The 57,671-nt window shown below is 72.3% G+C and carries 44 protein-coding genes, 1 pseudogene and 1 riboswitch (1 of these 46 running past the window's edge); of the genes and pseudogenes, 19 read left to right on the top strand and 26 right to left on the bottom strand.

What is annotated here, in order from left to right:
- Together IF651_RS14025 and IF651_RS14030 are read right to left on the bottom strand one after the other, a co-directional pair.
- The coding region (locus tag IF651_RS14025; RefSeq protein WP_338403986.1) for an NAD(P)-binding domain-containing protein at nt 1–133 on the bottom strand (133 nt) is incomplete at its 3' end.
- 70 nt (nt 134–203) lie between these two features.
- Entirely contained in the window at nt 204–2,138 is a 1,935-nt protein-coding gene (locus IF651_RS14030) for a CDP-glycerol glycerophosphotransferase family protein (protein ID WP_191829762.1), read from the bottom strand.
- Between the two features lie 544 nt (nt 2,139–2,682).
- On the opposite strand from IF651_RS14030, the gene IF651_RS14035 reads away from it, so the two are divergent.
- From IF651_RS14035 to IF651_RS14050, 4 genes and pseudogenes are all read left to right on the top strand, one after another.
- Nucleotides 2,683–3,219 carry a hypothetical protein gene (locus tag IF651_RS14035; RefSeq protein ID WP_191829763.1) on the top strand — a complete coding sequence of 179 codons (537 nt, stop codon included), beginning with the start codon at nt 2,683–2,685 and terminating at the stop codon, nt 3,217–3,219.
- Between the two features lie 279 nt (nt 3,220–3,498).
- Nucleotides 3,499–4,026, top strand: a complete 528-nt coding sequence (locus IF651_RS14040) for a polysaccharide pyruvyl transferase family protein (protein ID WP_191829764.1) — start codon at nt 3,499–3,501, stop codon at nt 4,024–4,026.
- Nucleotides 4,023–4,775: a glycosyltransferase family 2 protein gene (locus IF651_RS14045; protein ID WP_191829765.1), complete on the top strand. Its 753-nt coding sequence runs from the start codon at nt 4,023–4,025 to the stop codon at nt 4,773–4,775. Before IF651_RS14040 ends, IF651_RS14045 begins: the two co-directional genes overlap by 4 nt.
- Nucleotides 4,776–4,793: 18 nt before the next feature.
- A pseudogene (locus IF651_RS14050) lies at nt 4,794–5,474 on the top strand (hypothetical protein); the annotation flags it as partial.
- Between the two features lie 128 nt (nt 5,475–5,602).
- On the opposite strand, the gene IF651_RS14055 reads toward IF651_RS14050, so the two are convergent.
- The 5 genes from IF651_RS14055 to IF651_RS14075 all read right to left on the bottom strand — a co-directional run bounded on the left by IF651_RS14055 (nt 5,603) and on the right by IF651_RS14075 (nt 15,848).
- Nucleotides 5,603–8,203 carry a bifunctional glycosyltransferase/CDP-glycerol:glycerophosphate glycerophosphotransferase gene (locus IF651_RS14055; protein WP_191829767.1) on the bottom strand — a complete coding sequence of 867 codons (2,601 nt, stop codon included), beginning with the start codon at nt 8,201–8,203 and terminating at the stop codon, nt 5,603–5,605.
- Nucleotides 8,196–13,286: a bifunctional glycosyltransferase/CDP-glycerol:glycerophosphate glycerophosphotransferase gene (locus IF651_RS14060; RefSeq protein ID WP_191829768.1), complete on the bottom strand. Its 5,091-nt coding sequence runs from the start codon at nt 13,284–13,286 to the stop codon at nt 8,196–8,198. Before IF651_RS14060 ends, IF651_RS14055 begins: the two co-directional genes overlap by 8 nt.
- A 14-nt stretch (nt 13,287–13,300) precedes the next feature.
- Nucleotides 13,301–13,690, bottom strand: a complete 390-nt coding sequence (locus IF651_RS14065; RefSeq protein ID WP_191829769.1) for a hypothetical protein — start codon at nt 13,688–13,690, stop codon at nt 13,301–13,303.
- Between the two features lie 210 nt (nt 13,691–13,900).
- Nucleotides 13,901–14,857: an ATP-binding cassette domain-containing protein gene (locus IF651_RS14070; protein ID WP_191829770.1), complete on the bottom strand. Its 957-nt coding sequence runs from the start codon at nt 14,855–14,857 to the stop codon at nt 13,901–13,903.
- Nucleotides 14,850–15,848, bottom strand: a complete 999-nt coding sequence (locus IF651_RS14075) for an ABC transporter permease (protein ID WP_338403974.1) — start codon at nt 15,846–15,848, stop codon at nt 14,850–14,852. Before IF651_RS14075 ends, IF651_RS14070 begins: the two co-directional genes overlap by 8 nt.
- A 221-nt stretch (nt 15,849–16,069) precedes the next feature.
- Here IF651_RS14075 and IF651_RS14080 point away from each other — a divergent pair, with 221 nt between their 5' ends.
- Nucleotides 16,070–17,401, top strand: a complete 1,332-nt coding sequence (locus IF651_RS14080) for a CDP-glycerol glycerophosphotransferase family protein (protein ID WP_191829771.1) — start codon at nt 16,070–16,072, stop codon at nt 17,399–17,401.
- 111 nt (nt 17,402–17,512) lie between these two features.
- Here the strand turns inward: IF651_RS14080 and IF651_RS14085 are convergent, their stop codons facing one another.
- The 4 genes from IF651_RS14085 to IF651_RS14100 all read right to left on the bottom strand — a co-directional run bounded on the left by IF651_RS14085 (nt 17,513) and on the right by IF651_RS14100 (nt 23,361).
- Nucleotides 17,513–18,208 carry a phosphocholine cytidylyltransferase family protein gene (locus IF651_RS14085; protein ID WP_191829772.1) on the bottom strand — a complete coding sequence of 232 codons (696 nt, stop codon included), beginning with the start codon at nt 18,206–18,208 and terminating at the stop codon, nt 17,513–17,515.
- Nucleotides 18,205–19,503, bottom strand: a complete 1,299-nt coding sequence (locus tag IF651_RS14090; protein ID WP_191829773.1) for a CDP-glycerol glycerophosphotransferase family protein — start codon at nt 19,501–19,503, stop codon at nt 18,205–18,207. Before IF651_RS14090 ends, IF651_RS14085 begins: the two co-directional genes overlap by 4 nt.
- Nucleotides 19,504–19,619: 116 nt before the next feature.
- The gene (locus IF651_RS14095; RefSeq protein ID WP_191829774.1) at nt 19,620–21,455 is read right to left on the bottom strand and encodes a glycosyltransferase; all 1,836 of its coding nucleotides are present in this window, start codon (nt 21,453–21,455) and stop codon (nt 19,620–19,622) included.
- 34 nt (nt 21,456–21,489) lie between these two features.
- Nucleotides 21,490–23,361, bottom strand: a complete 1,872-nt coding sequence (locus IF651_RS14100; protein WP_191829775.1) for an N-acetylmuramoyl-L-alanine amidase — start codon at nt 23,359–23,361, stop codon at nt 21,490–21,492.
- Between the two features lie 292 nt (nt 23,362–23,653).
- Here IF651_RS14100 and IF651_RS14105 point away from each other — a divergent pair, with 292 nt between their 5' ends.
- Nucleotides 23,654–25,015, top strand: coding sequence for a SpoIID/LytB domain-containing protein (locus IF651_RS14105; RefSeq protein ID WP_191829776.1), 1,362 nt, complete (start codon nt 23,654–23,656; stop codon nt 25,013–25,015).
- Nucleotides 25,016–25,061: 46 nt separating this feature from the next.
- Here the strand turns inward: IF651_RS14105 and IF651_RS14110 are convergent, their stop codons facing one another.
- A complete protein-coding gene (locus IF651_RS14110) occupies nt 25,062–25,247 on the bottom strand; it encodes a Trm112 family protein (RefSeq protein ID WP_191829777.1) in 186 nt (61 codons plus the stop codon).
- Nucleotides 25,244–26,743 carry a phosphomannomutase/phosphoglucomutase gene (locus IF651_RS14115; RefSeq protein ID WP_191829778.1) on the bottom strand — a complete coding sequence of 500 codons (1,500 nt, stop codon included), beginning with the start codon at nt 26,741–26,743 and terminating at the stop codon, nt 25,244–25,246. The genes IF651_RS14110 and IF651_RS14115 overlap by 4 nt, the downstream gene beginning before the upstream one ends.
- Nucleotides 26,744–26,938: 195 nt before the next feature.
- A riboswitch (cyclic di-AMP (ydaO/yuaA leader) is annotated at nt 26,939–27,111 on the top strand.
- Here IF651_RS14115 and IF651_RS14120 point away from each other — a divergent pair.
- Nucleotides 27,111–27,923 carry a C40 family peptidase gene (locus IF651_RS14120; RefSeq protein WP_191829779.1) on the top strand — a complete coding sequence of 271 codons (813 nt, stop codon included), beginning with the start codon at nt 27,111–27,113 and terminating at the stop codon, nt 27,921–27,923. Its footprint overlaps the riboswitch before it by 1 nt.
- Nucleotides 27,924–28,047: 124 nt before the next feature.
- Here IF651_RS14120 and rfbB read toward each other — a convergent pair whose 3' ends face one another.
- Complete coding sequence (rfbB, locus tag IF651_RS14125) at nt 28,048–29,043, bottom strand: dTDP-glucose 4,6-dehydratase (protein ID WP_191829780.1); 996 nt, start codon at nt 29,041–29,043, stop codon at nt 28,048–28,050.
- A gap of 146 nt (nt 29,044–29,189) precedes the next feature.
- Here rfbB and rfbA point away from each other — a divergent pair, with 146 nt between their 5' ends.
- Nucleotides 29,190–30,053 carry a glucose-1-phosphate thymidylyltransferase RfbA gene (gene rfbA, locus IF651_RS14130; protein WP_191829781.1) on the top strand — a complete coding sequence of 288 codons (864 nt, stop codon included), beginning with the start codon at nt 29,190–29,192 and terminating at the stop codon, nt 30,051–30,053.
- Between the two features lie 41 nt (nt 30,054–30,094).
- On the opposite strand, the gene rfbD is transcribed toward rfbA, so the two are convergent.
- Entirely contained in the window at nt 30,095–30,979 is an 885-nt protein-coding gene (rfbD, locus tag IF651_RS14135; RefSeq protein WP_191829782.1) for a dTDP-4-dehydrorhamnose reductase, read from the bottom strand.
- A 107-nt stretch (nt 30,980–31,086) separates the two neighbouring features.
- Between rfbD and IF651_RS14140 the strand changes: the two genes are divergently transcribed.
- Entirely contained in the window at nt 31,087–31,704 is a 618-nt protein-coding gene (locus IF651_RS14140) for a dTDP-4-dehydrorhamnose 3,5-epimerase family protein (RefSeq protein WP_191829783.1), read from the top strand.
- 1 nt (nt 31,705) lies between these two features.
- Here the strand turns inward: IF651_RS14140 and IF651_RS14145 are convergent, their stop codons facing one another.
- Nucleotides 31,706–32,062, bottom strand: coding sequence for a DUF3499 family protein (locus IF651_RS14145; RefSeq protein ID WP_191829784.1), 357 nt, complete (start codon nt 32,060–32,062; stop codon nt 31,706–31,708).
- A 333-nt stretch (nt 32,063–32,395) separates the two neighbouring features.
- Here IF651_RS14145 and IF651_RS14150 point away from each other — a divergent pair, with 333 nt between their 5' ends.
- Nucleotides 32,396–32,776 (top strand): metallopeptidase family protein, encoded by a 381-nt coding sequence (locus tag IF651_RS14150; RefSeq protein WP_241744473.1) that lies wholly within the window; start codon nt 32,396–32,398, stop codon nt 32,774–32,776.
- A 55-nt stretch (nt 32,777–32,831) separates the two neighbouring features.
- Here the strand turns inward: IF651_RS14150 and IF651_RS14155 are convergent, their stop codons facing one another.
- The 3 genes from IF651_RS14155 to IF651_RS14165 form a co-directional block, all read right to left on the bottom strand.
- Nucleotides 32,832–34,673: a DUF5719 family protein gene (locus IF651_RS14155; RefSeq protein ID WP_191829785.1), complete on the bottom strand. Its 1,842-nt coding sequence runs from the start codon at nt 34,671–34,673 to the stop codon at nt 32,832–32,834.
- Between the two features lie 5 nt (nt 34,674–34,678).
- Nucleotides 34,679–38,041: a glycosyltransferase gene (locus tag IF651_RS14160; protein ID WP_191829786.1), complete on the bottom strand. Its 3,363-nt coding sequence runs from the start codon at nt 38,039–38,041 to the stop codon at nt 34,679–34,681.
- Nucleotides 38,042–38,138: 97 nt separating this feature from the next.
- Nucleotides 38,139–38,468 (bottom strand): WhiB family transcriptional regulator, encoded by a 330-nt coding sequence (locus IF651_RS14165; protein WP_277818645.1) that lies wholly within the window; start codon nt 38,466–38,468, stop codon nt 38,139–38,141.
- 153 nt (nt 38,469–38,621) lie between these two features.
- On the opposite strand from IF651_RS14165, the gene IF651_RS14170 reads away from it, so the two are divergent.
- Nucleotides 38,622–39,434: a TIGR03089 family protein gene (locus IF651_RS14170; RefSeq protein ID WP_191829787.1), complete on the top strand. Its 813-nt coding sequence runs from the start codon at nt 38,622–38,624 to the stop codon at nt 39,432–39,434.
- A 4-nt stretch (nt 39,435–39,438) separates the two neighbouring features.
- Here the strand turns inward: IF651_RS14170 and glf are convergent, their stop codons facing one another.
- From glf to IF651_RS14185, 3 genes are read right to left on the bottom strand one after another with little or no spacing between them, the layout of a single operon-like run.
- On the bottom strand, nt 39,439–40,626 hold the full coding sequence (gene glf, locus IF651_RS14175; protein ID WP_191829788.1) for a UDP-galactopyranose mutase: 1,188 nt from the start codon (nt 40,624–40,626) through the stop codon (nt 39,439–39,441).
- Nucleotides 40,627–40,664: 38 nt separating this feature from the next.
- Entirely contained in the window at nt 40,665–41,537 is an 873-nt protein-coding gene (locus tag IF651_RS14180; protein ID WP_191829789.1) for a glycosyltransferase, read from the bottom strand.
- A complete protein-coding gene (locus IF651_RS14185) occupies nt 41,534–42,553 on the bottom strand; it encodes a glycosyltransferase (RefSeq protein ID WP_338403975.1) in 1,020 nt (339 codons plus the stop codon). Before IF651_RS14185 ends, IF651_RS14180 begins: the two co-directional genes overlap by 4 nt.
- A 157-nt stretch (nt 42,554–42,710) precedes the next feature.
- On the opposite strand from IF651_RS14185, the gene IF651_RS14190 reads away from it, so the two are divergent.
- Together IF651_RS14190 and IF651_RS14195 are read left to right on the top strand one after the other, a co-directional pair.
- The gene (locus tag IF651_RS14190; protein ID WP_338403976.1) at nt 42,711–44,018 is read left to right on the top strand and encodes an LCP family protein; all 1,308 of its coding nucleotides are present in this window, start codon (nt 42,711–42,713) and stop codon (nt 44,016–44,018) included.
- Between the two features lie 13 nt (nt 44,019–44,031).
- Nucleotides 44,032–45,477, top strand: coding sequence for an LCP family protein (locus tag IF651_RS14195; protein WP_191829791.1), 1,446 nt, complete (start codon nt 44,032–44,034; stop codon nt 45,475–45,477).
- A 9-nt stretch (nt 45,478–45,486) separates the two neighbouring features.
- On the opposite strand, the gene purE is transcribed toward IF651_RS14195, so the two are convergent.
- Entirely contained in the window at nt 45,487–46,026 is a 540-nt protein-coding gene (gene purE, locus IF651_RS14200) for a 5-(carboxyamino)imidazole ribonucleotide mutase (RefSeq protein ID WP_191829792.1), read from the bottom strand.
- A gap of 34 nt (nt 46,027–46,060) precedes the next feature.
- Entirely contained in the window at nt 46,061–47,308 is a 1,248-nt protein-coding gene (locus tag IF651_RS14205) for a 5-(carboxyamino)imidazole ribonucleotide synthase (protein ID WP_191829793.1), read from the bottom strand.
- A gap of 46 nt (nt 47,309–47,354) precedes the next feature.
- Between IF651_RS14205 and IF651_RS14210 the strand changes: the two genes are divergently transcribed.
- Nucleotides 47,355–47,867 (top strand): GtrA family protein, encoded by a 513-nt coding sequence (locus IF651_RS14210; protein WP_191829794.1) that lies wholly within the window; start codon nt 47,355–47,357, stop codon nt 47,865–47,867.
- Nucleotides 47,868–47,888: 21 nt separating this feature from the next.
- Here the strand turns inward: IF651_RS14210 and IF651_RS14215 are convergent, their stop codons facing one another.
- Both IF651_RS14215 and IF651_RS14220 read right to left on the bottom strand, forming a co-directional pair.
- Nucleotides 47,889–49,223 (bottom strand): ATP-binding protein, encoded by a 1,335-nt coding sequence (locus IF651_RS14215; RefSeq protein WP_191829795.1) that lies wholly within the window; start codon nt 49,221–49,223, stop codon nt 47,889–47,891.
- Between the two features lie 38 nt (nt 49,224–49,261).
- Nucleotides 49,262–49,945: a response regulator transcription factor gene (locus IF651_RS14220; RefSeq protein ID WP_191829796.1), complete on the bottom strand. Its 684-nt coding sequence runs from the start codon at nt 49,943–49,945 to the stop codon at nt 49,262–49,264.
- A 104-nt stretch (nt 49,946–50,049) separates the two neighbouring features.
- On the opposite strand from IF651_RS14220, the gene IF651_RS14225 reads away from it, so the two are divergent.
- The 5 genes from IF651_RS14225 to IF651_RS14245 all read left to right on the top strand — a co-directional run.
- Complete coding sequence (locus IF651_RS14225; RefSeq protein WP_191829797.1) at nt 50,050–51,447, top strand: sensor histidine kinase; 1,398 nt, start codon at nt 50,050–50,052, stop codon at nt 51,445–51,447.
- Entirely contained in the window at nt 51,444–52,181 is a 738-nt protein-coding gene (locus IF651_RS14230; RefSeq protein ID WP_191829798.1) for a response regulator, read from the top strand. The genes IF651_RS14225 and IF651_RS14230 overlap by 4 nt, the downstream gene beginning before the upstream one ends.
- Before the next feature lie 235 nt (nt 52,182–52,416).
- Nucleotides 52,417–53,256, top strand: coding sequence for an ATP-binding cassette domain-containing protein (locus tag IF651_RS14235; protein ID WP_191829799.1), 840 nt, complete (start codon nt 52,417–52,419; stop codon nt 53,254–53,256).
- Nucleotides 53,256–55,784, top strand: a complete 2,529-nt coding sequence (locus IF651_RS14240) for an ABC transporter permease (protein ID WP_191829800.1) — start codon at nt 53,256–53,258, stop codon at nt 55,782–55,784. Before IF651_RS14235 ends, IF651_RS14240 begins: the two co-directional genes overlap by 1 nt.
- A gap of 98 nt (nt 55,785–55,882) precedes the next feature.
- A protein-coding gene (locus IF651_RS14245; RefSeq protein ID WP_191829801.1) for an FtsK/SpoIIIE domain-containing protein crosses the window boundary here: on the top strand, nt 55,883–57,671 show its 5' end (the start). 2,432 nt of this gene lie beyond the right edge of the window; 1,789 of the gene's 4,221 nt are visible here — the first part of the coding sequence; it begins with the start codon at nt 55,883–55,885; its stop codon lies off the right edge, out of view.

The raw sequence follows: 57,671 nt of genomic DNA on the forward strand, positions 1-57,671 counted from the left end.
GACCCTCGTTGAGCGCATCGACGAGCGACGTCGTGACGTCGAACCCGCGCACGACAAGACCACCACGCACAGCCTCGCGCGCGAGGGGCAGCCCAACATACCCAAGTCCGATCACGACAAGGTCAAGTGACATCTACAGCTCCCAGCTATCCACGGAACACGGCGAGCGTCAGAGGTGGCAACCACCCGCACCGCAATTTGCCTCATGACCGACCGGCGCGCCCCGGGCCCTGTCGGCCAGACTCCCACCGGTCCGCCCACCGCCACCCGAGGACCTCGGGGCCCCCGGCGGTCTGGACCGATCGAGCGACCCGCTCGCAGTTGCGTCGGTCATGATAACGAACTGCCCGCTGCGCCCGGTCCCAGTGTTCCGCCGGCATCGTGAACCCGCAGACTACGGCCGCGTCGACCTGGTCGACCAGCTGATCGACATCGGCAACGATGGTGCCGGGGAGGTCGTCATCGAGGTCGAGAAACGACCCGTGCGGCCCGAAGAATCTCTCCTGGTCGAACTGGAAGTACACGATCGGACGCCGCAGGATCGCAAAGTCGAACGCCACCGACGAGTAGTCCGTGACGAGCCCGGCATGTTCGCGTAGGAGCGACTGGACGTCGACTTCGCCCTGCCGCAGCACCCGGACGCCGGGCGCGTCGAAGAGGTCCACGAAGTGGCGCATGTTCGGGTGGAGGATGAAGGTCACGCGGAGGCCTGCATCCATCGCCCGAGCCAGGCGCGGGTGGGTGAGGAACTGCTGCCACTGCTCCCGGTACTCGCTCGTGAGAAAGCTCTCGCGAGTGCCCAGCCACTCGCGCCACGTCGGGATGACGAGCAGGCCGTCTGGCTCACTCTCCAGCGGGGCGAGCAACTCGTCGAACCGAGGTAGGCCGGTCACCCTCACCTGGGCCGGTCGATACCCGAACTCATCGATAGCGACACGGCGCTCCCGGTCTGAGCTGACATGAAACCGGTCCGTGCGGAATCCCGGAGCGAACCGCCCGTAGTTCGCGGTCATGTTCTTGGTCCCTGAGATCCCGTGGCGGATGAAGACGCGGACCCCACGGGCGGCCGCCACCGCAGCGGGGTGCCGCGACGGCAGCAGGTACTCCGCGTGGTGCGTACCGACCAGCCGCGAGGCGAGCAGCGCGACGCGCACGTGCGCGCGCGATCCGCGGAGCACGACATTGCCAAGGCCTTCCAGGCGCGCGAGGTCTGGCGAGGACTCGTCGACCACGTAGTACGCGCGCCGGTGCGGCTGGTGCTCGCGAAGCCAGCGGAAGAGGTGGTAGCCGTTGTCCTGCGCCTTGTACGGCTGCTCGCCGATGAGCCAGATGCCGAGGAACGGACGCACGAGCCGCAGCAGCCACCCCGCACGCACCCATCGCTGCAGGTACGAGAACGAGTCCACGCTCAACCGCTCGACGCGCACGGACACGTTCGCGCCGCGGAAGGTCTCGTACGGCAGCAGCTGGACGACCGCCCCGCCCTGCTCCACGCGCCCGGCCCGCGGCAGGCGTCCACACCCCGACCCGTGGACGCGCTTGTGCTGCACGACGCCGTCCGCGTCCTCGACCTCGACGAACAGGTCCAGGATCTCGTCCCGAGTCTCCAGTCGGTCGACGAGGCCCTTCAACGGCACCACGACATGCCCGTGCTGCACGAGGCGACCCTGGGTGAGTGCTGACTGCTGCGGATCATCCTGGAGCATGCAAGGAAATTCGTGGCGCGCGCCACTCTCGCGGGACGTCGCGACGAACCGCGCCGCGTTCGCCCGTCGGTCAGCGCCCCGGACGACGAACCGGAGCTCCGCGACGGCACCATCGAGAGCAAACTCGTCGACCTGCACCTCGAATCTGCGGGTGGGGGCGCCGCCGAGAAGCAGGCTGAGGTTGCCCTTCTGGGTCACGAAAATACGGTCGCTCGACTCCTGGGCGGCCTGCGGTGCTCCGGTGCGGAGGGTGCGCTCGAACCCCCCGAGTCGAACGGGAGGCACGTCGTCGGCCACGTCCGGTCGGGTCTCTTCGGGGACGAGGTGCAGCCACAGGTCGACCACGTCGTCGGCGACGACGGCCGCGCGGCGCAGCGCCTCCAGCGGCAGGCGGGCCGAGAAGTCGTGGTCCTCGTCGGACCGGACCCGCACCTCGCCCTCACTGTGACGCAGAGAGCCCGAGATCTCGAAGACCCTCCAACCGGGGCGCGCATACCGACCGCGGACGCGCAAGAGGTCTCCCTCGAGGCCCAGCTCCACCCACTTCTTCGCCCGCCCGTCGGGCTGCGAACGCGCGACGGAGGGTCGACGTCGAATGAATCGCCGCGTGAACCTACGTGCCCACGCCGGAGGACGCACTCGCGCCCCTCTCCTTCGTCCGGCCGTACCGCCCGGCCTCACCACTCCCGTGCGTCCCGACCGAGCTGCAACGTCGACGCGGCCGCAGGGCAATGCAAGTCTCCGCAACGGACATGACGACGAGCCAACACGAACCAATCTCCCAACGCAGGCCCACGGACGCTGTAGGCAGCAACGAACAGTGTATGCCGGGTCGCCCCTGCCGCTATTGCACCGTGCGGGCACAAGTTGCTGGTACCGCGGGCACGCGGCACGCCCCGGCTATGCCAGACTTGCGGGTCACGAGCGCCGTCCGGCTGGTCGTGTGCGGCCCACAACCTTGACGAGGCAGGAGAGAGTGACGGAGACCCACACCCCCGAGGTGACTACCGAAGGGCCCAAGCGTCCCTTCGTGCGTACGGTCGGTGCCGCCTTGGATCTCGACGGCCGCCGCGTCATCGTCGTCGAGATCTCCCCCGCGCAGGCTGCCCCTGAGTTCCAGTTCAAGGCCGCCACGTCCACGCGCGCGCCCCGCGACGCTCCGCACCTGCTGCCTACGGTCGCGCTGGGCGAGGGCCGGGTCGAGGTTCGCCTGCCCGCGCTCGCTGCTGGTACGTCGCTCACTCTCACCGCCCGGCGAAAGCGATCCGCTCCCTTGGACCTGACCGACATCGGTCCCAGCGCCACCGGCGCGGCGATCCACATCGTCGACGGCGCTGCAGGCCTACTCACGTTCGGCCAGGATCCCGCGCCGCGCGCCTCATTCGCCCGGCGCATGTACTGGCGAGTCCCCCCCGCCTCTCGCGCCTCCGCAAGACGGCGGTACAGAGCGGCCCAGGAACGGGTCGCCCGCACGACGACGCGGATGAAGACGAGGACGAGGACCGATGGCTGACCCGCGCATCCGCAGGGACCCCCTGCGGCTGTACTGGTGGCGGTGGAAGTACCCCCGACGTCTCAACTTTGGCGACGAGATCTCGGCACCCATCATCGAGGCAGTGACCGGTCGGCGTGTGGAATGGACCGACGCCGACAACTGCGACCTGGTCGCCGCCGGCTCCGTCATCCAGCAGATCACGCGCACCAGACGCACCGAGCTTCCGCTGTTCTGGGGTAGCGGCCTCATCAACCCTCCGCGCGACAACGCCAAGCCGGTAGTCCTGCCGCGCTGGCCTTGCGCGGCCAGCTCACCAGGAGCCGCGTCCGCTCGACGGAGTCGAACGAACCTGCGCTTGGCGACCCCGGGCTCCTGGCCCACCTGCTGCAAGCCCGGCCGCCGAAGAAGCGATGGGCGATCGGCGTGCTGCCTCATTACCACGACGCATCCGATCCGTTCGTCGACCGCCTCCTCACGCTCGGGCATCGGGTGCGGCGGATCGAGGTCGCCTGGACGCCCGAGGAGGTCGTGCACGAGGTCGGTGCGTGCGACGTGCTTCTCTCGTCGAGCCTTCACGGCCTGATCGTCGCGGACAGTCTCGGGGTTCCCAACGTGCACCTGAAGTTCGGTGACCGCCTCATGGGCGGCGACTACAAGTTCAGGGACTACAACTCCGTCTTCAGGCCCGGTCGGCACCGGGCCTTCCGCCCAGAGGAGCTCCCGATGAAGAGCGCTTCGGCCCTGCGGTCGTTCGTCGAGCAAGAGTTCGTCCCACCCACGGGGCTCCGCCGGATCCAGCGCGACCTCGTGAAGGCACTGTCATGAGCGTCCTTCGCGCCCAGCTCGAGCGTCTGCGCGCCCGGAGGACCCGTCGGCCCGACGTCACGGTCGTCATCCCCGTCTACAACGCTGGCCCCTACCTCGACGAGCTCCTCGACTCGCTGCAGGCGCAGACGCTCGACAACGAGCGTTTCGAGGTCATCGCCGTCGACGACGGTTCGACGGACGGCAGCTCCACCGTGCTGGACGCCAGGGCCACCACCATGTCGAACCTTCGCGTGGTGCACCAAGAGAACAGCGGGTGGCCCGGAATTCCTCGCAACAGAGGACTCGACATGAGCCGCGCTCGATACGTGTTCTTTGCCGACGCCGACGATGTCATCGCACCCGAAGCAATGCGGCGACTCGTCGCATTCGCCGATCGACATGGTTCTGACGTCGTGCTGCCCAAGATGGTGGGGCTCGATGGCCGCTGGGTGGGCGAGCGGATCTACCGCAAGACGCAGGTGGACGCCGACCTGGAGCTCGCCTTCAAGACGCTGACGCCGCAGAAGCTGTTCCGCGTCTCGCTGCTGCACTCGCATGGCATCCGCTTCCCTGAGGAGAAGGTCCGTCTCGAGGACGGCATCGTCATGGCCCAGGCGTATCTGCGCGCGTCGAGGGTCTCGATCCTCGCGGATCAGGACTACTACCACCTACGGCGTCGGGACGACGGCGGGAACATCTCGCGTACGAGACTCGATCCCGCGGGGTACTCCTGGTCCGTGGCTACGGTCTCGCGGTACATCCGCTAGCTCGACCCCGACCAGGCGCGGGCCGACCGGGTCATCCTGGACCTCTACCGGCGCAAGTGCCTCAAGATCTACGGCACTCGCCGCTGGTTGAAGTACAGGACCACGACCAAGCAGGCCTGGCTCACGGCCCATGGCACCTTCGTCGACGAGTTCATCTCGCCGGAGCTCGAGGCTACGCTGCCGGCACGCTGGATCCCCCGTTCGCAAGCGGTGCGCTCCGGATCCGTCGAGGTGGCAGACCGCACCGCTGTGCGTGAGCCTCAGCTCTTCGATTCACCGGTCGCATCCGTCGGCGTGGGCGTCGATGGTGAACCGGTACTCCAGCTCGAGCTCCCCGGTGGTGGCACCTACGACCAGGTGGACATCGTCGCCACCCACCGCCGCACCCACACGAGATCGGTGCTCCCGGTCACCGTGACAGGCGCCGCGGACCCGTCGGAGGTAGGAGCCACGCTGGTCGGCATCGTGACCGTTGGTGCGCTGGAGCCCCTGTGCGCGGCCAGCGGTGCCATCGACTTGGCCATCGCTCGAACTGTCGACGGGCATCGCGGTCCCGAGGTCCGGCTACAGGCACGGATTGAGGGCTCCGGACTCTTCGACCCCGAGGTAGACCCCGAGCTGTTCTCCGGAAAGTGGTACGCCACACCCCAGGGCAATCTCAGCCTCAGGATCCCTCGCAAGAGCCAGGCGGCCTTCTGAACGGTCGGTCGACCCACTTCAGAGCCGCGGTGGTCGCGCCGCGTGGTCATCCCCACGCGTCCGCCGTGCGAGCATGCTCCGGCGCCTCAGGACCCGCTGCCGAGAGTGGGCCGCTCGACGCGCCCGGCTTATCCGCGTAGCGCGGCGAGGATGCGCGAACGTGCCTTCCCGTCCCGATAAGTGAAGGCACGTTCGATGCGCTCCGCGTACATCGCCGGGAGGTGTTCGAGGATCGGCGCGACTGCGCCCAGTGCAGCCTCGACGCTCGTGACGGCCGGGCCGAAGCCTGACGTCTCGTACGCCGCTGCCCGGGAGCGGGCACTGTCCGGGGCACCGAGCACTACCTCCCGATCAACCTGAAGGTAGACGGACGGCCGTCCGAGGTACGCGAGGTCGAGGTCATGGGTGGTGTAGTCGGTGACGAGGATAGCGGCTGAAGCCAGCGCAGTCAGCCGTTCCTCGGGCGGGACGAGGTCCACCTGGGACGGGAGTCCGAAGACTTCCGCGCCGACGCCCGGCGGGAGGAGCAAGCGGACGCGGCGCCCCCCACGAGCCGCGACAGCGGAGAGCTCGGCGGACCCGAGGAACTCCCGCCAAGCGCCGACGAACGGAAGCTCGTGGAACTCCTCGACGGACCTTCCGGCCGATCCCGGGTCGCTCGGACGTAGCGTGCCGGCTCGCCAGCCGGGCGCGACGAGGATGTCTTGCGCCGGCGCCCGAAGCTCCTCGAGACGGTCGTGAGCGGGCAATCCGGTCAGCGCAACCTCGCTCGGGAGGTAGGTCTGGTACCCGTACGGGCCACCCGCACGGAAGAGCTCCACGGCTGAGGACACGACGACGAGGTCCGCCTGAGACGTCCAGCGGTCGCGATGAGAGATCCTGCTGATCTCGCCGGACGGCAACAGAGCCACACGCCATCGTCTCGGGATACCGCTTCCCGGCAGCGGGACGTGTGCGAGCCGGGCCATGCGGGACGTGACCAAGAGGTCCGCACGGCTCATGAGCGAAACATGCTCGGGCGAACCGGCCGCGATCCACTCGATGTTCGCCTGGCGCAGCCGCCTCTCGGCCTCAGACCCCTCATCCACGACGAACCGTGCCTCGACGTCACGTGCCTCCGCCCGCACGAGCTCGTAGAGCAACTCGCTCTGCGACGGCGCAGCCTCGGCATCGTCACCGGTGACGAACACCCAGGTCTCGCTGTGAACAGCCTGTACGGCCTGCGGAACCGACTCGGGCGACGGCGCAGGCCGCGCCTCGGAGGCAGTGATGCGCCGCACCAGTCGCCGCAGCCGTGGGACCAGACCTGTTCCGGGCAGCTCCTGCATCGGCGACCGATCCGGCGTCTGCGCCACGGCCCGCGCTGCGGGTTTGACGTCGATGGCCGGCAATCTCCCAGCGCGCTCGTCGAGGGCACTGGACTTCAGCAGTGCGCCATCGAACTCGAGCGCGAACCCCTGCTTCGTCGACTCGACACGGACACTGTCGCCCCGGCTCATCCGCACGAGCAGCACCTGCTGATACAGCCATGTCGTGCCGAGGAACTCGATACCACGGCACCTGCTCTCGAGAATCTCCGCAGTTCCCTCCACGACGCGCAGCTCCGGGAACGCAAAGTTGCTCCCGTAGACGACCGCACGCCACGCGGACCTCTCGGGGTGCCACCGCACGAGCTCTACCGGCGACCGCGAGACGTCCTCGACGGCGGATAGCCAGGCGAACCGGATCTCCAGCGGGACGGCGAAGAGGTCGAAGCCTTGGATGTTGGCCGCGCCGATCTGGCGCAGGTTCTCGACCAGGCGTGCGCGGATGAGCGCAAGCTGGTCCTCGGAGGCGAGGTCGACAGGAGTGTTGACGCGTCGGTTACGACGGAACAGCATGAAGACGAAGTACAGCAGGAGGTTCGCCAACCACGGTGGGCACTCCTCGCCGGCCCGGTCGAGCATGCCGTGGTGCGAGACCCCGAACAGCGATGCGTAGCGGGACATGTTGCCACTGTGCTTCGACACGATCGACGATGCGTCGGCCCGGCGGAGGTAGTAGTACTCCGCATGCGGGACGAGGACGTAGCGCGCCCCGTTGCAGAGGAGGAAGTGACCGATCATGTCGGTGTCGGAGGACTGCAGGATCCTCGGGTCGAACCGGAGCCGGTTGTGCTTGATCACGTCGTGGCGGAAGAAGACGACGCCGCCGAGAGTGTGAATCTTGCGAGGCTCACGGTGCAGGTCGACCAGCGAGTTGACGGCGTCGACATACCTCGCGTCCAGCGTGTGCCCGATGGTGGAGCCGTCGGGCGAGGTGAGGACCGCACGAGCCGCGAACATGGTCTCGTCCGGGAACTGCTCACGGGCCCGCTCGACCTCGAGGAAGTACTGCGGGTCCAGGCGGTCGTCGGGGTCAGGGTGCGACACCCAGGCGCCGCGCGCCCACGCGAGCCCCGTGTTCCTGGCGGAGGCCACGCCCCCGTTCGGCTTCGTGACGATCCGGACCGCGTAGTCCGTGGTCGGCATCCACGCGCGTACGACGTCCTCCGAGTCCTCGGGGCAGCCGTCGACGACGAAGATCAGCTCGTACCCGTCGTGCGCCGCGGTCTGCTCGTCGAGCGACTTCAGGAAGGCGGGAAGGTAGGCGCCCACGCGGTAGCACGCGATGACGAGGCTCGTGTGGGGCGACAGCTCGTCCCACACGCTCTGCGAGAGATTCACGCTGGTCGTGTCGACGTCAGTCATCTCGGACCTCCCCCGTCTCCAGGCCCTCGAGTCCCAGCCCGACCTCGTAGATCCTCTTCGAGTTCTCGTGGTCGAAGTAGGCGAAGAACTTCTCGATCCGCTCCGCGAACTCCGGTCCCAGCGCACATTCCTGGTCCAGGTAGCGTTCCACTAGGTCGAGCAGTTCCGACTCCCGCTTGGCGACCTCGCCGAAGGCATCCGTCTCGTAATCGAACGACGCTGCCTGGTAGTGCGGCGGGATCGAGTCGGGCTGGTAGTACAACACCGGCTTGCGCATCTGGGCGAAATCGAACTGCACGCCCGAGTAGTCGGTGATCATGAGGTCGGACGCCGTGAGGAGCTGCTCGTAGCTGACGTCCTCGGTCGCGGCCCGGACCTCGACCCGGTCGCTCTTCGACACGAAGTCCGTCAGTTGCGTACCGGTGTTCGGGTGCAGGAGGAACAGCAGGCGGTACCCGTGCTTCTCCAGCGCCACGTGCAGCCGCGGGCTGTTGATGAGCGAGTTGAACACCTGGAAGTAGTCCGTCTGCCGGAAGGCGCGATGGCTCAGGGTCTGTTCCACGCCCCGCTGCGGGCTGTGCAGGTAGGTCCGCCAGGTCGGCGCCAGGAGGACGGTGCGTTCGGTCCTGGAGCGAAGTCCGTCGTACCGGGCGAAGCCCGTGACCTCGACCTCGTCGGGGCGGTAGCCGTAGCTCGCCTGGACGAGGTTCTGGCGCTCGTGCTCGGAAACGACGCAGATCCGGTCGAAGTTCGTGAACCCGATGTTCAGCAGGTTGTCGAGATTGTCGACGACGAGACCGTGATTGATGTAGACGACACGCGCGTCGAAGAGGTCGCGGAAGTACTTCTGGTCGAGCTGGAAGCCGAAAGTGTTGCTGGCCCCGATACGCGTGGCGAAGACGATCGACGCGTTGAGGTAGTGCAGCTTCTGGCTGTCCGTCCCGAAGGCGAGGTAGTTCACGCCGTCGGCCTCGAACTGCGCCGCGAGAGGCGTGCCCGGCTGGAGGACGTAGTGCGCCTCGACCCCGTCGACCTGCGCCCGCGCTTGCGCGTGGCGATAGGCGTACTCGCCGTTGTCACCGCCCTTGACGATGCGGTCCGCGTACATCCAGATCCTGCGCCCGTCATACTGCGAACGACTCCGGAAGTACTCGGCGCGCAGCCGCGCCGCGGAGATCCGGACCGGGTCGCCGGTCTCCTCCAGCGTGCGCTGCAGACACTGCTCGGCGGCCGCACGGGCGGGCTCCGAGTAGGGGGCAATGTCGATGCCTCGCGGCCCCGCCGTCAGGATCCCGAGCCCGGGGACGGCCCAATAGGCGCCCGGCTCGTCGCTGAGCTTGGCGCCCGGCCGCGCAAAGCGGAGAGGAAGGGGGGCAGTCCGGGTGTCCGACGACGCGTAGCGGAGCTCCAGCCGCTGCGTGGCGTCGGCGAACGGGACCGACGCCGTGAAGGTGAAGGCGCGGTGGAGCGCGGTCCCGTGCAGCGAGGTGTCTGCGTAGCGCCCCTGGTCGGCGACCGGGATCGGGCGCTCACCCACGTGCAGCTCGAGCCGGTACGCGGGGTGGCTGAAGACGAGCGGGACGCGCCCCCTGACCGTCAACGTGCCGTCGCGAGCGACCATCGAGTCGACGGCGACGACGACCTCGTCGGGACGCTCCAGCTCCAGGGTGCGGAAGGAGGCGTAGGGCCCCCGCTCGTCGTGGCCGAGGCTCGGCTCGAAAGACGCACCGTGCTTGAGTCTCAGCAGGTGCATGCGGACGATCGGAGACGGAATCCGGGTGGGACGGCGAGGAGACCAGATCAGCTCGTCCGTCGTGTGCCGCAGCGCGCGAGAGAGGTCCTGCTCGTAGACCGCGAGGTCGACGGGCGAGAAGATCCGCTTCGGCGTACCTCCGGTGTTGAGCCGGAGCCTGACGGAGAGCAAGTGGAGGAACAGCCGCTGAAGATAGACGTGGACGGCGCCCCGCCCGGCGGTCGCCTCCAGCAGGTCCGCCCAGTCCCGCGCGAAGTCGAGGTACCAGGACCGGGTCAGCACCTCGGCCGACTGAGTTGCGCCATCCTCGGTCACACCGTAGGAGCGGACCTCGCCGAGCACGCCGAACCCGCCGCTGATCGCGAGCGTGGCGGCGAACACGAAACCACGGTTGCGTGCGGCAGGGAACCTGCGCGTAGCGGCCCAGAGGACGTCGGCGCGGACGAGCATCGGGGTGCTGCCGACCCACAAGAAGGCGTTCTCGGTGATGGGCGCCAGGCCTCCGCGCACGACGTTTCGGTTGAGCGCGGGGCTCGCCGACGCGTCGGTGAAGACGTGCAGGTCCTCGGTCGTGCCGGGATCGAGGCTCGCCAACGCGCCCGGCTCGAGCTCGAAACCGGCGTCGACGACGCAGACCCGGTCGTTCGGCTCGAGGCCGGCGAAGACTCCGGCGGCCGTGAGCGTCCCGAACGAGAGGTCCCGCACGGTACGGAGGTCCGGGTTCCGCTCGATCTGGCTGATCGAGAGGCGGGACCGTAGATGCGCCACCGTGCCGTCCTCGCCGACGACCACGTAGCGGATCCGGGTCGTGCGGCCCGATGCCCTGCTCGTCCTGGACGCCGGTCCCGGCGCCCGGCGCCCGGCGCGCTCCCCCGTCGACCCCGATCCCGGCAGACGTCGGGCGAGATCGGGGTCGGCTGCGAGGGCCGAGACCAGCTCGCCCGCGCCGAACTCCGAGTAGCGCAGGACGGGGACCTGCTGCACCGTCTCGAGGCCGTCCGGCAGCAGCGGCACCACGTCATGCTCTCGCGCGAGCCACAGCCAGGACTCAGCGGCATGGAGCCGCTGTCCGAGCATGTCAGGCACGAGGACGTCGACCTTCTGGAGGAATCCCGCCCGGTCGAGCTGATCGCTCGGCACCACCGTAATTCCTGCGGCGTCGGCGCGCGTCCCTCTCAGGCGTCTGCCCTCGTCGTAGAACAGCACTTCTGCGGCACGCGACCCCGCGAACACGGACCGGAGCACCTCGACGTCCCACTCCGCACCGTCGACGTGCCGGGGCAGGACGACGCCGACCACCGGACGATCGGGAAGCGTGCTCCGCTCGACCGGCGGATCCTGGACGAGCGCGACGTCGACCCCCTGCCCCTCGAGGTACCGCAGCAGAGCCGGAGACGAGACCATCCAGCTGACGCGCGCACCGAAGGCGGTCCGAACCTGCTCCTCGCACCAGGCGATCGGTGGCAGCACGGGCCGGTCCGTGCGCCGAACCGTCTCGTCGAGCATGACGTGCACGCGATCGGCGCTGATCCCGATCTCGGCCTCGGCGGGAAGCGCGAGGAGATACTCGGGGCTGTCGACGACGAGGTCGTCGACGTGGGTCGCGTCGCGCCAGCTCAACCACCGGAGCTCCCCCTGCTCGACCGCGTCGGTGAGCCGGCGCCGAGACTGGACCGTCCGCAGGTTGCGGCTGGACCGCGGCTGGGACCCGTTCAGCAGCCCGACCGGACCTTCGACGCCCGCCAGGAGCTTCCGGACGCGTCGGATGCCGTCGCGGGAGCCTTCGAGGGTGGAGCTCCAGTCCGCGAGCACCACGTGCGAGACCCGCGCCGCGGGCTGCTCCCCGCGGATCTCCGGCGGCGCCGTGCAGATCGAGGGACGAGACGCACTGAGCCGCCAGTCCTCGGACCCCGCCGCCTGGATGCGGCTGTGCACTGCACCGAACTGCTTGCTGTAGGCGAGGCGCGCACCCGACATCCAGTTCGGTCGGAAGTCGCCGCGAGAGAGCGACCCGACCTTGAGCTGGACGAGACCCAACGGCGAGCGAAGTTTCACTACCGACGACTTCCCGAAGCACCGCCGCAGGCGCTCGGCGAACTCGCTGTCCCCGCCCTTGCGGACCGCGTCGAACTGGCCGAGCCGGTCCAGGACGGCGGCTCGGCGGAACAGGAGCGACGACTCATTCGTCCGGTGAGGGAGATAGCCCAGGTACGTGACGGCGCCCGTGCTCAGCACGCGCTGGCTCCTCGACGTGGAAGCCACCTTCTCCGGGTCCGAGAGAAGGGGGAGCAGCTGCAGCTCGACGCGCTGCGTGTGGGAGATGTCGTCCGCGTCCTGGAAGGTCACGTACTCGCCGCGCGCCTCCCGGAGCGCCGCATTCCGCGCCCGGTACGCACCGCCGTTGCGCTCGCACGCGATCACCCGCACCCGAGGGTCCGACGCGGCGGCGGCGCTCAGGTGCTCCCTGCCCGTGGTGGAGCAGTCGTCGACGATCAGCACCTCGATGTTCGACCAGGACTGGTGTGTGAGCGAGTCGATCGTCCTGCGGAAGCCAGCGTCGGGGTTGTACGTGGGCACGATGATCGACACCAACGACTGTTCGTCGCACGGCACGCTGCACGGCAGGGCCTCGGGGACGCCGATGCTCGGGAAGAACTCGCTGGACGGCTCCATCTCGTCGACCGTGAGCACGAACGGGGGAAGGTCGTGATCAGTGAACGGCTTGTTGAACAGCGCCCACCACCGCTCGGTCCGGTCGCCACCACCGGCGGTCACGTCCCTCTCGCCCGCACGATCCGCGTCGCCGAGCGGTCGCAACAGGTCGGTGCGGCCCGCCCACGAGATCGACTCCTCGGCAGTGGGGAGCGCCGCGAGCTCCTCGAACAGCACCTCGGCACGCGCGATCACCGCGACCTGCACGGCGAGCCGCAACGCCCGCGACGCTTCCGGGTGCCACAGCTCCGACCGGTCGAGCGCGGCGACCATGACCGCGGTCGCCGCCTCGACGTTCTGGTGATCGGGCTCGAGGACGCAGGCAAGGAGAGCCGCGCAGAGCACCCGGGGCACGTCCCAGAGCAGCATCTGCTCCCGCGGGACGCCGGACGTCACGGCATCGCGCAGCTGCTCCCAGCGATGAGCGCCGTCGGTGCCTTCCAGCGCAAGAAGATCCAGGTACGCGCGCGAGCGCATGCGCGAGCCGACGTCGAGCGCGCGCCAGGGCGACTGCCGGTTCAGCAGGAGGAACTCTGCGGGCGTCAGCTCCTGGAACTCGGGTTCACGAACGTCCGGCTGCCCGTGCGCGGGCGTCCGAGGCACTGCGGGGATGGCCATGTCGGTGCTAAGTCCTACAGCTCGGTCGAACCAGCAGCGCGCGAACTACCCGAGTCACGGTCCACGTGCGAGAGCTCGAACGCGATCCGGGCCGCGAGGCGGTCTGGAAGGTGCTGCTCGATCCGGTCCAGGCGAGCGTTCACCGCTCCGAGCTCGCTCTGGACCGCCTTGCTCGTCGACCGAGAGGCGTCCGCCGTCGACCGTGAACCGCTCTGCCGCAGTTGGTGGACGCCGATGAGGACCCTTCGGAGGAACAACAGCACGACCGCCGCGCAGAGGACGACGGTCACGAGGACGACGACGAGACCCACCCGCGGCGGGGCGAGGAGGCAGACGAGTGCGGCAACGACCATGTACGCCGCCGTCAGAGCCATGGCGGCGAGCTGGCGAGTCGAGAACGACATGTGGAATACCTTGCGGTGCTGGTGAGTGGTGAAAGGATCAGGCGCTGCTGAGCCTCGCCGAGCTGCATCGGCGGCAGATGGGCAGCGGCGCTGCTCGCTGGCCCATCGTAACTGCTGGGCACACGGAGAACCGGGAACGTCCATCCTCCGACCGTCCGTGTCAACGCCGGTGAAGCCGGGCCCCGAGGCCGCTCCCTCGGGGCCGAGAGATCAGTCCGACTTCTTGCTGCGCTGCTTCGAGCGCGCTCGTGGCCCGACGCCCCCCGCTCGCGCGGACGACCGCGCCTGACGGTGTGCCCGGACGAAGGTCCGGTAATGCTCGAGCACCTCCCCCGTGGGCCCGTCCATGACGAGCTGACCCTGATGCACCCACAGCACGCGGGTGCACATCGCCTCGATCGTGCTGGTCGAGTGGCTGACCAGGAAGATCGTGCCGGCGTTCTTGCGCACCTCGTCGATGCGTGCCTTGGAGCGCGCCTTGAATGCGGCGTCGCCCGTCGCCAGGGCCTCGTCGATCATGAGGATGTCGGGTGTCGCGGCCGACGAGATCGCGAAGCGCAGGCGCGCCGACATGCCCGAGGAGTAGGTCTTCATCGGCAGGTAGACGAAGTCGCCGATGTCGGCGAACTCCACCACGTCGTCGAAGCGTTCCTCCACCTGCTTGGGGGTGAGGCCCAGTGCGAGCCCGCCGATCCAGATGTTCTTCTCGCCGGTCAGCTGCGGCATGAGGGCGGCGTTGACGCCGAGCAGCGCCGGATCGCCTGCGACGTACACCCCGCCGGAGTGCGGCGGGATGAGGCCGGTGATGGCGCGCAGCAGCGTGCTCTTGCCAGAGCCGTTGATACCGACGATGCCGATCGACTCTCCGTGGCGAGCGACGAACGAGATGCCGCGCACCGCGTGCACCTCGCTCACCGCGCCCACGTGCTGCGACGTAGAGCTGACGAGACGCCGGAGGAACGAGCGTCGCGGCGCGGTGCCTTCCTTGACGTTCGCCCCGCCCGCCACCTGCTTGGCCTTGCCGCCGAACACGCGGTAGACGATATTGAGGTCGTCGACGACGAGGACCGGGTCCCCCAGGGTCGCGACAGGCGACGGACCCTCGAGGTCCTCGGGCTCGAAGTCCTCCTCGAGGTCGACGTCGAGATCGAGCTCGGACTCAGTCACGACCGTACCGCTCCTCTCCACGCCAGAAGACGATGAAGCCGACGACGAACGCGACGATGGCCCACAGCGCTGCCCAGAGCCACATCCACGGGTCCTGGGGAATCTCCGGCTCCTGCGTGAGGATCGAGCGCGCCACGTAGAGGAACACGCCGATCGGCTGATATTCCAGGATGGCGCCGACGATGCCCTGGACCGCGTCCGGCAGCCGGTCGACGTAGTGCGTCACCGGGAAGATCACTCCGGAGCCGTACATCACCAGACGCATGATGAAGCCGATGACGTTGTCCAGGTCCGGCGTGATGGCCACGGCGCGGGCGACCATGAACGCGACGCCGGTGTTGAAGATCCACAACAGCGCCACGATGGCTGGCAGCAGCAACCAGCTCCACCGGATCGGGATCATCGGGTAGGCCGGAAGGAGGCCGCTGAGCAGGACGATGACGCACATCACCAGCAGCGCCGGCACCAGTGTGGCCAGCAGCGAGACCACCTGGGCGGTCGGCAGCACCGCCCGGGGGAAGTGCATCGACCGGATGAGGTTGGTCTTCTGCGCGATCGACCTGGAACCCGCGTGCACCGACTGCTCGACGAACCGGAACAGGAACGTGCCGATCACGATGAAGGCGATCGCGTTCTCGAGCCCGCGGGTGGTCCCCAGCAAGATGCCGAAGATCAGGATGTACACGATGGCGTTGAGCGTGGGGTTGAGAACCGCCCACAGCTGCCCCAGATAGTTGTTCTGGTTCTTCGCGTACGCCGTCGAGGTCCCGAGGGTCCGGATGAACGGCCAGCGCGACACCACGTCGCGCACATAGTCCTTGAGCGGGGGGCGCACACCCATCTGACGCAGGTCGAACTGCGTCGCGAGGGCGAGTCGTTCCTGGGAGGTGGTGTCGGGAACGATCGGCTCCGGTGGGCGGAGCAGGTCGTCCTTGGCTCCCGGCGTCCCGCGGTCGCCAGATGGGGCGCCCCTAGCGGTGTCGGTGGTCACGAATCCTGGGTACCCGTCTTCCGTGGTTCGGCCTGCGTCTTTCCGGCCTGGACGATCTTACAGCGATCGCAGGACCTTCTGGTTGCGTACAGGAGGCACGACAGGTGAATGATGCGTGACCGGAGCGTGACCGACAGGGGCGCGCGCGGGTACCCGTGGGATACTTCGGGCGTCCCTGCAGGGAGGCGGATCCTGTGCTCTTGCGACTACGGAAGGACGGCATGCCCGACCTCGGAACTCCTCGATCGTCGACCTTCGTCCACCGGGGCCGTCACGAGCTGGGCCAGCTGTTGCTGAAGGGTGGCTCGCTCGCCAAGCGCAGCGTCAAGGCCTGGTTCATCCAAGAGCCGCCGCCGTTGGACCCTCCGATCGAGGAGCTGCCGCGGTACGACGTCGTCGCCTACTTCGCCGACACCCCCAACCAGGCCTACCAGCTGAGGCAGTGGCTACCTGTGCTCGAGCGCGTCGCCCACGGCCATCCGCTCGCCGTCGTGACGCGCAACTGGGCGGTGACCCTGGAGCTCCGCCAGGAGACGACGCTGCCGGTGATCTACTCCCGCACGCTCGACGGGCTACGGCGCGTCTACGACCAGATCGATGTCAAGACGGTGGTCTACGTCAACAACGGCTGGCGCAACTTCCAGTCGCTCATCCACCAGCGCTCGCTGCACGTGCACGTCAACCACGGCGAGTCCGACAAGGTCTCGATGGTCTCCAACCAGGCCAAGGCCTACGACCACGTGGTCGTGGCCGGCCAGGCCGCGATCGAGCGGCACGCACGCGCCCTGATCAACTTCGACATCGACCGGCTCGTGGTGTGCGGGCGCCCCCAGCTGGACCTCGAGGTCTCCCCCGTGCTCGCGCCCGCACCAGGCCGGCGCACCGTGGTCTACGCGCCGACCTGGTCCGGCGAGGACGACACCAACAACTACACGTCGGTCGACGTGTACGGCGTCGCGATCGTGCGCGCGCTCCTCGGCCTTCCCGACGTGCGCGTGGTCTACAAACCCCACCCGCGCGTGCTCACGGCCACCGAGCCAGGCGTCGTCGGAGCCCACGCGGAGATTGCGCGGCTCCTCACGGCGGCCAGAGCTGCGGGAGCGCCGCACGAGATGCCGTTCGACGCCGACATCCTGGGTCTCTTCGACGACGCCGACCTGCTGGTCACGGACATATCGTCCGTCGGCCTCGACTTCCTGTACCTGCGCCCCGAGGCACCCGTCGTGCTGACGGACCGGCGCACCGACCGCGCGCGCATCGTCGCCGAGGCGCCCGTCGCGAGCGCCGTCGACATCGTCGACGGAGGCAGCGTGGGCGACGTGGCCGAGATCCTGGCCGCTAACCTCGCGGCCGACCCACGGCACGACGCCCGGCTGGGCGTGCGCGACCACTACTTCGGGTTCCCCCGCGGGGAGAGCAGCCGGCGATTCCTCGACTTCATGTCGGACTGCGTGGACCGCCGCGACGCCATGCTCGTCGGCCGCCCCGCACGAGCGGTCCAGCAGCCGCTGCGCGACCACCGCGCCCGGGTCGACGACATCGAAGCCGAATGACGAAGATCAGGCCGTGACGGAGGTCCAGCCCGTCAAGACGCCGTCTCGACGGGCTCGACGTGCCGACCCGACCTGGCCCGATCCGACCAGCAGACTCGGACGGCGGAGAGGTCAGAGCTCGCGGTTCGCGCGCTCCAGGTCCTCGGCGAAGTCGACCTCGACCGCGTAGAGGTCGGAGATGTCCACCGGCGTGACCTTGACGCCGTCGCGCTCGATGGCGAGCTCGACACCGCGCTCGAAGTACGCCTGATCGTCCACCTCGACGAGACGCTGCAGCACCTTTGCCTTGTCCTGCGGTGCCACGTAGTTGATGCCGACCGCCTCACCGAGCGCCCCGGCGCCCACGGTCTTCGACAGCTCCGCGATGTCGCCCTGCTCGTCGACCGTGTACTTGACCTCCTCGTCGCCCACGACCGAGGTGTTGACGCAGACGAACGACTTCTGCTGGTCGATCAGCGGCTGCACGCGACGCAGCACGTCCGGGTGGAAGACGACGTCGCCGTTCATCCAGAGCACGCCACGATCGCCGGTGACACGCAGGGCGCGCATGAGACTCTTGGAGGTGTTGGTCTGGTCGTAGACCTCGTTGTACGCGTACGTCACGTCCGGTGCGGCCTCGAGGATCATGTCGAGCTTGAAACCGACGACGATCAGCACCTCTGCCTCGCGTCCGTAGACCGCGCGGAGGTTGCCGAGCTGCTGGGCGAGAATGGTCCGGCCGTCGCGCAGCTCCGTCAGCGGCTTAGGGTGCGGCCGGCCCAGACGGGTCCCCATGCCCGCCGCCAAGATCACTGCCTGGATGCTCATTGCGTTCCTCTCTCGATACCTGTCGGTGCGGCGCTCGGCACGCTGCTGGCCTCGACCCGCGCTACCTCTCGGTCACGGATCTCCATGAGGCGCTCGCACGCAGCGACGAACCGCTGCGTGGACGCCCCTGGGGCAGTGTCGCCGAGATAGTGCTCGCGCAGCGCGAGGCGCTGATCGCGAGTCGAGTCATGGGTGAGCTCGCTGTCCACCGTGCCCGGCAGATCGCCGAGCGCAGCGACCGGCAACGCCGGCGCGAGCTCGAGCAGCGGGCTGGACGCGATGATCACGTCACCGACCGGCCGGGTCACGACGATCGGCTCTCCCGTGGCGAGCCAGTCCATCGCGACGCCGGAGACGTCGCAGATCAGCAGGTCGGCCGCGGCGAACGCCGGTGCGACGTCGCCGTGGGTGTCGGTGGCGTGGGCGAGCCCCTCGTCCGGGGCGGGCGCAGCGGCCAGATACTCCCGGATCACCTTGTCTGCCTCCCCGTACGCCGCGACGCGGACGCCGGTGAGCGGGTGCGGACGGTAGAGCACCCGATAGCGCCCCGACTCCACGAGGCCACGCACGATCGCGAGCCCGTGGGTGGCCACGGTCCCGTACTCGGCTGACGGCTGCCCGCCCTCCCAGGTGGGTGCGTAGAGCACCGTGGGCAGAGGCCCGCGCGGTGCCAGCGCGCGCAGCCGCATCTGGCCGTCGAGCTGCGGGCGCCCCACCGGTACGCACCGGGCACGCGCGTCGTACAAGGTGCTGAACCGTGCCATGCGCTCGACCGCCGCCTGCCCGGCGACGAAGGAGAAGTCGTACGCCTTCGTCTGGTTGGAGACGGTGACGAGCTTGTCGCTGTCGCCGTGCATGAGCGAAGCGTGCACGAGCTGTCCGAAGCGCAGGCAGGTGAAGTTCTGCGGGTTGTGGTTGACGTAGAGCGCAAGCTTCGTGGGCGATCGGGCGAGGACGTCGTCGAGCGTCGTGTAGTGCGCCACGGTGCGCACGTCCAGCCCGCTGTCACGGCGGATCGCGCGCGCCGTGCGGGAGTCCTGGGTCACGATGACGACCGGGTGCTCGGCATGCAGCGCGCGAAAGGTGTCGTACCACTGCTCGATCTGGTAGAGCGCATCAGGAGTGTCGGCGAAATAGACCAGCACCTCGTACGGCCACGACGTGCCGAGCAGCGCCTCGTCCTCGCCGAGCCCGTCCGGCATGCCGCCCGGAAGCATCCCCAACCGACGGACGAGCTTGCCTCCCAAGGACCGCATCCGGCGCCGCACGGTGGCGGCCCGGGGTGTGGCAGGCATGAGCACTCCTGATGCGTCGACGGTCAGCGGGGACGCGTCGCAGCATACCGTTCAGGCCGGCCGCGACCTTCGAGGCGCACGCAACCGGGCCGCCGGTGCGGGATATCCCACCGTTCCTAGGGACGTTCCTGCGGTGCGAAGGTCGCTCGCCAGCTCTCCGGGTCGACGAGCACCGGCATGGCCGCGCGCCATCGTGCCGACGCCTTCCGCCACCGCAGCGCCAGCCGCAGGTGTGCGGCGACGGACGCACCGGCCAGCCGCCAGAACTGCCGGGGATCGCGGCGCAGCCAGACGCCGGACAGGCCGTCACCGGCGAGCACCAGCACCGAGTCGTGGAGCGGCACCTCCCACCACGCCGCCTGCTCTCGGGTCAGGGTGACGCGCGGCGTCGGCCCGCTCGATCCGGGGCGCAGGTGGCGCAGCACCCCGCGCACCACGAGTCCCGCGAGCGCCGCGGAAGACGCCGGCTTGTTCCCTGGTTCCCCCGCTCGGACGCGGGGGGCAGCCGTGTCGTACACCGGGTCCCCGGCCCGCCGCACGACGGTCTCGGGGTAGAGGGCACCCACGGCCCGTGCCGCAGGCACCACACGCTCCAGGCCGCCGAACAGGTCTCCGGGGCCGGCGAGCAGGTCGCGCAGGGCGCGTACGTGCAGGTCGACGGCGTAGTAGCGCATCCCGAGCAGCAACTTCAGGTCGTTCGCGAGCAGCAGTGGCAGCAGCAGGCCCGCGCGCGGGCGGCGGGCGTGCAACAACGCTGTGGCCACCCGGTTGCGCTGGTGGAGGTACGCCTGCCACTCCACCGTGTCGTCCTTGTCGGTCCACGCGACGTGCCACAGCGCAGCGCCCGGGAGAGACACCGTGGCGTGGCCGGCGGGGCCGGCACGCAGCCCGAACTCGGCATCATCCCACTTGAGGAAGAGTGGCAGCGACAGCCCGACATCACGGAGCACGGCGGTAGGGATGAGACACATCCACCAGCCGTTGAAGTCGCTCTCGCCGCGGGCATGCAGCCACGGTGTGTCTCGCAGCGGCCCGGTCTCCAGGTCGTGCCACTGCTGGTCGGCCTCCGGCGGCCCCCAGTTGAAGGTGCGCTGGTGCACGACCTCGCTGAACGAGTTGAGCACCGTGGGGCGGTTCAGGTCGAGCATGTGCCCGCCCACGACGACGGGCACGCGCGCGGCGCGGTGGAACCGGATGGCGCGGAGCAGTGCCTCGGGCTCCACCTCGACGTCGTCGTCGAGGATGAGCACGGCGTCGGTCTCCGGGCGGTCGAGCGCCTCGAGCATGCCGCGCGAGAAGCCGCCCGAGCCGCCGAGGTTGCGCTGCTCGACGATTCTCAGCCTCGTGCCCAGCGTCTCGGCCACCTCGGCGTACCCGGGATGGTCGACGACGCGGCGCGAGCCCTGATCGATCACGAACACTGCACCCACGGCGTCGGCCAGCGACTCGGACGCCGCGATCCGGCGCAGGGTGGCGACGCAGTACTCCGGCTTGTCCATCGTGGTGATCGACAAGCACACGTCACCCGTTCGTCGTGGCGCGACGTCGACGAGCCAGCGCGCGCCGGTGACCACGACATCCGTGTCGCCGGCGTCCACCTCGAACCAGAGCCAGCCGCCGTCGGACATCCCGGCGACGTCGATGTCGAGGCTCACCCCGCCGCCGTCGAGCCCGCTCGCCATCACCTCCGTCCGGGCGGCGCCGCCCGGGTCGGTGCGCACCAGTCGCACGGTGCCGCGGCCCGTACCGCTCAGCTCGAGCCGTACGGCGGTGACCCCCGCCCAGCGCACCCAGTACGAGGCCGGGAATGCCGAGAAGTACGTGGCGAACCCCTGGCTCGCCCCGGCGGGGACACGGACGGCACCCTCGACGACAGCGGCGGAACCGTCCTCCACCGCGAGCGCGCGGCGGGCGGGCGGGAGGGTCAGGATCAGCTCTTGCGCAAGGTGCACGGGCCGACCCTAGCTCCCCACTGGTCCGTGCGGTCTACCAGCGCGCCAGCGCGATTTGACTGATGCGCACCGGCTTGCCCGAGTCCACCGCCTTGAGCGTCACGGTCCCCCTCGCCGCTCTCGGCAACGTGACGGTGAAGATCTTGTCGCTGTCGGTTGCCTGGTCGAAGTCCAGCGTTCTGTATGTCGTGCTTCCCACCGCGACCTTCAGCCGGCCGCCGCCCGGGGCCGTCCCGCCGCGGATGACGACTCGCTTGACCTGCTCGGTACCGCGAAGCTTGAGCACCGCGCCGCTCTTCGTCGTCTTGTAGGCGTAGTCACCCCAGTAAGGAGTGCCGGTGACCTTCGTCCATCCACTCGACTTGACCCAGTCCGACGGCTGAATCGGTGTGGAGGTCTTCACCAACGTCGTGAGGGGCCCGCGCTCCCAGTTCTGCCCGATCGCCCGCACAGCGAGCTGCTTGGCCAGGCCCTCGCTCTGGCTGACGGTCATCGAGGTGCCCGTTGTCGCACCCACCACCCGCCAGTAGTTCGTGGACGGCATCGTCGAGTCCCACTGCGCGTAGCGCTGCAGCACCTGATAGGTGCGGGCTCCCGAGACCTTCTTCCACCTGTAGGTGGTCGTGCCGTACCACTGCACCGGTTGCTGCGTCGCGAGGGGTTTGACCGTGGCCGGTTTCCCGACCGCCCAGGTCGCCGCGCCGTACTTCTTGACCGCCGCCTTGCGGCGGGCCTCTGCCCCGGAACGGATGTCGCTCATCTTGGCAGCCAGGTACCTGCCGGGACAGGCGGTCTCGTTGGTGGTGCGGTGCATGAGCACGCGGAGAACCTTGACCTTCGTCCCGGGTCTCGCCCGTGTCCCCGAGCCAGAGCTCCCGCCCGTGACCAGGGTGGTCGCGCCCGTCGCCGTGAAGCCGTACTGGTAGGACTTCCAGGCCACCACCTTCTGCAACGCCGTGATGAGTGAGCTCGTCGGGCGGGCGGTGTCATAGTTCCCCATCGCGGAGACGCCGACGGTTCCGGTGTTGTAGCCACCCGCCTGTGCGCCGATGGGGTTGTCCCACCGCGAGCTCGTGCGTCCCTCGAACACGTTGCCGAACTTGTCCACGAGGTACTGGTAGCCGATGTCGGGCCAATCACGAGACTTCGTGTGATAGGCGTAGATTCCGCGCACCAGCGCCGCTGACTGGCTCTCCTTGTAGCTGTTCGTCCCGGCGGTGTGGTGCACGTAGATGGCGTGCAGCGACTTCGACGTCTCGGGCCAGTTGCTGGCCAACGACTCGTCGGCTCCCCAGCCCGCCCGGGAGACGATCTTCGGCCGGATCTCGAACCCGGTGGCGGCGTTCGCGGACGACGCCGGCGCCTGGTCCTCTCCCACGTACGCGTCGGCGCGCGACGTGCCTGGATCGACGACGTCGACCTGCAGACCGCTGGGCACCTTGCCACTGACCGTGCGAACGCGCGCCTGGACGCCGTCGGCGCCGGTCGTCACGAGCGGCTCCGTCCCCGCGCGGCCACCGGGGACGTCGTTGTCGTCGACGCCGAGCGACTGCCATTCGCTCCAGCTCCCGGACTCGCGCAGCCGCACCGCCACATCGGTGACCTCCTCGCCCGAGGAGGCATCCCACGTCACGCCCGCGACGAGGAAGTCCTGCGTGGTGGTCCGTTCGCTCAGCGCCGCGAGCGCGCCGTCAGCATCGCCGGTGCCGGAATCGGCGACCGTACCCGTGCCGAGGTCGAGCGCCTCCGCCTTCACTGCACCCTCGACCTCGTCCTGCGCGGCGCCCCCGCCCTGGTTCCCGAGCTCGGCGTGCGCGTGTCCGACCGCCTCGTCGAGCGCTCCTCGTTCGCGCTTCGCGTCGGCGTCGACGCCGTCCAGCTCCACCTCGTCCACGTCGGGGCTCACAGCGTGCGCCTGAGGAACCGGCAACGTGACAGTGGGGACGACGACCCCCACGCAGGCCAGGGACACGACCGTCGTCGTCGCTATGCCGAGCCGCAATATTCTCCGGGCCACCATGTTCGTCTCCCCTCGTCGGCCAGGTGTCAGCCCCCTGTCGCCCAGGTATCCAACCCGAACGACGATAGGGACAGACCACTCGATCGGCACCTCGAAGCCTGGGTCGGGAACGTTCCGCATGCCGGCCCGTGCTTCCCGGGGGACAGTGTGGGGAGGAGAATCCAGGGAGGGGACGACGATGACGCGCGAACGCACTGACCGGCCCATCGCGCAGCGCGGTGACCGCACACGACGACGCACCGGTCTCCGGCGGCTCCTGGCGGTCGTCGTCTCCGGGCTGCTCGCTGTGGGCTCGTCCCTGATCGTCACGGGCCCGGCGCAGGCGGCGGTTCCGACATCCTTCACCATCAACGGTTCGGGCTTCGGGCACGGTGTGGGTATGCCACAGTACGGCGCCTACGAGCTGTCACGTCGCGGGAACCCGAGCTGGGACATCCTGCAGAGGTACTACTCCGGCGCCAAGGTGGCGTGGAAGACGACCCCGCTGAACGTGCTGGTGCAGGTCTTCGGCCCGGACCCGTACAGCTCGCCCAGCTACGGCGACACCGTCGACTGGACCAAGGTCACGGTGACCGGTGGCGACTGGCGGGTCCGGAGCTCCGCGGGCAAGACCCTGGCGTCGGGACAGGGCACGACCACGCTCCGAGTCGGTGTGATGGCCGACGGACGGGCGAAGATCGCAGTCGGCGACACGAAGTACTACGGCCATCTGCTGCGCATCCACTGGTCGGGCACCCGCTACTACAAGCCCACGGGCAAGCCCGCCGTGGTGACTGTCACGGGAGCGCACGGCGCATACCGGCACGGCCGGCTGAACCTCACTGCCCGCGCGGGTGTCCCGAATCTCACCAACGAGCTGCGACTCAACACCGAGTACCTGTACGGCATCGCCGAGATGCCGTCGTCGTGGGGGCTCGCCGGTGGCCGCTCCGCTCTGGCGGCACAGGCCATCACGGCCCGCTCGTACGCGCTGTCGAAGATGACGGTCAACGACCGCTGCCTGTGCCATGTCGTCGACGACGTCCGCGACCAGCAGTTCACCGGCTGGAAGAAGGAGAACGAGGGGACGGGCGGGAAGTACGGCAAGGCCTGGATGGCAGGAGTGGACCCCACCGTGAGCACCGAGACGAAGGCGCGGGTGCTGACCTACGGCGGCACCCCCGTCGCGGCGCACTACTACTCCTCCAGCGGCGGCCGGACGGCGAACTCGGAGGACGTGTGGTCGTCCCGCATCTCCTACGAGCGGTCGGTGTCCGACCCGTACAGCAAGGCTGCTCCCGGGAACAGCTACCGGTCCTGGTCGCGCAAGCTCACGCAGGCACAGGCACGCATTCTCTTCGGTCTGGACGACGTGAAGACCATCAAGGTCACGGCGACGTGGTCGAGCGGTCAGGCCCGCACCCTCACGGCGACATCGTCGACGGGGAGATCGGCGACGGTGACGGGCAAGGCCGACGTGGTCCGGTCGACCGTGGGCAAGCGGACCACTGCACGGTCGATGCCCGCCGCGTGGATCACCAGCATCACCGCGGTGGCCTAGGCGCCAGCCCTCACACCCGCCCAGCGCCGGTCACCAGCACCGGCGCTCAGAGCGGCCTCGCGTCGTCCGCCAGCAGCACGGGGATGCCGTCCCGCACGGGGTAGGCCACCGGCCGCTCGGCGTCGGTCGAGTGCAGCTCGGGCTCGCCGTCGGGACCGGTCCCGTCCACGAGCGTCGCGCCGGTCGCCGGGCAGCGCAGCGCCTCGCGCACCCAGGGGTCGATGGTCGTCATGCTCGCTCCTCGTCGGTCAGCGTCGACGCTCCGGCGTCGACGCAGCGCACGAGCGACAGCACGTCGTCGCGCACCTTCTCCATGATGTCCTGGTCTGCCGCCTCGACGTTGAGCCGCAGGAGCGGCTCGGTGTTGGACGCGCGCAGGTTGAACCACCACTGCGGGTGGGAGCCCCAGTGCGAGACGGTGAGGCCGTCGAGCTCGTCGACCTCCACCGGCCCCGCCCCCTGCTGCGTCACGTAGGCCTCGACGACGCGCGACCTCGCCGTGACGACGTCGGCGACGGTCGAGTTGATCTCGCCCGACGCGACGTACGGCTCGTAGATCTCCGCGACCGCGGAGAGAGGGTGCGGCTGCGAACCGACCGCGGCAAGGACGTGCATCGCCGCGAGCATGCCGGTGTCGGCGAAGAAGAAGTCCCGGAAGTAGTAGTGGGCGGAGTGCTCCCCGCCGAAGACCGCGTCGTTCTCAGCCATCTGGGCCTTGATGAACGAGTGTCCAACTCGAGTGCGAACCGTTCGCGCTCCGGCCGCGGTCAAGAAGTCGGGCACGGCTCGCGACGTGATGAGGTTGTGGATGACCACCGGCGTCACGTCGCCGTGGCGCTGCTTCTCCTTCTCCACCTCCCGCAGCCCGACGAGCGCGGTGATCGCCGAGGGCGAGACAGGATCTCCGTGCTCGTCGACGACGAAGCAGCGGTCGGCGTCCCCGTCGAACGCGAGGCCGAGGTCGGCATCGTGCTCCACGACAGCCGCCCTCAGGTCGACGATGTTCTTCGGATCCAGCGGGTTCGCCTCGTGGTTCGGGAACGCACCGTCCAGCTCGAAGTACAGCGGCACGACGTCCAGCGGGAGCGCGGGCAGCCCTGCACCCGTGCCGAGGACCGCGGGCACCGTGTGGCCGCCCATCCCGTTCCCCGCGTCCACGACGACCTTGAGGGGGCGGATCCCGGACAGGTCGACGAGGCCTCGCAGGAACGCGGCGTAGTCGGCGAGAGTGTCTCGATCGGTGATCGAGCCAGAGACGGCGGCCGCGGCAGGCGTCCCGCCGTCGAGGTACCCCTCGGCGAGGTGACGGACCTCGGCGAGCCCGGTGTCCTGACCCACCGGGCGCGCGCCCGCACGACACAGCTTGATGCCGTTGTACCTGGCCGGGTTGTGGCTCGCGGTGAACATCGCACCCGGGACGCCCAGAACACCCGAGGCGTGATAGAGGCCGTCGGTCGAGCACAGCCCGATCCGCGTCACATCGACGCCCGCGTCCGTCAGGCCCGCCGCGAACGCCTCGACGAGGTCGGGGCCGGAGTCACGCATGTCGTGCCCGACGACCGCACCGGGGCGCGTCGTCGCCCCCGGGTCACCGGTCGGCGCCTCCGGGAGCACGACCGCGTATGCGAACGCCGCGCCGATCGCCCGCGCCACCACCGGGTCCAGCTCGTCGGGGACCGTGCCGCGCACGTCGTAGGCCTTGATCAGGTGGGAGAGGTCGGTGCTCACCCGGCCAGCCTACCGAGGTGGAGCCGGGCGATCCCCGTCGCACAGCGCTCGAGTCAATGATGCAGGTATGACCGCTTTTGCCGGGCGCATTCATGCATTCATCGAGCATCGCAACGGCAATGTCCTGTTACCTGTTTGTGATAACCGAACAGCTGCAGTTATGGTCGATCAGCGCAGCGGACGACCGCAGCGCCTCCTGCCGGAACGCCGAGCACTGCCACCGGTCAGGAGTCACGATCCAGGCAGTGACGGGGGAACCACTCGTGACGGGCTCGCACTGCCGAGCCCTTGGGGTGAAGCCGCAACAGCGGCCGGGCTACTCCAGCCCGAACCCGACAGCTCACCTCGCAGGCGACCGGAGAACACGATGACTACCACTCGCACCCAGGGTGAGGCGCGCCTGCGAACACCCCGCACGGGCCTGCGCCTCGCGCTCACAGCAGCACTCGCTTCCTCGTTGGTGCTCGGCACGGCCGTCGCCACCGTCACGCCAGCGACAGCGGCCACACCGACGGCGCTCGCGTCAGCGGCGTCCAAGAAGCCGGCCATCGAGGTCAAGGCATCTGCCAAGTCCCAGACTCGGGGCAAGAACGGGATCTGGGTCTCGGCCTGGAACACCCTGGACGGCCGTCGTGCCACCACCGGAACCGTCTATGTCAAGGTCGACAAGTGGCTCGTCGCCAAGAAGTCCGTCACGAACGGGAGAATTGCGACACACCTGAGCTCTGACCTCCGCGCAGGCAAGCGCACGGTCAAGGTCACCTTCATCCCCTGGGGCGTCAGCAGCAAGCGGGCGACGAAGACCTTCGACCTCACGGTCAAGAACGCCGGCTCTCCCGTCGTCACCGAGGCGAAGAAGCACATCGGCACGCCCTACCGCAGCGGTGGCACCTCGCCGAGCGGGTTCGACTGCTCGGGCTTCACGTCGTACGTGTACAAGAAGTCGGGCGTCAAGAAGCTGCCGCGCACGTCGTCGGCCCAGCGCAACGTCGGGAAGAGGATCTCGAAGTCGAGCGCCAAGCCGGGTGACCTCATCTGGAGCCCCGGTCACGTCGCGATCTATCTCGGGGGGAACAAGCAGATCGACGCTCCTCGCCCGGGCAAGTCGGTCCAGGTCCGTCAGATCTGGCAGTCCAACCCGACATTCATCCGCGTGAGCAACAAGGCGGTCGGCGCCTGACGCGTCACCGTGCAGCGCACCGCCACCGCGGATGACGACGGCGCCGCCCCCCCCTGGGGCGGCGCCGTCGTCGCGTCGTGCTCCGGCGGAGTCCCGGATTCCCTGCTCGGGCACAGGCGAGCGCCTACTGACCGCCCGCCGCGTACCGGGCCTCTGTCGCCGCCTTGGCCGGCCGCCACCAGTCCTCGTGCTCGCGGTACCACGCCACCGTGCGCGCGAGCCCGTCGGCGAAGTCGGTGTACCGCGGCTCCCACCCGAGCTCGACGCGCAGCCGGCTGGAGTCGATCGCGTACCGCAGGTCGTGGCCCGCGCGGTCGGTGACCGGCTCGTAGTCGTCGCGGTCGCGACCGAAGACCTCGAGCAGGTCCTGCACGACCTCGAGGTTGGAGCGCTCGCCGTCGGCCCCGATGAGGTAGGTCTCCCCGGGCTGCCCCCGCTCGATGATGGTCCACACCGCCTCGTTGTGGTCCTCCACGTGGATCCAGTCGCGCACGTTCGCGCCGGCGCCGTAGACCTTGGGCCGCTCGCCGTCGATCAGGTTGGTGATCTGGCGCGGGATGAACTTCTCCACGTGCTGGTACGGGCCGTAGTTGTTCGAGCAGTTGGAGATCGTCGCCTGCACCCCGAACGACCGCACCCACGCCCGCACGAGCAGGTCGCTGCCCGCCTTGGTCGACGAGTACGGCGACGACGGGTTGTAGGGCGTGGCCTCGGTGAACCGCGCGGGGTCGTCGAGCTCGAGGTCGCCGTAGACCTCGTCCGTCGAGACGTGGTGGAGCCGCACGCCGTGGCGGCGTACCGCCTCGAGCAGCGTGAACGTCCCCAGGACGTTGGTCTGCACGAACGGGGTCGGGTCGAGGAGAGAGTTGTCGTTGTGCGACTCGGCCGCGAAGTGCACCACGACGTCGCACTCGCCCACGAGGCGGTCCACGAGCGCGGCGTCGGTCACGTCCCCGACGTGCAGCGTGATCCGCTCGCGGACGGGCGCGAGCGACGACTCGTCCGCGGCGTAGGTCAGCGCGTCGAGGACGACGACCTCGACGTCGGGCCGGCGTCCGAGCGTCGCGTGGACGAAGTTCGCGCCGATGAAGCCGGCACCTCCGGTGACCAGGACTCGCACGGTGGACCTCCTTGGTCGGGGCTGGCCGAGGACGGGCGCTCGACGCCCGCGATTCTAGCGAGCAGACGGTCCGGCCCCCGGACGCATGCGGGCATTTCACCCGCCCGCTCCTGCCGCAGCGTGGGCGCCCGTGAGAGTCTGCCGAGATGAAGGGGATCATCCTGGCCGGGGGCTCGGGCACGCGGCTGCACCCGATCACGCTCGGCGTGAGCAAGCAGCTGCTCCCGATCTACGACAAGCCGATGGTCTACTACCCGCTGTCGACGCTCCTGCTCGCGGGGATCCGCGAGGTGCTCGTGATCACGACGCCGCACGACGCCGACGCGTTCCACCGCCTCCTCGGCGACGGCTCACGCTTCGGCATCTCGATCACGTACGCCGTGCAGGCCGAGCCGAACGGCCTCGCGCAGGCGTTCGTCCTCGGCGCCGACTTCCTCGACGGCGACGCCGCGGCGCTCGTCCTGGGCGACAACATCTTCTACGGGCCCGGCCTGGGCGACCGTCTCCAGCGCTTCGCCGACCTCGACGGCGGCGCGATCTTCGCCTACCGCGTCGCGGACCCGACGGCGTACGGCGTCGTCGAGTTCGACGACGCCGGCCGAGCGCTGAGCATCGAGGAGAAGCCCGAGCGTCCGCGCAGCAGGTATGCGGTCCCGGGCCTGTACTTCTACGACGCGGACGTCGTCGACGTCGCGCGCGGGCTCGAGCCGTCTGCTCGCGGCGAGTACGAGATCACCGACGTCAACCGCCACTACCTGGCGCAGGGGCGGCTGCAGGTCGAGGTGCTGCCGCGGGGTACGGCGTGGCTCGACACGGGCACGGTCGGCTCGCTCCTGGACGCGAGCGACTACGTGCGCACGATCGAGCACCGGCAGGGCCTGAAGATCGGTGCCCCCGAGGAGGTGGCGTGGCGGCGCGGGTTCCTCACCGACGCAGAGCTGCGCGAGCGCGCCGAGCCTCTCGTGAAGTCGGGCTACGGCGCGTACCTGCTCGGTCTGCTGGACGAGTGAGCGGACAAGGCCGCCGGCGCGCGCCGTCGGGCGCGGCCGCGTCAGGCGTGCTCGGCGGCCAGGACCGTCGGCGCCGCGACCTCCCACCGCTCGCGCCAGTCGCCGACCGGTGCGACGCCGACGGCGTGCAGCGCGTCGTGCCCGAGGACGGACCACGCGGGGCGGGGAGCGGGGCGCGCGAACGCCGCGCTCGTCGTCGGGCGCACGTCCACGCGGTCCGCGCGGCCGGCCGCGGCCACGACCTCGCGCGCGAGGTCCCACCACGACCCGCGCCCGCCCGAGGTCCCGTGGTAGACGCCACCGGGCGCGTCGGCGGCGACGAGGCGCACGAGCAGGTCGGCGAGGTCCACGGTCCAGGTCGGCTGCCCCACCTGGTCGTCGACGACGTCGAGCGCGTCCCGCTGCGCCGCCGCGCGCGCGATCGTGCGGGGGAAGCAGGGCCCGTGCGCCCCGTACAACCATGCGGTCCGCACCACGAGCGCGTCCGGGTGCTCGGTGCGCACGGCCCACTCCCCCGCCGCCTTGGTCCGGCCGTAGGCGGAGCGGGGTGCGAGCGGCGCGTCCTCGGCGTACGGCACGTCCACCGCTGCGCCACCCGGGGCAGACGGCGCGCCGTCGAACACGTAGTCGGTGGAGACGTGCAGCAGCCGCGCCCCGTGGCGGCGGGCGGTGCGCGCGACGTGCTGCGCCCCGGTCGCGTTGACCGCGAACGCCGCCGGCTCGTCGGCCTCGGCCGCGTCGACGGCGGTGTAGGCGGCGGCGTTGACGACCACCTCCGCCCCGGCGAGCGCCGCGTGGACCGCGTCCGCGTCCGTCACGTCGAGGGCCGCCCGGTCCAGGGCCCGCACCGCGTGCCCCGCGGCCCGCACCCGTGCCACGAGATCCTGGCCGAGCATCCCCGACGCCCCTGTCACGACCCACCGCACGACGTTCCCCGCTCCCTCGACCGGACCTCGCCGGCCGGTTGCCTCGGCACCTCGGTCGGGGACGACACTACCCACCGCAGGACACCGCAGAACCTGGAAGGACCGGCATGGACGTCCGAGAGCTGACCGTCCCCGGCGCGTGGGAGCTCACCCCGCGCCAGTTCCCCGACGACCGGGGGGTGTTCCTCGAGTGGTTCACGGCCGGCGCGCTGCGCGCGGCCAGCGGGCGGCGGCTCGAGCTCGCCCAGGCGAACGCGTCGACGTCCCGCGCCGGCGTCGTGCGCGGCATCCACTACGCGGACACCCCGCCGGGCCAGGCGAAGTACGTGACGTGCGCCGCGGGCAGCGTGCTCGACGTCGTGGTGGACCTGCGCGTCGGGTCCCCCACGTTCGGCCGCTGGGACGCCGTCGTCCTCGACACGCGGGACCGGCGCGCGGTCTTCCTCTCGGAGGGGCTCGGCCACGGGTTCATGGCGCTCGAGGACGACTCGACCGTCGTCTACCTGTGCTCGACGGGGTACGCGCCCGAGCGCGAGCACGGCGTGGACCCGCGCGACCCGGACCTGGGGATCGACTGGCCGACGCACGGACCGGGCGGGGAGCCGCTGACGCCGTCGTTCTCCGCGAAGGACGCGGCGGCACCGACGCTCGACGCGGCACGCGACGCCGGTGCGCTGCCGTCGTGGGACGAGGTGAGCGCGTTCCTGCGCACGCTCGAGGGCTGAGTCAGTCGGCCTCGGCGCGCAGCACGCGCAGGTGACCGCGCCGCCCGACCTCGGTGACGTCGGCGGGCTCCGCCGGCGCGGGGCGCAGCCTGCCCGCCTCCCGCACCGCGTCGGCGAGCGCCGACAGGTCGTCGTCGCTCGGACCGGTCTCGACGAACTGGGGCGACAGCCGGACGACCTCCCAGCCGCGCGGGGCGGTGAGCCGCTCCGCGTGCTCCGCGCACAGGTCGTAGCTGTGGGGCTCGGCGAGGTGCGCGAGGGGGCCGAGCACGGCCGTCGAGTCGGCGTAGACGTAGGTGAGGGTCGCGACGGCGGCACGGACGCACGCCGTGCGCGAGCACTGCCTGACGGATCTCACGGGGCGACCCTACGCCCTTCGCCCAGGTCTCGGGCCTGCCACACGCCGCCGGTGGCGCCCGGACGGCTCGCGGACCGGCTCGTGTGCGCGGGCGGGGCGCAGCGCGCCTAGAGTCGTGCCGTGCGTGGTGTCCCCTTCTCCCCCGGTCCCCGGCCGGAACCGTCCGGTCGAGGTCGTCGGTCGGGGGGCTCGCGATCTCGGCGCGAGCCGACCCCTGCCGAGGTGCTCGCGGAGCTCGGTCCGCCTCGCGGCGAGCTCATGATCCCCCCGCGGGCTCCCGTCCCCGGGGTGTCCGTCCCGCCGCCGCGGCGACGCGACCGCCGCGGACGAGGGATGCGCGGTCCGCTCCTGCCTCCGACCGCACCGGCGAACCGGTCCCGGTCGGAGCAGTTCGACGACGTCGTCGTGGACGCGATCGAGCTCGTCGAGCGGTCGTGGGCCAAGCAGCTGCGCGGCACGGAGTTCGCTGTCGAGGACGTGCCACCGTCCGACCCGGCACCGTGGGAGGACGGCGGGGTGCCGCTGGGCCGGTGCTTCCCCGCCGACTCCGGACGTCCCGCACGGATCGTCGTGTACCGGCACCCGGTCGAGGCGCGCTCGTTCGACGCCGACGACCTGCAGGACCTCGTCCGGGACGTCGTGGTCGAGCAGGTCGCGCACCTGCTCGCCCGATCTCCGGAGGAGATCGACCCGCACTACTCGGGCGGGCTCTGAACCCAGGTCCCACTGCTGCGGTCGAGACGTCCCGGACCGCGTGCGACCGGGTATCTCAGCCGAGCCCGGCGGTGTCGGACGCGCGGACACCGACCGTGCGCGCACCCGGCGGGTCGTGCGCGGGGACGAGGACCGAGACGAGGCTCGGCTGCGCCGCGGCGTCGTCGGCCTCGTCCGTGCTGTCAGCCTCGTCGCCGCCCTCACCGCCGTCGTCGCCGTCTCCGCCGGGCGGGCCCGCGCTCGCGAGCACGGACCAGAGCGGGACCGCGGCCGCGCCGTCGGCACCGACGACGTCGACCGTGACGAACGCGGGCGCGCCGGACTCCTCGTCCGATGTCGCGAGCGTCGCCGGATCGAGGGTCGAGGTGCTGCCCACGGGAACGTCGACGCCCTGCTCGCCGAGCGGGGCGCCGTCGGCGTCGTAGGCGTGCACGAGGAGACGCACCGATCCCTCGACCGGGTCGGCCGTGCTCCCGGTGCCCCCGGTGCCGTCCGGCCCGTCCGCGCCCGCGGTGGCGACCGCCGCGGGGACCGCCGCGAGCGTGAGGCTCGACGTCGTGCCGTCCACGAGCGCGACCTGGCCGAGCGGCACCGGGTCCTGGGCCGTCGGGGCGTCGGGCTCGTTCCGCGCCTCGGCGGCGATCCAGGCGCGGTCGTACTGGATCTCGTCCTCCAGCAGGTCGGGTGCGCGTTCCCCGCGCCGGTCGAAGCGCGCGCCGGCGACCACCGGGACGTCGGCGTCGACCGCGACGGCGTACCGCCCGGCGGGCAGCCCGCCGAGCGACAGGTCCGTCACCACGCCCGCCTCGAGCCGCACCTCCTCCAGCCCGCGGAGCGGCACCTCGCCGTCGGGTCCGTAGACGTGCACGCGGACCGCGCCGCCCTCGTCGCCGGGTGCGAGCAGGCGCAGCTGCGGGGCGTGCGGGTCGTCGACCGCCTCGCCCGCGCTGTCCACGCCGGCGAGCGCCACCTGGCGCGCCGGCGCCGCGCCGGGCACGACGTGGTCGACGCCGACCGGGACGAGGCCGTCGAGCGTGTTGTGCTGCAGGTAGGCGCTCACCAGCCCGCCGGTGGCCTCGACGCGGACGACCGTGCGGTGCTGCTCCGGCACGGAGGCCTCGAGCAGCGTCACGACCTGCTCGCCCGGCCCGACGAGCTGCTGGCCGCCGCCCTCGACGAGGGCGGGACCGCCCTGGCCCCAGACGGTGACCTGGACCGTGGCCGCCGTCAGACCGGGGTTCTGCAGCACGAGCTGGGCGCTGCTGCCCACCTCGGTGCTGCCGCCGACCAGCCACTGCCCGACGCCGGGCCGGACGCACGTCGCCGCCGCGAGCCCGCGCAGGTCCCCCTGGGTCGTGAGGGTGCCCGCGGAAGCGGCGGCCCGCGGTGCGCCGTCGTCGCCCGGCAGCACCGTCAGCACCGCACCGGCGCCCGCGTCGGCCTCGTCGACCGTGCGCACCTCGGCGCTGCCCGACGCCGGTGCCTCGATCTCGTCGCCACCGCTCCCCGCGTCGTCGGTGGCGTCGCCCAGCGCCCCGAGGGTGGCCGACCCGTCCCCGGCGAGGCCCGCGCGCAGCGTGTCGGTCGTCTCGTCCTGCCGCGGCGCGAAGTCGGCGTCGCCGACCGTCTCGGCGTCGGTCAGACGTGCGGGAGCCGGGCACACCACCTGCTCCTGCGCGGAGGCGACGGCGACCTGCTCGACGGGTTCGGCCGTGCCGGCCGTGCCGGCCGCACCGACCGTCCCCGGGATCCGGTCCACCGTGCCCTGGCCGAACGCGACGAGCGCACCCACGAGCGCCACGCCGAGCAGGCCCGTCCCGACGCGTGCGGCGAACCGGACGACGCGACGTCCTCCGGCCGGCTCCCGCTCCTCGGTCGTCGTGCTCTTCTCGCCCACGCGGCTCACCTCGCTCCCGCCCGGCGCCGGCGGACCGGCACCGCGAGCAGCACGTACACGAGCAGCACGACACCGGCCACGGCCAGCCACGGCGACCGGTGGTCGGTCGCGTGGAAGATCGCGAGGTGCCCGTCCTCGGCACCCAGCCGGAACGCCTGCAGGCCGCCCGTGGTCTCGGGGTCGACGGGCTCGAGCGTCCGGCCGTCGAGCGTCGCGCGCCAGCCGGGCGACGCGTCCTCCGCGAGCTCGACGACGCGCTCGTCGGACCCGACGGGCACCCGCACGTCGACGGCGCGCACGGCCGTGCGGTCGGCGTCGAGCGGCAGGACGTCGTCGCCGGTGACGACGCGCGCCCACGAGGGCTCGACACCGTCGGGGCGCACCCGCCAGATCAGGCTGTCCTGACCCTCGGTCATGCGCTCGAGACCGGGGGTCATGTCCAGCCGGGCGACGAGCCCGGCGCGCACGTCGTCGACCGGCACGGAAGCCGGCACGAGCACCGCTCCGACGCCGAGGTCCGCGAGCCGCTCGGCGGCGTCGGTGGACGTACCGGCCACGAGCTCGGCGACGAGCCGGGCCACGCCCGGCGCGAAGGCCCCGGGGTCGCGCGCCTGCTGTGCGTGCACCACCGCCGAGGAGTCGACCGCCTGCGGGCCGTCGGACCGCAGCAGTCCGTACTCGACCACGCCGTCGACGGGCTCGACGCTCAGCACACGCGCCTGGCGCGGCGAGGTCTGGATCTGTCGACCGACCGGCGGGACCACGGGTTCCGTCGCGGCCACGACCGCGCCCACGGACGCGTCGTCCCGGTCGAGGACGTCGGTGGTCCACGAGGCCAGTCCGCCGAGCGGAAGCACCGTCACGACCACCGCGAGCGCCGCGACCAGTCCCGTCCGCCAGGCCGGCGCGCTGCGCTCGGGAAGCCGTGGCACGCCGAGCAGGGCGGCCGTCAGCAGGGCCAGCAGCGCGAGCGAGAGACCCGCGCCCGACCACCCGGTCACGGACTCGCCCGCGCTCTCGCCGGCCGCGACCGGCGTGTGCCCGGCGAGGACGGCGACGGCGAGCCCGACGGCGGCGACGAACCACGCGCCGACCGCACCCGCACGCGCCCGCAGCACCCCGGCGAGCGCGAGCGCGACGACGCTCGCCCCCGCGACCAGGGGCGCCCACCGGGCGACCAGGTCCACGGGGCCGGCACCGTCCAGCCCGAACCAGGCCACGGACGCGACCGGCATCCCGAGCAGCTGCTGCCAGGGCGGCGCCGCCTCCGCCGCGACGGGTGCCCCCGGGTCGGCCAGCAGGAGGCGCCACCCGCCGTCGGGCCAGGTACGCGCGACGTGCACGAGGAACGGCGCGAAGACCACGAGCGCGGGCACGGGCACCAGGGCGAGGTAGCGGCGGTGGTGCCGGACCCCCAGCGCCACGACGCCGAGCGCCACGACGGCGGCGACGAGCAGCACCGGGGCACCGGCCACGACGACGACGAGCAGGAGCCCCGCCGCCGCGGCGGCGGCCAAGGACGCCGGTTCGCGCCTCCGGGGCCGCGCGGCCGCGTCCGGGGTCGGGGGCGTGACGACGTCGAGCCGTTGCGCGCCGAGCGCGCGGGTCACGGCGAGAGCGAGCCAGGGCAGCGCGGCATGGACGAGGACCGGCCCGACCCGACCGGAGCCGACGGCCAGGAGCAGCACGGGGGCGGCGACCCACACGAGCGTCGCCCAGGCCCGCAGCGCGACGGAACGTGTCAGCGCCCCCGCCGCGAACCACGCACCCAGGCCGGCCGCGAGGAAGCACGCGGGGACGAGGACGTTCACCGCGGTCTGCACCGACCCACCGGCGAGCAGCGCCCCGAGGACCAGCACGGGCACGAACGGGTCGGCGGGAGCGGGCGCCCCCAGCCCCGTGGAGACCCACCCGGTCGTCCCAGCGCGCCACGCGTCGCCGAGCGTGCTCGTCGCGGGCAGCAGCTCGCCGCCGACCAGCCGCCCGTCCGCGAGGAGGACGCCCGCCATCGGCGCGAACACGAGCGCGGAGAACGCGACGAGCGCGAGCGCGACGGACGCGAGCACCGCGCGCCGCCGCACGGCCAGCGCGTGCAGCTCGGCGCGCTCGATGTCCGTCGGCGCCGTGGCGGTGCGCCGTCGCTCCGCCCGGGCGAGGCGCCGGTCACGGCGCTCCGCGACGACCTCGCGCCAGGTCCCGCGCAACGGCCGCACGGTGCGGCGCGGGAGGCGGGCCGTACGTCGTGCGGCGCGCCGGGCCCGCACGACCGGACCGACGCGCGCCAGCGCCCACAGGGGCGCGACCAGCTCGTCGCGGGCCTGGCCGGGCTGCTTGACCAGGAGCCGGTACATCGCGTGGAACGGCGCACCGAGCACCATCGCGAGCGCGGCCACGGGCACGAGCAGCGGGGCGACGCCGGTCAGCCGGGCATGGAGGTGGGCACGCCGTCGGGCGGCGTAGGAGCGGTCCGCGTCCGGCCGCGTCCCGGGACGTTCCCGCAGACCCAGGAGCGAGGCCTGGACGTGCCGCACGACCGCGGTCGGTACGACGACCACCCGGTGACCCGCGAGGCGGGCCCGGCGCGCCAGGTCCAGCCCGTCGCCGAACGGTCCGAGCTCCGGGTCCGGGCCGCCGAGCTCCGTCCACACGGCACGGCGCACGAGCGCCCCCACGAGCCCGACGGCGAGCACGTCCTCGCGCGCGTCGTGCTGGCCCTGGTCGATCTCGTCGTCGTCGATGCCGGTCATGCGGCGTCCCAGCGGGGTCGTCGTGTACCCGACCTCGACGAGCCGTCCGGCGGAGCCGGGTGCGAACGGGTCCGCCGGCTCGTCGCCGGTACCGGGCGTCCAGCGTTCCTGCTTCGCTCCGGCGACGGCGACGGCGCTCGAGTGCTCGACGGCGCGCAGCAGGTGCTCCAGCGCGTCCGGTGCGGGGGCGGAGTCGTCGTGCAGCAGCCACAGCCAGGCCCCGGCCCGGGCAGGCTCCTGATCGGTGAGGTTGGCCAGGCCCGCGTCGACCGCCTCGCCGAAGGAGCGCGCGCGGGGTGCGGCGACGAACCGCGCGTCACCGAGGTGCAGGTCGGGGTGGCCTCCGGTCGAGGAGTGCGCGCCGGCGTCGACGACGACGACGGCGTCCGGCAGGCCGGTCTGCGCGCGGATCGCGGCGAGCGTGCGAGGCAGGTACGGCGTGGCGCCGCGGGTCACGACGACGGCGACGACCCTGGTCGCTACCGGTACCGCTCCGGTCACCGCGGCGACGACGTCGGGCAGCGTCGGGGCGCGACCGGTCGAGGCAGCGTGCTGCTGCACCGGCGCCGCGCCGGCCGACGGCAGGGGCCGCGCTGCGCGTTCGAGGTCCGAGGAAGTCATGTCCCGTCGATCATGCGACGCCCGACCCCCAGGACGCGGCATTTGCGCTCCCCGGTGTGGCGCGCCCGCCCGGGCGCGCTGTCAGGGGTGGTGCGGGTCAGACCACGCGCCGCTTGAGCTTGCGCCGCTCGCGCTCGGACAGCCCGCCCCAGATCCCGAACCGCTCGTCGTGCTCGAGCGCGTACTCCAGGCACTCGGAACGGACCTCGCAGCCCGTGCACACCTTCTTCGCCTCGCGCGTCGATCCGCCCTTCTCCGGGAAGAACGCCTCCGGGTCGGTCTGCGCGCACAGCGCGCGCTCCTGCCACCCCATGAGGGAGTCGTCGACCGGCTCCCCGAACAGCGGCAGCACCGGTGCCACGCGCTCCATCTCTACCCCGGAGTCGGTAGGAAAGACCTCACCCGCCCCGTCCAGCATGTTCCACATCGTGCGCCCCTTCCATGCCGTTCACGAGAAACCGCATTGAAGAAATTACACGCGTGTCATCCGCCATCGTCAAGCCGAAATGTGATAGCGCGGTGACGGCCCGGGTGAAATTGCGTGCGCCGGCACGGCACCGCCCCGATCTAGGGTGTGGTCATGGTGACTTCTCCCCATGCCCGGCCCAGCGCCGCGGCAGCCCCCGACGACCGCCCCTCGCACGTCGCTGACCTGCTCCGACTCGTCGTCCGGGAACCGGGTCGTCCTCGGCTGACGTGGTACGGCGACGACGGTGAACGGGTCGAGCTGTCGGGGGCCGTCCTCGAGAACTGGATCAACAAGACGACAAATCTCCTCGTCGAGGAATTCGACGCGGAACCCAGCACGTGCGTGGTGCTCGACCTGGGCGTACATTGGCGCGCCGTCGTGTGGGCCGCGGCCGCGTGGCGGACCGGCGCGACGCTCGTCGTCGCCGACGTGGGCGAGACCGTCTCCGCGAGCCTGCCCGCCGGCGCCCCCCGGCCCGACGTCGTCGTCACCGCCCGCCCCGCCGACTGGGCCGGCTCGGGCGCCCAGCTCGTCGCCGTCGCCCTGCCCGCGCTCGCCCGCCGGTTCGACGGCGAGCTCCCCCCCGGGTCGATCGACGCCGCGTCGGCGGTCATGACCTACGGCGACCAGCTGGGCTGGGTACCCGCCGTCGACCCGGGCACGCGCGCGCTCGTCGGCAGCGACGGGCACGACGTCGAGCACCGCTCGCTCCTGACCGCCCGGTCGGGGGTCGCCCCGGCTCCCGGTGCGCGCGTGCTGCTGCGCGGCGACGGCACCGTCACGAGCGCCCTGCGCGGCGTCCTGGACGTGCTCGCCTGCGACGGCTCGCTCGTCCTCCTGTCACCGGGCCGCGCCCGTCTGCTCGACGAGGACGACGACGTCCGTCGGCGCCTCGTCGAGAGCGAGCGCGTCACGCAGGCGTGAGCGCTCAGGCGTCGACGCCCCCGCTCCGGAGGGGTGCGCCGCCGTCGAAGTGCGGCGCGAGCTTGTTGTCCACCATGGACAGCGCCGACCCGATCGCCATGTGCATGTCCAGGTACCTGTAGGTCCCGAGCCGGCCACCGAACAGCACGTCGCGCTCGCGTGCCGCGAGGTCGCGGTACGCGAGCAGCCGCTCTCGGTCCGTCGCGGTGCTGATCGGGTAGTACGGCTCGTCGCCGTGCTCGGCGAACCGCGAGTACTCGCGCGTCACGACCGTGCGGTCGTCCGGGTAGTCGCGCTCGGGGTGGAAGTGGCGGAACTCCAGGATGCGCGTGAACGGCACGTCCTCGTCCGCGTAGTTCATGACCGACGTGCCCTGGAAGTCCCCGACGTCGAGCACCTGCTGGTCGAAGTCGAGCGTGCGCCACGACAGGTCGCCCTCGGCGTGGTCGAAGTACCGGTCGACCGGACCCGTGTAGACCACGGGCACGTTGCCGACGACGTCGCCCTTGCTCACCGGCTGCGACTCGTCGAAGAAGTCCGTGCCGAGGCGCACCTCGATGTTCGGGTGGTCCGCCATGCGCTCGAGCCACGCCGTGTAGCCGTCGACGGGCAGGCCCTCGTGGGTGTCGTTGAAGTACCGGTTGTCGTACGTGTAGCGCACGGGCAGCCGCGAGATGATCGACGCCGGGAGGTCGCGCGGGTCCGTCTGCCACTGCTTCGCCGTGTACCCCCGGATGAAGGCCTCGTACAGGGGCCGGCCGATGAGCGAGACCCCCTGCTCGTCGAGGTTCTGCGGCCGGGCGCCCCCGAGCTCCGCAGCCTGCTCCCGGACGAGGGCGCGGGCGGCGGCCGGACCGTGGGCGGACCGGAAGAACTGGTTGATCGTGCCCAGGTTGATCGGCATGCCGAACACCTCGCCCCGGTGCGTGGTGAACACGCGGTGCACGTAGCTCGTGAACGCGGTGAACCGGTTGACGTACTCCCAGACGCGCTCGTTCGACGTGTGGAACAGGTGGGCGCCGTAGCGGTGCACCTCGATGCCCGTCGTCGGTTCCACCTCGCTGTAGGCGTTGCCCCCGATGTGGGGCCGCCGGTCGATGACGAGAACCTTGCGGCCGTGCAGCGTCGCGACCCGCTCGGCGACCGTCAGGCCGAAGAACCCCGACCCGACCACCACAAGATCCACGTCCACGCCTGCTCCTCCGTCTCGACCACGATGCCCGGGACAGCCTAGTCGGGCCGGTCCGGGCGCCCGGACGGGTCGTCGTGCCGACGCCAGCGGCGGTACGCCGCCCGCCGCACCCCCTCCGGGACCAGCCGGTAGCCCCCGCGCACCGCCACGTTGCGGACCTCCTCCGCCGTCGTGGTGAACCCGAGCCGCCGCAGCCGCCGCTGCAGCTCGATCTCCGAGCGCAGCAGCCGTGAACCGCCCCGCCGGGAGTACGCGCCGGCCCCGACCCGGTAGAGCACGAGCGGCTCCGCGAGGTTCCGCGCCCGAGCACCGCGCGCGAGCATCCGCGCGAAGAGCCAGTAGTCCTCCATGAGCGGCAGGTCCTCGTAGCCCCCCGCGTCCCGGACGGCCGCCCGCCGGTAGACCACCGACGGGTGGTTGAACGGCGACTGGAAGCGCGAGGCGCGGTTGATGTCGACCTGGCTCAGCGGCGGCACCCGCACGACGCCGCCCGCGCCGTCGGTCGCGACGACACCCTCCGACTCGAACTCGCGGATCGCGGAGCCCACGATGTCCAACCCCGACGCGACCAGCGGCACCTGGCGCGCGAACCGCTCCGGGAGGCTGATGTCGTCCGCGTCCTGGCGGGCCACGATCTCGTGCGCGCACGCGGCGAGGCCGGCCTCGAGCGCGAGCGCCAGCCCGACGTTCTCGTCGAGCTCGGCGAGCGTCACCGGTACCCCGCACGACCCCACGAGCTCGGCGAGCGTCCGGGCGAGCGCCTCGGGGACCGGGCCGTCGCGCACGACCACGACCTGCGCCGGCACGAGCTCCTGCCCGGTCGTCACCGACTCGAAGGAGCGGCGCAGGTGCTCGGGGTCGTCGCCCCGGTACACCGGCAGCAGCACGCTGAACGGTGCGCCGACCGTCACGTATCGTCCCGGACCGCGTGCCGCACCGGTGGTTCGAGGCCCGCGACGTCGTCGGACACGGGCCCGAGCCCGTCGAGCACCTGCGACGTCGGGCGCGGGCTGCGCAGCACGCCGTCGCGCAGGCCGCGCCCGCCCGCGCGCAGCAGGACGTCGCGGCGCTCGCTGCGCACGAACGTGCGGACCCAGCGCCGCACGCTCGCGCCCGAGTAGAGCGCGCGCTCGGACGGCGAGAGAGCACCGGAGCGCGTGATCATCCAGACCTTGTTGCGCACCTCGTAGTAGAACCGCTCCCCGGGGTCGGCGTCCGTCGCGCCGAACGTCCGGGTGCGGTGCTCGACGACGCTCCCGTGCACGGCCAGACCGGTGCCGTGGAGCAGCAGCCGGGCCGAGTACTCGAAGTCGTCGTTCCAGATGAAGTAGTCCGCGACGGGGAGCCCGTGGAAGCGCACCGCTCGCGCGTCGACGAGCATCGAGACGAAAGACGAGGACCGCACCGGGGTGGCACCGGCCACGCGGGCCGCCGCGATCTGCGCGCCCGAGGCTCCGGGACGGCGGCGGGGCGTGTTCATCGGGTGGTCGCGGCCGTCGTGCCACACCACGCGGCTGCCGAGGAGCGCGACCGGGCCCGGGTAGGCGTCGCGTGCGCGCAGCAGCTCCTCGAGCGCGGTGGGCGTCGGGATCGTGTCGTCGTCCATGAGCCACACCAGATCGGCCTTCCCGGCCGCGCCCGCGGGGCCGACCGCGTGGGCGAGCCCGGCCGCGAACCCGCCCGCGCCGCCGGTGTTGCGCGCGAGGCCCAGGACCTCTGTCACGACCGGGTGCGAGCCGGCCACGGCGGCCGAGTCGTCGTCGGACGCGTTGTCGAGCACCAGCACGGCGTCGAGCGGACGGGTCTGCGCGGCGAGGGCGTCGAGCGCCTCGCGGAGCAGGTCGCGACGGTTGTAGGCCACGACGACCGCGACCACCCGTTCGCGGTGCGGCCCGGCTCGATCCGGAGTTCTCGGCTCACGTGGCACGGCGAGCAGGCTACCCGAGCGCCGGCGCGCACGGCGTATCCCCTCGCTGCGGCGACGAGCACCAGGTAGCCGCGGTCGCGTTCCCACACAACTCCTCCACCGCCTCGGCCCGCGGTCCGCGCTGACCGGCAGCACGCGGCGCCTATGCTCGGTGCCCGTGAGTTCCTCCACCCGTGCCCGCAGCAGCGACGCCACCCCCGGTCGGCCGTCGCGCGGACCCGCGCACGCCCGGAGCATCCGGACCCACCGTGCCGCGCGGGCCGTGGCCCTCGTCGCGACGGCCGCGCTCGCGTTCGGGGTCGTCGGCGGTGCCGCGGCGCTGACGAGCATCCAGGGCAACATCACCCAGTCCGGCGGGCTCGACCTCGTGGCCGACCGGCCCGACCGCACCACGCCGGACCCGGACGACCCGAACGCCGGCGAACCGCTGAACATCCTGGTCCTGGGCTCGGACGAGCGCGGCGGCGACAACGGGCACGAGGTCGCCGGGGTCGAGGGCATGCGGTCGGACACGACCGTGCTCGTGCACGTCTCGGCCGACCGCTCGCGCGTCGAGCTCGTCTCCGTCCCGCGGGACTCGCGCGTCGACGTCCCCGCGTGCAACGTCACGGGCGGCGGGACGACCGCTCCGGCCAACACCCGGTTCAACGCGGCGTTCGCCAACGGGGCGACGGCCGGCGGGGACGTCGACTCCGCCGCGGCGTGCACCATCTCGACGCTCGAGTCGCTCACCGACGTCTACGTGGACGGGTTCGTGGTCGTCGACTTCGCCGGCTTCCAGGACATGATCAGCGCCGTCGGCGGCGTCGAGATGTGCATCCCGGAGGCGATCGACAACCCGAAGGCGGACCTGAAGCTCGACGCGGGCGTGCAGAAGCTCGACGGCGAGGACGCGCTCGGGTTCGCCCGCGCGCGCTACGGCATCGGCGACGGTTCCGACCTGAGCCGCATCGGCCGCCAGCAGGAGCTCATGGCAGCGATGGCGCGCACCGTCCTGACGAAGAACGTGCTCACCGACCTCACCCAGCTCTACGGGTTCGTCGACGCGGGGACCAAGTCGCTGACGATGAGCGACAACCTGGCGTCCATCCCGAGCCTCGCCGGGCTCGCCTTCAGCCTGAAGGGCGCCAGCAGTGGCAGCATCACGTTCATGACCGTCCCGAACGCGCCCGACCCCCAGAACCCGGACGCCACGGTCGTGTGGACGCCCGAGGCCGACGACCTGTGGGCCAAGATCCGCGCGGACGAGCCGATCGCCGAACCGGCCGAGCCGTCGGAACCGATCGAGGCCGGTGCCACGGACGACGCCGGCACCGGGTCGGGCGAGGACGACGAAGCGGCCGACGCCGGGACGGACGACCAGGAGGTCGCCGACGACACCGCAGGAGAGCCCGCACCGCAGCAGACGAAGGAAGCCGGCAAGGAAGCGTTCTCCGCCGCCGACCAGACCGCGCAGTGCGGCTGAGGCGGGGGCGACGATGACCGACCCGACGCAGGACCCCCGGGCGCTCCCGCCCAGCTTCACCCCGACGGGCGGCCGTTCGCCGCGACCGTCCTCGGTCGACGACGCCATCTCCGTGGGGAACAGCGGGCGGCGGGCCGCCCCGAGGACACCGCAGCCTGCCCCCTCCGGCGACGACGCCGTGCGACCCGAGCCGCGCATCCGCCGCCAGTCCTCGCGCGAGATCCCGGTGACGCCCGCGCGCAAGGGCACCCCTCCACCGGCCCGCCCCGACCGGTCCACCCGCATCCAGCCCGACGCCGCGGCGCCCCCGCCGTCGGTCCCGCCGGCGCGCGCGCCCCGGCAGTCCGGCGCCCCGCAGCGGGTGTCGTCCGCACCGCACGGCGCCGTCCGGTCGGACACCCCGGCGCGACGCACGGCTCCCCCGACGTCCCCGCCACGGACCTCGCGTCCCGGCGGCCCGGGTGGGGGCCGGCCGCCGTCGGGCACGACCGGGCGCCCGAGCGGCGGTCGCGGGTTCCGCGTCCGGCGCGGCCGTGTCGTCGCGCTCGTCGCCGCCCTCGCCCTGGTCCTGGTCCTCGCCTGGCCCGTCGGGCTGCTGATCTGGGCCGACGGGAAGATCCAGCACGTCGACGCGCTCTCCGGAGCGCCCGGGACACCGGGCGAGACGTACCTCCTCGCCGGGTCCGACGCCCGCGGGGAGGGCATCAGCGAGGACGGGACCCAGGGAGCGCGCACCGACACCATCATGCTGCTGCACGCGCCGTCGAGCGGGCCCGTCGCCCTCATCAGCATCCCCCGCGACACCTACGCGGAGATCCCGGGCCAGGGAGCGAACAAGCTCAACGCCGCGTACGCGTGGGGCGGCCCGGCGCTGCTCGTGCAGTCCGTGGAGCAGCTCAGCGGACTGAGCGTCGACCACTACGTCGAGGTCGGCTTCGGCGGGGTCGAGGAGGTCGTGGACGCGGTCGGCGGCGTCGAGCTGTGCCTCGACTACGACGTCGACGACCCGAAGAGCGAGCTGGTGTGGACCGCGGGCTGCCACCAGGCCGACGGCAAGACCGCGCTGGCGTTCTCCCGCATGCGCTACTCGGACCCGAAGGGCGACATCGGGCGCGCCGAGCGCCAGCGTCAGGTGATCGGTGCCATCAGCTCGACCGCGGCGGACCCGAGCCTCGTGGTCGAGCCGGGCCGGCAGGTGGCGCTCGTCGACGCCGGGCTCGGGGCACTGACGGTCGACGACGACACCGGCATCATCGACCTCGGCAGGCTCGCGCTCGCGTTCCGCAAGGCCAACGGTCCCGACGGGGTCACCGGGACGCCACCCATCGGGAACCCCGACTACCGTCCGGGCGGCGTGGGGTCGACGGTGCAGCTGGACCCGGACACGGCCCCGCAGTTCTGGACCGACCTGCGCGACGGGAAGCTCGAGCCCGGCCAGGTCGGCGGCATGCCGTCCTGACCGGACCCGTCAGGCTCCGAAGCCGGTCCGCTGCTCCCCCGCGCGCGAGGTGCGCAGCCGTGCGCCCTTCGCGCGCGCCTGATCACCCAGGTCGGCCTGGAAGGCGACCATGCGTGCACGCAGGCGGGCCGCGTCGTCGTCGGCCCCGGCCGCGAGGACCCGCACCGCGAGCAGGCCGGCGTTGCGCGCGCCGCCCACGGACACGGTCGCGACCGGCACCCCGGCGGGCATCTGCACGATCGACAGCAGCGAGTCCATGCCGTCGAGGTGCCGCAGGGGCACGGGGACGCCGACGACGGGGAGCGGCGTGACGGCGGCCAGCATCCCCGGCAGGTGCGCCGCTCCGCCGGCGCCCGCGACGATCACGCGCAGCCCGCGCTCGGCCGCCGTGCGGCCGTACTCGATCATCTCGGCCGGCATGCGGTGCGCGGAGACGACGTCGACCTCGACGGGCACGTCGAACTCGGCGAGCGCGTCCGCCGCCGCCTCCATGACGGGCCAGTCCGAGTCGGACCCCATGACGATGCCGACGACCGGGTGCTCGCTCATGATCGGGTCTCCCTCGTGGTGGTCACGCTCGTGGTCACAGGTCCTCGCCCCGCAGGATCGCCGCAGCCGCGGCCGCCCGACGGCGCACCTCGGGCAGGTCGTCGCCGCTGACGTTGACGTGGCCCAGCTTGCGGCCGGGACGCACGCCCTTGCCGTACAGGTTCACGCGGGCGTCCGGGTGGGCGCCCAGCACGGCGGGCAGCGCGTCGGTCAGCTCGTCGAGCGTGGAACCCAGCACGTTGGCCATGACCGTCCACCGGGCCGTCGGCGACGTGTCCCCCAGCGGCAGGTCCAGCACGGCGCGCAGGTGCTGCTCGAACTGGCTCGTCGTGGCGCCGTCGATGGTCCAGTGGCCGGAGTTGTGCGGGCGCATCGCGAGCTCGTTGACGACGATGCGCGACGACGTCGCGTCCCCGCTCGGCTCCGTCCCCACGGACCGTGGCGCCTCGACCTCGAACATCTCCACCGCGAGGACACCGGTCACGCCGAGGCCCTCGGCGATGCGCACGGCCACGTCACGCGCGCGCTCGGCGTCCGCCGCGGAGAGCTCCGGGGCCGGGGCGATCACCTCCGCGCACACTCCGTCGCGCTGGATCGACTCGACGACGGGCCAGGTGCGCACCTCGCCCGCGCCGTCGACCCCGCCGGAGGGCCGGCGGGCGACGAGCACCGCGAGCTCGCGCGTGAACGGCACCTTCTCCTCGACCAGCAGCGCGGGGCCGCCCGCCGCGGCCGCGTCGATCCAGCCCGCGACCTGGTCGGCGCCGCCGTCCGCGGTGCGCACGACGCGCACGCCCTTGCCGTCGTACCCGCCGCGCGACGTCTTGACGACGGCCTCGCCACCGACCGCGGCGAGGAAGTCCGCGAGAGCCGCCCGGGCGGCGTCGGGCTCGAGGGGCAGCTCTGCCCAGCGCGGGCACGGGGAACCCAGGGCGGTGAGGCGGCGACGCATGACGATCTTGTCCTGCGCGTGCACGAGCGCGTCCGGGCCGGGCCGAACAGGCGTGCCGTGCGCGCGGAGGTCGGCGAGGAGGTCGTTCGGGACGTGCTCGTGCTCGAACGTGAGCACGTCCGCCGTGGGGCCGCCGTCCGGGGCGAGGAGGGAGCGGATCGCCGCCTCGTCCGACGCGGCACCCACGGGGGCGTCGGTCACGACCTGGGCCGCCGCAGTGTCCGGTCCCTCCACGAGCACCCGCAGGTGCACGCCGAGCTCCCCGGCCGCGGGGGCCATCATCCGTGCGAGCTGTCCGCCGCCGACCACGGCGATCACTGGTGCTGCCACGTGAACCCACCCTAGTACCTCACGGTGCAGGGGGTAGCCTCGTCGGATGACGAGCGACCTCGGCCGGCGGACCGCCGTGCCACCGCGGGACGAGACCCGGCGGGTCCGTCTCGCAGCGCGGGTGCGGGAGCTCGCGAAGTTCGGCTCGGTCGGCGCGGTCGCCTACGTCGTCGACCTGGGGCTGTTCAACCTGCTCAGCTTCGGTCCCGGCGAGGTCCTCGGCCACAAGCCGTTGACCGCGAAGATCGTCTCCGTCGCGGTGGCGACGCTGGTCGCGTGGATCGGCAACCGCTACTGGACCTTCGCGGACCGCCGCAGCCCGTCGCGCGGACGCGAGCTCGCGGCGTTCGTCGTCGTGAACCTGGGCGGCATGCTCATCGCGGTGGGGTGCCTCGCGATCTCCACGTACGCGCTCGGCCTCACCTCACCGCTCGCGAAGAACGTCTCCGCCAACGTGGTGGGCCTCGCGCTCGGCACCGCGTTCCGCTACCTGGCGTACCGGAGCTTCGTCTTCACCGGCACGAGCCCCGAGCGGACCGCCCCGCCACGCACGCTCTGAGGGATGTCGAGCACGACGCCGTCAGTCCCGGCGGCGTCGCCGCCGACGACGCGGTGTGGGGACCGCCCGCCCGGTCGGCAGGACCACGCGCGGGTCGAGCCGCTTCGGCACACCCGCCAGGAACAGCGCGAAGACCGGCGGGCGGCGCTGCGCGAGCTCGAGCCGCCCGCCGTCCGCCGCTGCCAGGTCGCGCGCGAGGGAGAGCCCCAGGCCCGTCCCCGCGCCCGACGTGACCTCGCGCTCGAAGATCCGCGGCGCGAGGTCGTCCGGCACCCCGGCACCCTCGTCCGTCACCTCGATCACCACGGCACCGCTCGTGCCGGACGGACGGGCCCGGACCGTCGTCGTGCCGTCGCCGTGCTTGAGCGAGTTCTCGATGAGGGTCGCGAGCACCTGCGCGAGCGCGCCCGGCGTCGCGAGCACCCGGGTCTGCGCCGGGATGTCGAGGGCGAGCGAGCGTCCCGCCTTGGTGAAGGTCGGGACCCACTCCTCCTCCTGCTGGTGCACGACCTCCAGCAGGTCGACGGCCTCCGTCGTGCCGCCGTGGGCACGCCGCGAGGACGACAGCAGGTCGTCGACGACCCCGACGAGCCGCTCGACCTGCTCGAGCGAGATCCTCGCCTCCTCCTGGACCGCCTCGTCGTCGGACGCCATCGAGATCTCCTCGAGGCGCATGCTCAGGGCCGTCAGCGGGGTGCGCAGCTGGTGCGACGCGTCCGCCGCGAACTGACGCTCCGCGGCGAGACGTCCCGCGAGGCGGTCCGAGCTGCGCGCGAGCTCCGCGGCGACGAGGTCGATCTCCTCCACGCCCGACGGCTCGAGCCGGGGCCGCACCTGACCGGACCCGATCTGCTCGGCCGACGCCGCGAGGTACACGAGCGGCGCGGAGAGGCGGTTCGCCTGCCAGACCGCCATGCCGATGCCCGCGGCGAACGCGACGATCGACGCGGCGACCACGAGGAGCACGATCTGCAACGCCCGCAGGTACGCGTCCCAGTAGGAGATGGTGAGCGTGACGACGGTGCTCGTGTCCGTCCGCGACGGCTGCTCGATGACCTGGCCGGTGACCTCCTCGCCGGCGCGCAGCTGCGTGCCGTCGGGGAGCTGGACGAACACGTGGGCCGGGATGGCGCTGCTGGACGGCTGGACGGCGTCCTCGACGAGGTAGTCCGGGATCTCCTCGCCCCGCCCGAGCCTGCCGTCGATGCTGGCACCGAGGCGCTGGACGCGGGCGTCGAGGTCCTCACGCTCCCCGTCCAGCACGAACTGCGCGCCGAAGAAAGCCAGAGGGAATCCCAGCAGGACGACCGCCAGTGCGACGGCCGCGACCGTCGCCTGCAGCACCCGACGACGCACGCTGCTCCTCGACTCCCCGCGCTCGCCGACCGGAGCGGTCAGCTCTCCGTGGTCTCGAAGCGGAAGCCGAGCCCGCGGACCGTCGAGATGTAGCGCGGCGCGTTCGCGTCGTCGCCGAGCTTGCGACGCAGCCACGACACGTGCATGTCGAGCGTCTTGGTCGACCCGACGGGCTCGGAGCCCCAGACCTCGCGCATCAGCACGTCGCGACCGACGACGGAGCCCGCCCCGGCCACGAGGACGCGCAGCAGCTCGAACTCCTTGGTCGTCAGGTGCAGCTCGCGATCACCCTGGAAGGCGCGGTGCGCGGCGACGTCGACACGCACGTCCTGCGCCGCCACCTCCTCCTCGTCCCCGGGTTCTCCGTGGCTGCGGCGCAGCAGCGCCCGCACGCGGGCGAGGAGCTCGGCCAGCCGGAAGGGCTTCGTCACGTAGTCGTCCGCACCGGCGTCCAGGCCCACGACGAGGTCGACCTCGTCCGCGCGCGCGGTGAGCACCAGCACCGGTGTGGTCAGGCCCTTGTGACGGATCTCTCGAGCCACGTCGAGACCGTCCATGTCCGGCAGCCCGAGGTCCAGGACGACGATGTCGGCGGCACCGGCGGCGTCGACGGCTCCTTGACCAGTTCCTTGGACGACCACGTCGTAACCCTCACGTGTCAACGCACGGGCCAAAGGTTCGGCAATTGCCGGGTCGTCCTCGGCTAGCAGTACGTGGGTCATTCGCTCATGCTAGGGCATCCGTACGACTTTGGCCGTATTCCTCCGAGGCCTCCCTGCGACCCCGGGCTGACGCGCTCGTGACCCGCTCTGCCTAGGCTGACGGCATGGGATGGTACGAGCGGCTCGGGCAGTGGTCCGACGCCCACCGGTTCGGGGTGGACCTCGCCCTGACGCTGGTCTGCGCGACCGTTCTCGTGCCCGCGTCGATCGCGGTGGACACCGTCGGCTACGACCGGGGCTGGGCCGGCCTGTGGGCCGTCCTGGTGCTCGCCCCCCTCCCGTGGCGCCGGGTGCGCCCCGTCGCCTCGTCGGTCGCGGTGTACTCGGTCGCGCTCGCCCACCTGCTCGCCGGGTTCGTCACGATCTTCCCTGCCGACGTGGCCGTCCTGGTCGCCCTGTACTCGGTGACCGTCTACGGGCCACGCTGGGCGCACCGCACGGCGATCGTCTCCTCCCTCGTCGGCGCGCTCGCTCTCGGGGGCGCCCTCGGCGTCGAGACGGGAGACCTCGGTTCCGCCGCGGCCGTGGTCTTCTTCGCGACCACGCTCGGCGGGACGACGTTCCTCGCCGTGTGGGCGTTCGGCCTCGTGCGGCGCTCGCGCCGCGAGACGATCGCGGCGCTCGTCGGCCGGGCCGAACGGCTCGAGGTCGAGCGCGACCAGCAGGCGCAGATCGCCACGGCCGCCGAGCGTGCGCGCATCGCTCGCGAGATGCACGACATCGTGGCCCACTCGCTGTCGGTCGTCATCGCGCAGGCCGACGGCGGTCGGTACGCCGCGGCGACCGACCCGGCGGCGGCAGAGCGAGCGCTGACCACCGTGGCCGAGACCGGGCGCGCCGCGCTCGCGGACATGCGACGGCTGCTGGGGGTGCTGCGCGCCGAAGAGCCGCGCGGCGCCGGGGCCGGCCCGTCCGCCGGACCGCCGCTGCCGGGTGCCCCGACGACGGTGCCGGCCGCCCTCGCGCGTGCGCCGCAGCCGGACACCGCAGACCTCGACACCCTCGTGGTCCAGGTCCGCCAGAGCGGGCTGCGTGTCTCCCTCGTGCGCGTCGGGACGCCGCGCACCCTGCCCCCCGGCGCCGGACTGACGGTCTACCGCGTGTGCCAGGAGGCGCTGACCAACGTGCTCAAGCACGCAGGCCCGGATCCTGCGGTGACGGTCGTCGTGCGCTGGGGCGCGCGCACGCTCGAGCTCGACGTGGACGACGACGGCCGCGGCGCGGCAGCGAGCGCCGACGTGGACCGCCCCGCGGGCTTCGGGCTGCTCGGGATGCGCGAGCGTGCCGCGCTGTTCGGCGGCACCGTGTCCGTCGGGCCACGACCGGGAGGGGGCTTCCGGGTCCGTCTGGACCTCCCGCTGCCTCCGTCCGCACGGCCCTCGGTGCCGCCCCCTCCCCCGGGACCGAGCACCACGACCGGACCCGACGCCGCGGCGTCGGGCACCACGTCTGCGACCGGCCCGCCCGGGCCCGGCGACGCCCGAACCGACAGGACACCATGACCGAGAACCTCCCCGCTCCCGCCGTCGACACCGGTGCGCCGGTGCGCGTCGCGCTCGTCGACGACCAGCAGCTCGTGCGCGCGGGCTTCCGCATGGTCATCGACTCCCAGCCGGACCTCGAGGTGACGCTCGAGGCGGGGGACGGGCTGCAGGCGCTGCGGCTGCTCGCGGACCACCCCGTCGACGTCGTGCTGATGGACGTGCGGATGCCGAACCTCGACGGGCTCCAGACGACCGCTCGCATCACCGCCGCGGCGGACGCGGCAGGCGGTGGGGGTGGCGCCCCCGTGCCGCGGGTGATCGTGCTGACGACGTTCGACCTCGACGAGTACGTGCTCGAGTCGATCCGCGCGGGCGCGAGCGGGTTCCTGCTCAAGGACGCGCCGCCCGAGGAGATGCTCGCGGCGATCCGCACGGTGCACCGCGGCGACGCGGTGATCGCGCCGTCGTCCACACGGCGGCTGCTGGAGCACCTGGTCACGGTGCTCCCGGCCGAGGACGTCGAGGACTCGCCCGCGCACACCGCGGTCGCCGGGCTGACGGACCGCGAGCGGGAGGTGCTCGTGCTCATGGCCCGGGGGCGCTCGAACACGGAGATCGGGGGCGACCTGTTCGTCGCCGAGGCGACGGTCAAGACGCACGTCGGCCGCATCCTGGCGAAGCTCGGCGCACGCGACCGCGTGCAGGCGGTGGTGACGGCGTACGAGACGGGCCTGGTCCGTCCGGGCACCTGACCCTGCCGCGAGCGCTCGGTGAGCCCGGTGCTGACAGGTCGTGGGTGGGATGACGGGGTGTACGACCACGGGATGATCTGCCGGCCAGGGACGCCACCCTCTCGTCCGACGCGGCCACGGCGCGGGTGTCCGTAGCGTCGTCGGCGAGCCCGGCAGACCGGCCCGACGGCGGACGCCGTCGAGCCGCACCGATCACTCACCGCAACCCGACCCGCAGACCCCAGCTGGAGACGACGTGGACACGACCGTGTACCGACCCCTCGACCCCGCGGACCCCGCCGACGCCGCGGGCACGCCGGCGGCCGGCCCGCCCGCGGTGCGCGCCCGCTCGCTGCGCAAGACCTACGGCACGGGCGAGGCTGCGGTCCACGCGCTCGACGGTGTCGACGTCGACTTCGAGCAGGGCCACTTCACCGCGATCATGGGCCCGTCCGGCTCGGGCAAGTCGACGCTCATGCACCTGCTCGCCGGGCTCGACACCGCCACGGGCGGGCACGCGTTCGTCGGCGGGACCGAGGTCACGGGCCTCGGCGACGACGACCTGACACGACTGCGCCGCGACCGCGTCGGGTTCGTGTTCCAGTCGTTCAACCTCCTGCCGATGTTCACGGCGAAGCAGAACATCACGCTGCCGGTCGAGCTCGCGGGCAGGACGGTCGACACCGCGTGGCTCGACACGCTCGTGCGCACCCTGGGCCTCGGCGCACGCCTCGAGCACCGCCCGTCCGAGCTCTCCGGCGGCCAGCAGCAGCGCGTCGCCATCGCCCGCGCGCTCATCGCCCAGCCCGACGTCGTGTTCGCCGACGAGCCGACCGGCAACCTCGACTCCCGCTCGGGGGCCGAGGTGCTGAGCTTCCTGCGCCGCAGCGTCCGCGAGCTGAGCCGCACGATCATCATGGTCACCCACGACCCGACGGCCGCCGCGTACGCGGACCGCGTCGTCCTGATCGCGGACGGCCGTATCGCCGGCGACATCGCCGACCCGACGCCGGAGTCCGTCCTGGCCGGTCTCGACGCGCTGCGCACGCTCGAGCTGCCCGACGGCGACCGGTCCGACAAGGCGGTGCGCGCCTGATGCTCCGCCTCACCCTGGCGCAGATGCGCCGCAGCACGGGACGCCTCGCGGCGGCCGGCGTCGCGATCCTCATCGGGACCGCGTTCGTCGCGGCCACGCTCCTGGCGGGCGGGGTCCTGACCCGGACGACGAACGACGCGATCGCCGCCCGGTTCGCCGACTCCGACCTGGTCATGGGTGGCCCCCAGGCGTTCGCACCGCAGGACGCGGACGCGATCCGCGCGGTCGACGGCGTCGCCGCGGCCGAGCCGGTCACGGCGACGTCCGTCGCGCTGGAGGCGGGCAGCCGGACCGTGTACCAGATGGCGGTGCCCGCTCCGTCGGACCCGCGGTTCGACCCGCTCGAGGTCGTCGAGGGTGCCCTGCCGAGCGGGCCGGGACAGATCGCCGTCCCGCAGGACGTCGCCGATCGTCTGGGACTGGCCCTCGGCGACGAGGTCGCGAACGTGCGCTACGTGTGGGACGAGACCGACCCGGAGGCCGACGCCGAGGAGGTGCGCGACGAGCTCACGGTCGTCGGGACGCTCGACGACCCGTACGGCGCGTACGCGCAGATGGGCGGTGCCGCGGTCGTGTCCGCGCAGGACGCCGCGACGTGGGCCGAGGAGGAGGGGGACGACGGCACGGCGCCCGCCGTCATGGTCGCGCTCGACGACGACGCGTCGCTCGAGGCGGTGCGCGCGGACCTGCTCGCGGCCTCCCCGCAGGACGCGACCGCCCAGACACCGGACGAGTACGCGCAGGAGGCCGCCGCGGCCCAGACCGGCGGCGAGGAGGTCTTCACGTACGTGATCCTCGCGTTCGCCGCCGTCGCCCTCGTCGTCGCCGCGCTCGTCATCGCGAACACGTTCCAGGTGCTCGTCGCCCAGCGCACGCGCACCCTCGCGCTGCTGCGGGCGGTCGGCGCGAACCGCCGCCAGCTCGCCCGCTCGGTGCTGACCGAGGCGACGATCCTCGGCGTGCTGTCGTCGCTCGCCGGCCTCGTCGTCGGCGCGGGGCTCGTCCAGGTCGCGCTCCTCGTCGCGCGGGGCGCCGACCTCGGCGTCCCGCTCCCCACGACGGTGACGATCACGCCCGCCGTGGTCCTCGTGCCGGTGCTGGTCGGGACCTTCGTGACGGTCCTCGCGTCGTTCGCCCCCGCGCGCGCCGCGACGCGCGTCTCGCCGCTCGAGGCCCTGCGCCCCGCCGACGCCCCGCGCGCGGGCTCGGGCGCGGGACGCGTGCGGCTCGTGCTCTCCCTGCTGCTCACGGTCGGCGGGTTCGCGCTGCTCGCCGGCGGCGTCGCGCTCGGCATGAGCGGGTCGCCCGACGTCGGGCTGCTCGCGGGCGTGCTCGGCGGCGCGCTGTCGTTCGTCGGTGTGGTGCTCGGCGCCGTGTTCTGGCTGCCGCGCGTCGTGGGGGTCGTGGGGCGGCTGCTCGCCCGCACCGGCCCGACGGCGCGGCTGGCGACGGCGAACACGCTGCGCAACCCGCGTCGCACCACGGCGACGAGCACCGCGCTGCTCATCGGGGTCACGCTCGTGGCGATGATGTCCACCGGTGCGGCGAGCGCGCGCACGAGCCTGAGCGCCGCGCTCGACGACCAGTACCCCGTCGACGTCATGGTGATCGGGAACGGCGCCGACGGCACCGTGCCGCAGGACGTCGTCGCCGCCGTGACGGCGGTCGAGGGCGTCGACGACGTCGTGCCCGCGACGGACCTGTACGCCGAGCTGCCGGACGGCTGGGGGCTGGCACCGACGGCCGTCGACCCGACGGAGGCCGCCGGCGTCGTACGCTCGCCCGACACGATCGCCGGCCTCGAGCCCGGCACCCTCCTGGTCCCCGAGGGAGAGCTGCAGAACGCGGGTCTCCGGGTCGGGGAGACGACCCGGCTCACGGGCCCGGACGGCCAGACGCTCGACGTCGTGGTCGCCCTCGGCAGCTCCGAGACGAGCCTGCTCACCACGCAGGACGCGCGCGCGCTCGCCCCGGACGCGACGACCACCCGGCTGTGGGTGTCCGTCGACGACCCGTCCGACACGGACGTCGTGGCGGCGGTCCAGGACGCCGTCGCCGAGTCCGGCACACCCGTCGAGGTCGTGGGCGCGGTCGTGGAGCGCGCGGCGATGCAGAGCGTCGTCGACACGATGCTCGCGGTCGTCGTCGGCCTGCTGGGGGTCGCCGTCGTGATCGCGCTCATCGGCGTGGCGAACACGCTCTCGCTGTCCGTCATCGAGCGTCGTCGCGAGTCGGCGACGCTGCGCGCGATCGGGCTGAGCCGGCGCCGCCTGCGGTGGCTGCTCGCGATGGAGGGCATGCTCATCGCCGGGGTCGGCGCCGTGCTCGGGATCGCGCTGGGCGTCGTCTACGGGTGGGCGGGCGCGGCCACCGCGCTGAGCCTCCTGGGGGACGTGTCGTTCGCCGTGCCGTGGCGCGACGTGGCGATCGTCCTGGTCGTCGCGCTCGCCGCCGGGTTCCTGGCGTCCGTGGTGCCCGGGCGCACGGCCGCCCGCACCTCCCCGGTCGCGGCGCTCGCCGTGGACTGACGCCACGGTCGACCACACCCCGCGCGCCCCTGTGGATCCTCCACAGGGGCGCGCCCGTCCCTGCGCACGCGACGGTTCGACCACGACAGGATCGACCCGTGCTGCCCACCGCGACGCCCTCCGCCCTCCCCGCCCGCGGGACCGCCACGCTGCGCGTCACGGTCCACCCGGAGATCGACGTGCTGCTGGTGCCCGGCACGCGGCTGGGGGATGCGCGCGCAGCCCTCGCACGGCTGACGTGCCGGCCCGAGCTGCTCACCGCGGCCCTGTGCGTGGACGGGGTCGTCGTCGACGACGAGCACCGGTGCGGCACCTACCCGCTGCTGCCCGGTGCGACCCTCACGACCGCACGTGCCGGGCGACGCCCGCACCGTGACGCGGACCGGAACGACGAGGGGGCCCTGGCGGACGTGCTGACCTCTCCCTGGCACGTCGCCGTCCTCACGGGGCCGGAGGCCGGACGGCTCGTGCCCGTCGGGACCGGGCCGCGCTGCCGGGCACGGGTCGACGCGCTGGACGTGCACCTGGCCTCCTCCCGCGGCAGGTTCCGCGTGCGCGTCCCGCGCGGGGCCCGACGTCGGCGGGCGGGCAGCCGCCGACGGCCGCGTCGGATCGTCGCGCCGTGGCCCGTCTCGTGGCGGGCGGGCGTCGAGCTGAGCTGTGGCGTCACCACGTACGCCCTGCGTCCCCGTCCCCCGCTGGGGACGGGCGACGGTCGGGACCCACGTCCCGACGACCGGGCGCCCGCCCAGGGACGCGGCCTCGCCGCCGCGCTGCCCATGGTGCTCGTCCCGGCCGTCGCGTCCGTCGCGCTCGCCGTCGCGCTCGGCAACCCGCTCTACGCGCTCCTCGCGGTCGCCGGGCCGCTCGGGCTCCTCGTGCCGGCGCTCGCGCGCTCACGCCGTCGTCGTGGATCGACGGGGCACGACCCCGGACCGCCCGGTCCCACCGACGGGGTCACGTCGGCAGCCCTCGGTGGCACAGCGGGGGACCCGCTGCGCCCGCGCCCGGCCGACGTCGCGACACGCGCCGTCGTCGCCCATCTCGCTCCCGGCGGCGCGCACCGCAGGCGCCCGGGCGGGCCGCGCGACGACGCGGGACCGTCGGCACGGCGCCTGCTCACCTCGGGCGACGACGGGCACGACCCGCACGACCCGCACGACCCGCACGACGATCCCTCCCGCGGGCTCCCCGACGGGTGCGTCGCCGTCGTGGGTGCTCCCGCGGGTCCGCGCGGCCGCTGCGACCGCGAGCCCGCCACGGCGCTCGCGCGCGCCGTGGTCGCCGAGCTCCTCCTCGACGGTTCCGTCCCCGTCGTGCGGTGCACGGCCGCCGCGGAGTGGTCCTGGTGCCGGTGGATCCCGGGTGCGCGGGCGGTCGCGACGCTCGACGACGTCGAGCGCGCCGACGTCCTCGTCGTCGACACCCGGACCTGCGGCCCGGCAAGCGGCGCGCTCGGACCGTCGACGGTGCCCGCCGCCGAGCTCGCGGCAGCCTGGCAGCGGCTGGGCCCGGGCGGGACGCGTCTCGTCCTGCTGGCCACGCGCGCGACGGACGTCCCCGCCTGGTGCCGCACGGTCGTCGTCGCGACCCGCACCGCGTCGTCCCGCACGGGGACCGACGGGGTGCACGCGGCGCCGGTCGTCGGCGTCGGCGCGCGGTGGGCCGACACCGTCGCGCGCCACCTCGCGGCCGCCCACCACCGCGGCACCCTCGGTGACGCCGGCCCCGGAGCGCTGCCCGTGGCCGGCGCGTGCGACCCCGCGGCACCCACGCTCCCGGACGAGGTGTCCCTCGCGGTGCTGCTCGACGCGCCCTCGGGCAGCTCCGGGGCGGCGGACTGGCTCGCCGCCCGGTGGAGTCCGGCGCCCGACCCGCGCTCCTTGC

The organism is Cellulosimicrobium arenosum, from assembly GCF_014837295.1.
Taxonomy (GTDB): domain Bacteria; phylum Actinomycetota; class Actinomycetes; order Actinomycetales; family Cellulomonadaceae; genus Cellulosimicrobium; species Cellulosimicrobium arenosum.

What these genes read in the sequence shown, in the direction of transcription:
- IF651_RS14045 (WP_191829765.1), top strand. Translation starts at nt 4,023, where the DNA reads ATGAGCGTCCTTCGCGCCCAGCTCGAGCGTCTGCGCGCCCGGAGGACC.
- IF651_RS14055 (WP_191829767.1), bottom strand. Translation starts at nt 8,203, where the DNA reads ATGACTGACGTCGACACGACCAGCGTGAATCTCTCGCAGAGCGTGTGG.
- IF651_RS14060 (WP_191829768.1), bottom strand. Translation starts at nt 13,286, where the DNA reads ATGGCCATCCCCGCAGTGCCTCGGACGCCCGCGCACGGGCAGCCGGAC.
- IF651_RS14065 (WP_191829769.1), bottom strand. Translation starts at nt 13,690, where the DNA reads ATGTCGTTCTCGACTCGCCAGCTCGCCGCCATGGCTCTGACGGCGGCG.
- IF651_RS14080 (WP_191829771.1), top strand. Translation starts at nt 16,070, where the DNA reads ATGCCCGACCTCGGAACTCCTCGATCGTCGACCTTCGTCCACCGGGGC.
- IF651_RS14085 (WP_191829772.1), bottom strand. Translation starts at nt 18,208, where the DNA reads ATGAGCATCCAGGCAGTGATCTTGGCGGCGGGCATGGGGACCCGTCTG.
- IF651_RS14090 (WP_191829773.1), bottom strand. Translation starts at nt 19,503, where the DNA reads ATGCCTGCCACACCCCGGGCCGCCACCGTGCGGCGCCGGATGCGGTCC.
- IF651_RS14105 (WP_191829776.1), top strand. Translation starts at nt 23,654, where the DNA reads ATGACGCGCGAACGCACTGACCGGCCCATCGCGCAGCGCGGTGACCGC.
- IF651_RS14110 (WP_191829777.1), bottom strand. Translation starts at nt 25,247, where the DNA reads ATGACGACCATCGACCCCTGGGTGCGCGAGGCGCTGCGCTGCCCGGCG.
- IF651_RS14120 (WP_191829779.1), top strand. Translation starts at nt 27,111, where the DNA reads ATGACTACCACTCGCACCCAGGGTGAGGCGCGCCTGCGAACACCCCGC.
- rfbA (WP_191829781.1), top strand. Translation starts at nt 29,190, where the DNA reads ATGAAGGGGATCATCCTGGCCGGGGGCTCGGGCACGCGGCTGCACCCG.
- IF651_RS14140 (WP_191829783.1), top strand. Translation starts at nt 31,087, where the DNA reads ATGGACGTCCGAGAGCTGACCGTCCCCGGCGCGTGGGAGCTCACCCCG.
- IF651_RS14150 (WP_241744473.1), top strand. Translation starts at nt 32,396, where the DNA reads ATGCGCGGTCCGCTCCTGCCTCCGACCGCACCGGCGAACCGGTCCCGG.
- IF651_RS14160 (WP_191829786.1), bottom strand. Translation starts at nt 38,041, where the DNA reads ATGACTTCCTCGGACCTCGAACGCGCAGCGCGGCCCCTGCCGTCGGCC.
- IF651_RS14165 (WP_277818645.1), bottom strand. Translation starts at nt 38,468, where the DNA reads ATGTGGAACATGCTGGACGGGGCGGGTGAGGTCTTTCCTACCGACTCC.
- IF651_RS14170 (WP_191829787.1), top strand. Translation starts at nt 38,622, where the DNA reads ATGGTGACTTCTCCCCATGCCCGGCCCAGCGCCGCGGCAGCCCCCGAC.
- IF651_RS14195 (WP_191829791.1), top strand. Translation starts at nt 44,032, where the DNA reads ATGACCGACCCGACGCAGGACCCCCGGGCGCTCCCGCCCAGCTTCACC.
- purE (WP_191829792.1), bottom strand. Translation starts at nt 46,026, where the DNA reads ATGAGCGAGCACCCGGTCGTCGGCATCGTCATGGGGTCCGACTCGGAC.
- IF651_RS14210 (WP_191829794.1), top strand. Translation starts at nt 47,355, where the DNA reads ATGACGAGCGACCTCGGCCGGCGGACCGCCGTGCCACCGCGGGACGAG.
- IF651_RS14220 (WP_191829796.1), bottom strand. Translation starts at nt 49,945, where the DNA reads ATGACCCACGTACTGCTAGCCGAGGACGACCCGGCAATTGCCGAACCT.
- IF651_RS14225 (WP_191829797.1), top strand. Translation starts at nt 50,050, where the DNA reads ATGGGATGGTACGAGCGGCTCGGGCAGTGGTCCGACGCCCACCGGTTC.
- IF651_RS14230 (WP_191829798.1), top strand. Translation starts at nt 51,444, where the DNA reads ATGACCGAGAACCTCCCCGCTCCCGCCGTCGACACCGGTGCGCCGGTG.
- IF651_RS14240 (WP_191829800.1), top strand. Translation starts at nt 53,256, where the DNA reads ATGCTCCGCCTCACCCTGGCGCAGATGCGCCGCAGCACGGGACGCCTC.